The following is a 47,150-nucleotide window of genomic DNA, read 5'->3' on the forward strand; positions in this document are numbered from 1 at the left end:
ATGCGAGACGAATTGTTGAATGGTGAGACCTTTTACTCGTTGCGTGAAGCCCAAATAATCATCGAAAGGTGGAGGATACACTACAATACCAAACGCCCCCATAGTGCGCTGAACTTCCGCCCACCGGATCCTGAAGTAATCATTCCAGTAGACCAAAGGCCAGTCATGCACTAACTTTCAAACCGGACCACTCAAGTGGGGCTGATCACTCTAACGAACCGTCATTAAGCACTTCAGCGCTACTATCACCATTGTGCTCAACGACATCCTTATCACCGAGCGTGTTATCCTGCTCTGCGCGGATACGCGTATCAGTGCCATCAGTAAATGGATTGTAACCAGACATATCGTCTCCAAATATTCGGAGAACTGCCCTGCAAGAAGCCGATCATTTGCGTCAGCTGGTTGCCACAGGTTCTCCTGAGGATTGAAAAAATGTTTCATTCCATGATTTGAAGGCTGTCTTTTCGATTTAGCTTTTTGATCAAAGATCAGAACAAGCACATGGCTTATAAACTCGGATAACCCCGAATTTGGACGCAAGTTTCCAGATCGCACAAATGTAAAATCTGTACGCTAAACAACACGTCGGCTTCAGAAAACGAAGTAACCGATAAAATATGCGCTGGTTCTGGAATTCTGGCTAAATGACTAACTAAATGCTCTTGCTAAAACGAATAGACTCCATTCCTCCAAACAAAACTTCCAGTAAAGGAGAAATAATATTCTTCTTGGAAGCGGCGGAAGCTATACCACGGCCAAAAAAGCAGACAAACCAAGAGTAATACCTGGTAATAATCAACAATACATTCAATTGAACTAGATAATAATTACTATGACATTCCAGGATATTAATAGTTAGTTAACGTTAGTATTCGCAAATTAGTGTTTTAAATATTACTAAAAACAACTAAACACTTCTAACAGGGAAGTGTTTATTGGTCTCAATAATGACAATGTCATCTAAATCACATAGCAACCTGATCAAGAAATAGGTTTTCGGTGACCTATGTAATATGCAGTGAATTCTCAAGGTAACTAAAACACTGTTTGAGTGTAGAAGTTATAGGTTTATAGCCAAACTTTGCCGACTAATAAAAGAACGCGATACTCTAATTTAAAGACACAATCCGCCCAGTAACCCACATTCCTGATCGCATAAATTTCTTCACAGGTAATTCAGGAATATCTTCAGTCACTGTGGCTTATGCTCCTTTAAATCTCAGGAATCATCGAAACTAAGCCTCATTTACTTCACCAACACTCCCCAAACATTCAATCAAAGAGCCGCCAAGCAAAACCTGACCATCACGCTCTATAAATAACGCCTTAACTTTGCTACCCTTGCGTTAGAAACGTAATTATAGGCTGTAAAACGAGTATTCTCAGACAGGCGCGCTTTATGCACGATCAAACCTCTCAATCACCTGACTTTGACGAACTGGATAAGATTGCTCCCAACAAAGCAGGGCGGCGAAACCTCCTGTTCGCTTTGATTGGGAACATCAATTACAGCTGGTCCAACAATGAGAGCACGTTCATCTACATCCTGCAGCATCTCATGCAGACCGACGAACTCACCGCAACTCTTGTCTTCGGCACTCTCAACACAACCAGGGCAAGGCTGGAGCTAATAGAACGCTTAGCAGACGCAAAGCTAAAAGATGTTGCCCTCCAAAAGAAGCTGCGCCGCATTCTTTGCATCTTCAACGAAAGTACCCGGCTAAGAAATGAATTTAGTCACGCAACTTTCAAGCAGAACCAACAAGGCGAGATCACTCACACCCATTCCATGCGCATTCAACGCAAGAATGGACAGATCCAGCTCGGTGAAATCAAGGCAGTCGACGACTGCGCGCATCACCCAAATGGGAAATGCAATCGAGAAGCTTGTGAAACTCAACCGTGAGATCTGGGCGTTTCTACCCGAGCTGCAGCAAGCAATGACACATGCAACAGAAACCGAGGAAGGTCAAAGATCATCCCACCTCCAACCTTCCTAATCTAATCTTTATGAAGAACTGCGCTTCCCGGCTGTAAGGCCAACCAGTCGAAAATATGCCCAATAAGGGACAAACCGAAGGAGTTTCAGAGCCGTAACAAGCGGGAAAGGAAACGCAATCTCAAAACTCTTACGGTCAAGGCCTTTTTTGATCCGCTTGGCAGCCCCTTCTGCGCTCGCGATAAAGGGCATAGGCAATTTGCTATTTTCAGTCATCGCGGTCTTCACAAACCCGGGATTGATGATTGAAAGAGAGAGGTTCGCCCGATCAAAACTCGGTTTCAACGCCTCACAAAGATTGATGAGCGCAGCTTTTGTAGGACCATAACTTGCAGCATAAGGCAGCCCTCCATACCCACTAAGCGAGGAAATAATGGCAACGTGCCCGGAGCCGCGTTCTTTCAGCAGTGGGAACAAGTTATGTATGGTCCGCACTGCACCGAAATAGTTCGTGTCCATCGCATTGACGCACACGTCGTCAGTTAGCGTCGAAAGTCCACCAATGTGGAAGACGCCAGCGCAATAAAGCGTCAAATCAGGCAGACTGGCATTTTCACCAAAGTCGTGGGCGGCTTGAACTATCTGTTCATTTTCCGTCACATCAAGCGGTAAGCTCGTCACCCCAGCATAGGTTTCTTTCAGCGCCTCAAGTCGCTCAACGCGACGGCCACTCACAACAACCTGCCAGCCATCATCCGCATAAAGCTTGCAGAGCTCCTCACCAATCCCTGAAGTTGCCCCAATAATCCAGACAGTCTTTTTTCGAGATGTCATTCGCACTCCCCCCAAAGCAACATTAGAATTCCCGTGGGAGGAGCAAAGCATAGGTCTAGCTATTGCTGCAACAACTTCTGCGTGCTCACAGCGAACCAACTCTCGCTTTTGTTTATACTCGCCTCACAACTGGCAAGGCTGTCAGCCTCAGAAACAAGCAACTGACCTTCTTCAATCCTGTTGAGATAAACGAAAAGCTCCGGCTTATCGCCTTCATCATCAGCACCCGGATGTTCAAACTCAGAGATCTGAGCCGAGCTTTGATGGCAACCAGCATAATGGATCTTGAAGCGCGGCTCCGCCAAAATTTCCTTCAACGCAACAATGCCTTGCTGACATTCCTCAACACTATCTTTTTCAACGTAGGAAGCACCCACCTCACCATTCGGCCCCGCTGAACTCAGCAAAAACATGAGAAGCACAGTTTTCATGTGATGATATCCTTTAAAAACAGCCCCACCGCTATTACGGCAGGGCTTTAAAAACTAGAAGATGACACTCGCAGATAGTTTAAACGCCCGGCCCGGTGCAGTGAGTTCTTCGACTGACGGTTTATAGTCTTGGTCAAAGATGTTCTCGACAGCTGCATGCACTTTTAACCTGCGCTTTTCATCGAAATCGTAGGAAAAGCCACCTGCCAGGTTAAGCGTGGCAAAACCGTCCGCTTCATCGATACCACTGCTATCCTTCTGCCGATGCTCGCTGGAGAAGCGACTGTAAAGATCCGCATAGGCTTCAACTCCGTTATCAAAGGCCCAGGACTTCATCACGCCTAGACGGCCAGATACCAACGGCGTGTCGGTATCAAAGGTGTTGATTGCTCCAGAGCTAAATTGACGCCGCATCAAAGTGATATTGCCATATGGTGTGACCGCCAACTCAGCAAACTGATAGGAAGCAGCAAGTTCGAGCCCCCAAGTCTTAGCCGCATCAATATTCACGTAAATATCTAAGTTTGCAGTGCACTTTGAACCATGAACTGCTGCATCACAATCAACCGATGTGATGTAGTCCTTCGCATCGGTATAAAACGCGCTCGCATCAACAATCAAATTCCCGCTGTCGAAACGCGCACCAATCTCTGCGGTCATTGACGTCTCTGGATCAAGGTCAGCGTTACCATAGATTTTTCCAGCAGGAGAGAATACTGAGCCCAACGTGCTTTGGAGGAGTGTCGGATATACATATCCCTGAGACACATGCGCTCTTAGCGCAAAATTCTCAAAGCCCGTATAGTTTAGACCCAAAGCACCCACAAATGCCTGATCGCTCTCATCCCGATCACCTGCAGTGCCTTTATTCTCACTCGCAACGAAGTAATAACGGCCACCAGCAGTTAGCGTAAGATCATCCTTCAGATCCCACTCATTCTGAAGGAACGCAGACAAAGTCGTAAGTTTGGCCTCATCTCGCTCTATGATATTGACTGGAATGACAGGTCCGGGAACGCTGATAGTGGTCGTGCCAGTGCTGAAACTATCCTTATCCAACTGATCCTGGACAGCCTGAAAGCCGATTGAGGTCAACATGTTGTCAAACAAGGTCAGATCAGCTTGCCCATTCAGGCCGAATGTAAGCAGTTCGCTCTCAGTCTCATTCTCGCGCTTCATAACTGGCGCTCCAAGACGGGGAGGAGCCAGCTCATAGTCTACCAGAGCCACACGGTCTATCTGCTGGGCGTATCCATCCAAATAGATTTTAGCAATGCTCTCGTTTACATCGGTAAAGTCATAGAATAGACCAATTTTGGAACGGTCGCGCTTTGGCAAGTCCATATCAAACTGACGCATCACAAACCCGATATCAGCAGGATCAGTGTAAACCTCACTTTCCTGCTCAAATCGTTCAGCCTTGATACTAAATTTATGTTGGTCGCCAGTGTAACCAACATAGGCCGTTACACTCTGGTTCTCAAAAGCACTACCTTCCAGCGTGCCATCTGCTGTTTCGCGATCACCATGTTTGGATTTGCTAGCAGAAAACCGATAGTCCCACTGATCAATAGTCCCAGCAGCTGAGCTGAAACCCGTAATACCATCAGTAGAGGAATCGAAGGCCGTTCCGAGCTCAACCTGCACAGCACGATCGGCACCCTTCTTAGTGATAATATTTACAACGCCACCAATAGCTTTCGAGCCATGCAGGACCGAGCCCGGGCCCTTCACCACTTCTATGCGCTCGATATCAGACGGAGAAATCAGAAATACAGCACCATAAGAAGTATGATCAGAGATCTCTTGCCCATCTACGAGCACAACATTTCGCGAAGATTCTTCACCACGAATGCTGATCCGCTTCATACCTGCAACGTTGCTATCGATAATCTTGATGCCAGGAACATCACGCAGAACTTCAGTTACGCTATCCGCAACAGACCGCTCAATCTGCTCGCTCTCCACCACAGCAACGGAGCGGGTTACCTCATCCAGGCTTTGCTCACTACGCGAAGCTGTGACGACAATTGGCCCGAGCTCTTGTGGCTCTGTTTGCTCCTGAGAATATGCACCTGACTGCAGTGCAAGATAGCAGATTCCGGTCATCAAGCCGGAGACAAAACCCTTAGGCATCCCTACAACCTTTAATATGAGTTAATTACTCATATTATTGAGTTGAGATATCTATCAATGCAAAAATAGCCATCCAAGCAAAATACATGAGTATAATACTCATATTTGTGTCATTTTAAACACATCTCTGGTTGCTTCTCCTTGCCTCCATTGATGTGGATCAAACAACCACACAGACGAGAGCTTCTGGCAGATGACAATTAGCAGCTTCTTCAACTGCTGATTCGACTCATTTGCTTTGGTCGGCGTAAAGAAAAACCCACCTTCGAGAACCCTCAAAGATGGGTTACTACTCTAGCGTCCCATGCAATTAGCCTAAGCGATGCCTAATCATAAACAGCAGAGACTTTCTCTTTGTAAGCTTCCAGCGCGTTAGCTGGCAGGCTGTGGGCGATGCCCTGGTGGCAATCAATACAGGTCTTGCCTTCCTTGAATGCATCAGAGTGAGCGGCAGAGGCACGACCTTCCTGAAGAACGAAGTCCATGGAGTTAAATTCATGACAGTTGCGGCACTCGCGGCTGTCAGTTTTCTTCATTGCAGTCCAAACATTAGTCGCCAGTTGAAGACGTTTCTCCTCAAACTTCTCCGGACTATCAATGGAGCCCAGAGCCTTATGATATAGCTCTCTGGAAGCTTGTACTTTGCGAACCACCTTATGCACCCACTCTTTTGGCACATGGCAATCCGGGCAAGTTGCCCGCACGCCAGATGCATTCGCATAGTGGGCCGTCTCGGTATACTCTGCATAAACATTTGCTTCCATCTCATGGCAGCCGATGCAGAACTCCTCGGTATTCGTCATTTCCATGGACCAGTTGAAACTACCCCAGAAAGCCACACCGACAACAACGCCAATCAGCAACAGAGCGCCTGCAGAAATTGTCGTTGCAGGATGTCTCAAAAACCGCCAGATCCGTTTGAACAAGCCAGGTCCCTGATCTTTACTGGGAATTGCGCCTTGATTGCTCATATTAAATTCCTCCAGTCAGAAGTGCCATCTAGCGTTCGCTTGACGGAGTAAATTCATTCTCCACCAGCGGATCAGCATCGACTTGAGGAACATGGCATTGCGTACAGAACCAGCGTGTACCTGCAACCCGGTCCAGCTGACGTCCTTCACGGTCTGCATAATGTGTCATGGACAAGGTTGGTGCTTTTTTCTCCCCTGCATTGGCCCAGTCATGGCACGTCAGACACTGGTTGACTTTCAGGTCAACCTGATAAGCCTCAGTCTTGTGTGGCACCAATGGTGGTTGCTGACGGAACTCACGGTTCACCCGAGTGTTTTGCGGGCGAGCAATCGGCTCGACGAAGACAGGTTCATCAACCTGTACACCCCGCAATGACTTTACCCCCTCTGCATGTGCGCTCAAGGCAGCAAAGCCGGTAAGGTGCAAAACCGCCATAATGGTGATAGCCTTCCAAGGCACTCCCGTTTTCATTTGTGACCTCCCATAGCTTTGGTCGTGACCGGATCGCGGGGGCCCGGTTCGATTGAAGTAGGTTGAATAAGTTGAGTATCGAAACGATGGGTGAAACTGAAAACATCCAGATCGCATACGTCGATACAGCGACCACAAGACGTACAGTCTCGATTTACAATCAGCGGGGTATCATCCCCTTTGCCTCGCAAAGCCGGAGAGATTACGTGGATCTCAGGGCAAACCTCGAAGCAGTCCATACAGTCATCACAAGCATCCCGGTTTTTCGCAGAAACCCGCAGCAAGCTCTTGGTGTTGAGCAGCCCATAGACAGCCCCCATAGGACAAAGATGCCCACACCAGCCATGCCGGGAGACAAAGGTGTCGAATAAAAACACCATCAACACCGCAGCCCAGGCAAACCCCATGCCGAACACCAATCCGCGATGCAGCAAGGTCACGGGATTGACCAGCTCATAAGCAAGAGAGCCAGATCCGGCAGCAACCAGCAGCGTCATGGCCAGCACCCAATATCGGGTGTGCTTTTTCGGCTGCCATCCTTTTTTCAGATCAAGCTTGCGATGCAGCCAGTTGGCGCTATCAGTCACCACGTTCATGGGACAAACCCATGAGCAATACAGCCGGCCGCCAAACACGGCGTAAAAGCCAACCACAATGGCAACACCAATCAAACCTGTCAGTTCAGGCCAATGTCCTGTCACCATCGTCTGCAGCAGCAGGAACGGATCTGTCAGCGGAAGGATATCCAGCGTCATACTGGAGGTCAGTGTTCCTTTTACAATCCAGAGGCCAGCCCACGGCCCTGCAAGGAAGAGAGCCAGAATGAGCAATTGCGAGCTCCGTCTGAGCAACAGAAACCTGTTGCGTAGCACCCAGCTTCTCTTCTTCTCTTTTGGTACATGAGCGTCTAATGCAGGAGTGGTCATGGCCGCCCCTTCCCTGGCTGGAATACGGGCTCAAACCCATCAGCATCCGGCACACGGTCAGGTAGATCAATCACACCGGGTACCAAGGCATTTCCTGCCTTGGCTTTTTCCTCCCAACCAAGCCGGTAGTGCTCAGCACTCTCAGCTCTGGCAATGCGGCGAGGAAGAACCTTGATTGCAGCTTCCGGCAGAACACACGATTGCTCGCATTTACCGCAGCCCGTGCAGACATCTGCATAGACAGTTGGCGAAAAGACTGCGTGACTGCCCGTCCGTGTGTTTGGTGTCATTTCAAGCGTGATCGCTTCGTCAATAAGCGGGCAAACCCGATAACAAACCTCACACCGCAAACCGAGGAAGTTGAGGCAGTTCTCCTGATCGATCAGAACAGCCACACCCATATCAGCATCATCGATATCAGTGAGAGAATGATCCAGTGCTCCTGTCGGACAGGCAGCAACACAAGGAATATCCTCGCACATTTCACAAGGCACATCGCGAGCTGTAAAGTATGGCGTTCCTGTTGCCGGGCCAGTTTCACCAAGCTCGGCGAGTTTCAACGTGTCATATGGGCAATCGCGAACGCACAGTCCGCATCGCACACAGGCACTCAAAAACTCTTCTTCAGAAAGTGCTCCTGGCGGTCTGATGGCGTCGGCAGGAAAAGCCTTAGCCTGCGCCTGATAGACCGTCAGAAACGTCGCAGCAACAGCACAGCCACACGCTGTGCGGGCCGCGTCGCCAAGAAACTGGCGACGCTTTGCACTGCTGAGGCCTGTCTTTTTGAGATCAGACATGGTTCTTATCCATTGCTGCTCAGAGGGTTGCTCTAAGCGCTTTCCACCTTACAAGCGCACTTTTTGTAGTCGGTTTCTTTCGAAATCGGACAAGTGGCATCGAGCGTAAGCTTGTTGGTCAACTGGTTTGCATCGAAGAAAGGCATGTAAACCAAGCCTTTTGGAACCTTGTTCCGGCCTCGGGTTTCAAGCCGCGTCAGCACTTCACCACGACGAGTGGAGATAGTGACTTCCTGCCCTCTACGAAGACCGCGTTCCCGTGCATCTTGCGGATGCATGAACAGAACAGCAGACGGGAATGCCCGGTGAAGCTCTGGGACGCGCTGCGTCATGGAACCTGTATGCCAATGTTCCAGCACACGCCCGGTGCAGAGCCAGAGGTCATACTCATTGTCTGGCATTTCTGCTGGCGGTTCATAAGGCGCGAAGATGATGTTCGCCTTGCCATCAGGCTTACCGTAGAATTTAACGCCCTCACCTGTTTTAACGTAAGGATCGTATCCTTCGCGGAAGCGATAGAGTGTTTCCTTGCCATCAACCACTGGCCAGCGAAGGCCGCGCGCTTTGTGGTAGACGTCAAAGTCAGCCAAGTCGTGCGCATGGCCACGCCCAAATCCGGCGTACTCTTCAAACAACCCTTTTTGAACGTAGAAGCCGAAGTCTTCGGACTCATGGTTGTTGAAGCCTTCTTTGACCTCAGAGACCGGGAACTTATCGACAACACCGTTTGCATAAAGCACTTCAAAGAGTGTCTTGCCGCGCAACTCAGGCATTTTGGCAAGCTGTTCTTCAGGCCAGACTTCCTCTGTCTTGAAGTACTTGGAGAACTCCATAACCTGCCAGACATCTGACATGGCTTCACCCGGAGCTTTCACCTGCTGACGCCAGAACTGGGTACGGCGCTCTGCGTTACCATAGGCCCCTTCTTTTTCCACCCACATGGCTGTTGGCAGAATAAGGTCCGCAGCCATTGCCGTGACCGTTGGATATGGATCAGAAACGACAATGAAGTTCTCAGGATTACGATACCCCGGCCAGCCTTCCTCATTCATATTAGGAGCTGCTTGCAGGTTGTTCGTACACTGAACCCAATAGGCATTCAGCTTGCCATCTTTAAGCATCCGATGATGCAGAACTGCATGGTAGCCAGGCTTGGCAGGGATTGTTCCTTCAGGAATTTTCCAGGCAGTCTCACAGATTTCACGATGCTTCGGATTTTTAACCACCATGTCTGCAGGCAGACGGTGTGCAAACGTTCCGACCTCACGGGCAGTACCACACGCAGATGGCTGACCTGTCAGCGAAAATGGACCATTGCCAGGCTCAGAGATCTTACCGGTCAGGAGATGAATGTTGTAGCAGAGGCTGTTCACCCAGCTGCCGCGTGAGTGCTGGTTAAAGCCCATTGTCCAGAGAGACATCACCTTCCGGTTAGGATCAGCAAAGATCTTCGCCAGCTTCAGAAGCTTATCAGCAGGAACTCCAGACATTTCCTCTGCATACTCAAGTGTATACTTGGAAACGAGCTGCTTATACTCCTCAAAGTCAATCTTGGAGATCTTACCGGAGCCTGCATTTTCAGCTGCCTGCTCGCGCGGATCATTCGGGCGCAAACCATAACCAATATCTGTCGCGGTTTTTGTGATGTTGACGTGCTTATTGACGAAGTCCCAGTTCACCGCATCATTTTCGATGATGTAGTTCGCGATGAAGTTGAGGATCACCAGATCGCTCTGTGGCGTAAACACCATGCCGTTGTCAGCAAGTTCAAAACAACGATGCTCAAAAGTAGAGAGCACATGAACTTCGCAGCCCGGTTTGGTCAGACGCGTATCTGTGATACGAGACCAAAGGATTGGGTGCATCTCAGCCATATTCGAGCCCCAAAGCACGAATGCATCGGCAAGCTCCATGTCATCATAGCAACCCATTGGCTCATCAATACCGAAGGTCCGAATAAAACCAGCTACAGCCGACGCCATGCAATGACGAGCATTAGGGTCAATATTATTGGAGCGCAGACCGGCCTTCATAAACTTGGAAGCAGCGTAACCTTCCCAGATGGTCCACTGACCAGAGCCAAACATACCAACTGCAGTTGGGCCTTTTTCCTTCAATGCGTCCTTAAACTTTTCGGACATGATAGTGAAAGCTTCATCCCAGGAGACAGGCTCAAACTCACCATGTTTGTCATAGACACCAGCGGTCTTGCGGAGCAGCGGCGTTGTCAGGCGATCCTTGCCGTACATGATCTTGGAAAGGAAGTAGCCTTTGATACAGTTCAATCCGCGGTTCACTGGAGCATCAGGATCACCTTGGGTGGCGACAACACGGTCGTCTTTAACACCCACAAGGAGAGAGCAGCCTGTTCCGCAAAAGCGGCAAACAGCCTTGTCCCAGCGTATATCGGAGGCTTTTCCCTGAGCCTCAGCGGACTTTGGTAAAGCGATGCCAGCCGCAGAAGCAGTTGCTGCAACCGCTGCTGACTTTATAATATCTCTGCGAGATGCCGTGATTGACATGTTTTGCCTCCCGTTAGGCCGCCTTCAAGTCAGGGTCAGTGTTTGGTTCGAATTGATGATAGGTAAGTGCAGCGGATACGACGCCCGGCGTCCGGTGAATTTCTAGCACCTGCTGATCAGCGAAGGACTCTTCCGTATCCTCTGCAGTCACAACGAGCTGACTTGTATCCTCTTTGGTGATATGAACTTCCACGCCCGGCAGGGCGGACAATGCTTCAGAAACCTCTTGGGTTTTTCCCGCTAAGCAACTAACGAGAACGCCGCAAATGTTCATAGAACCTCCTCTTGGAGTTTAATTTCGCGCATTTCGATGGATCCATTGGGACAGGCAACAAGGCAGGCACCGCACCCGGTACAGGCTTCACTGTCCAAATCAGGAATTTGCTGGCCACCCAGGCCAAGATGAAATCGGATTGCCCTCAACTCACAAAAGTCAGCGCAAGCCCGGCACGCGATCTTTTGATAAGAAAGGCAGTTGGAGCCGATCGTTGCTTTCATTGCCCAAGGTGCAGCTCCGGTCTTGACCAGTGCTCCCTCTTTGCAAACGTCGACGCACGCTTCACAGAAGGTGCAGGGTCCCACTCCAAAATCGACAACAGCCAACCTACTCCGCTCAGAAATTCGAAGGATCTTTTCAGGACACGCCGAAACACAGTCACCGCAACCGGTGCATACATCGGAAAATTCAACTTTACCAATACTGTAAAGCGGACACGGCTTATCCTCCGCATACTTGGACATACCAAGAAAATACCGCCTTCCCATCTGCGTTTGCATGATAGAATCAACTTCTCAACTGAACTGAGAAAAATATATCAACGAGATTACTTTTATATTTTGATTGCAATCAAATTGAATGCTTCAGAAATACTGGTACGAATAACTCAATATTTAAATTTAACTTGAGTTTATATCTCACGTTTCCGTGATAATTTAGCTTTTGTCCATATTTCAAATTACTTTAAACTAAACTAATTTAGTGATTTCTGAAGTAAAGTCAGTGCGTTCATCAGAGCACCTCAAAATTCAGACCTGAAACCAACTATTTTAAAGCTGAAATTTTGTACTGCTTATGTGGAAGCTGATGCACTTTGTAAAACTATTACGCGCACTCAAAAACACAAAGATTACAGTGGATTTCCATGTACTTTTTCTTGGTCGCACGCTGATGTTTTTTGCAAGTGATTTGCACTCTCAACTCCGGTCAAAATCGTGGGTGATTTGCTCAGAAATCTATCGATAATTCAAAACCTGCTACGACGGCGTTAGAAATATTTCGCCGTCCATCGGGATTGATAACGTATTGCAAATCTGCAGTCCAATAAGCCCACGGCGCTAGTTGGAATCTATGATTTACTTCCACAACCATTTCATATGATTGGCCCGCAAGATCTTCACTAAACAGTCCCCAAATCACACCCAAAGCAGTAACGTCCTCATCCCGGTCAGGAAATAATCCTCGGTAATAAAGCCCTGCGTTCCCCCCCCAGGGAAACGTATTTACGCGCTGTTCAGGTGCAAACGTAACAACTCCCCAAACCATCAGTCCTTGGTCACCGCTTTCTCGATAAACCATTTGATCCGCGATTGCGTAAAGTCCCCAATTTCCAGCCTTTTTCAAAGCTGGATCAGCTAGAAATGTGTAATCACTGCTATCGTAGTACCCACCAAGATGATAACGACCGGGCAACCCCCAGCCTATCTTATCTTTACCAACAAATAGTCCGCCTTGGCCGATATAAAGAATCCCATCTTCAGGATTGAATCTGAAGTTAAAACCACGATCTGCATTAATTAACGCATCCGCCGATGCATTGTAGAGGCCTCCCGATACATAAAGGAAAGGCGACATTAAGTACCTGCCGTAGAGTCCCCATTGGTTGAAGGGATCAGTCGTAAAGGAATGAATATTCGCACCAATCTGCGACGGTGTCCCATTTGCTCCATTGTTTACGTAGTAGTGAAAGGCTTCGGTGCCAGCAAAGGACTTTCCGACAGTTAATCGACCGACTTCGATGTCCACGGCCTCATCCCAAAGAGTTTGTGAGAATTTCAACTGCGAAAGGCCAAAGATTTTACCTATAAACGCTTGGTTAACATCAAACTTATTTCCAATTGTTTCTGCCGAGAGATCCTGGCCTAGTCCTTGCGAAAATCCAAATCCAAATTTAGCTCCTTTCCAGCCTGCGATCCTTTCCAGATTTAATTCAATGCTGCTGATGAAAGCGCCTGAGTATGCTCTTCCCTGAGAAAGTCCTCCAACAGGATTAGCCAGGAAATCACTTACTAAATTCGAAAAGAATTCAACTCCTTCCTGCTTTAGATTTGTCCTGACCCCTCCCCAGTCACCTGTTGCTTTGTCCCATTTTTCCCAACCTAAGGGCCAATGCCCCGTCTCCGCTTTTGCTATTCTCAAAAAGTTTGTAGGAAAGCAATGACACGCCAGCAGCATCCAACAACAGCTTACAACACACACAAATACTTTCTGGGCAGAAGCGAGTTTCAACCGTTGCCTCTCCTGTTAGGAAACACCAAATCAGATGGAACGCAGCACAACTCCAGTGGAACAACGCTATGCTGGCACATTAATTTTTGCTTCTGAATTGATAAAACTGTCAGTCAGAACAATCAGATGAACACTGCGCACAAAAAAAGCGCAATCTATATAGATCGCGCTCGACTTCCGATGCTCGCAAAGCAGTTAATCAGTCTAACAGACCGTCTGCTTTATCCATGAGGTAACGGATATGTTTTGCAAAGGGATACGCAAACGGATAGCCTAAAACAACGCCACCAGCCATCGCCAGGTAAGGTGACATCACCGGCCATCCAACCCATGAAAAAATCAGCGACAAGAAGAAAAGGTTGATACCGACCGCTCCAATACCCAGCGGGTAAAGATAGAGTGCCAGCCTTGTTACACTGATGCGATTGCTGAGGTCTTCTTCACTCATCTGCCTTTTACAACCCGGTGCACGACATAAAGTGAAACAACCAGCATAACAGTAGCGAGACCAAACCACAGCTCAGCAGTCGCACTTTGCGGCTGAGGCACAGGACGTTGGTATCCGGAAACTGCAGCCATTGCGGACAAAGGCAGCAGACCTGCCATAAAGCCCATAACCATATAGAAAAGCTTCATAATCTAATACTCCCTTGTCAGGCTTCTATAGATATCCGGTAGCGCACGTGTCAGACGTTCCGGATTTGGAAAGAGCGTATAACCACCTTTGCCAAAGATACGGGCAAACCAATCCTGCCCATCCTCATCAACAATCACACCATGAACAGCCATGCCCAGTTTACGGGCTTCACGAACAGCCATATGACTGTCTTCAATTCCGTGAATGCCTTCATAGTGATCAAGATCGTTCGGCTTTCCATCTGTTAGTACAATCAAAAGCTTCCGCTGTGTTTGCTGCAAGGCAAGCTGCGCAGTGGTATGCCGGATCGCCGCTCCCAAACGGGTGTAGTAACACGGCTTAAGCCCACCAATCTTTGCAATCACCTCATCCGTCATAGGCTCGTTGAAGTCTTTGGCTTTGTTCATGAAAACCCGGTCGCGTTTCAATGAAGAAAAACCCCAGACGCCAAGATGATCACCACTTGCATCAACACCGCCAGACAAAGCAGCAAGCGCGGCCCCCGCAATCTCGATAACACTGGAATCGCCAACCGCACTCTCAGTAGAACGGGATGTATCAAGTAACATTGCAACGGATAGATCGCGCTCAACCGCACGTGAATCCTGGAAGATCCGATCGGATGCGTAACCTGAAGCCTTTAGATCAACCTGAGCCGTCACCAAAGCATCCAGATCCAGCTCACTGCCTTCAGCCTGACGCATCTGCATGATCCGCTTTGGACGCAACGCTTCAAACTGACGCTTCACTTGTCGAATACGGCGCTTATGGTAAGGATCTGTCAGCAGCACGCTCTCATAATCAGGCTCGGCATCCTTCTCCAGAACGCGGCAATGATCTTCTAAAAACTTACGTTGGCGGTGATCCCACTCAGGATATGTGAACTTGTCGGAAAGGCGTTCGTGGTCTGCATCTTCTGGAGACAAATCCAGATGCAGTCGCAACCGTGTCGCTGCTTTCCGCTGATTTTTCGAAAGGCTGATATAATCCTGATCAGCAGCAGCTTTCTGCGCATTTTCCTCTTCGTCGTCATCGGTACTGCGATTGAGGTTCATGCTTTCTACCCAGGAGAGGATCGCCTCAAACCGGTGTAGAATAAAACTGTCTTTACGATCCGCCTGCTCCCGCTTTTCGCGTTTAGCTTTGCGTTTCGTTGTTGCACTTGATCCTTGCGGCGTAGGCGGCGCCTGCTCATCTGAGCGCTCTTCACCACGTTCACCATTCACCAACTCGCTGGAAACCCAGATCGGTACAGGCGCAAAGGTGCAATATCCGCGCGGAGCTGTCAGTTTCCAGCGCTCATCAACACATTCCATCGCCTTGCGAATTGTTGCACTTGTGCTGGTGACAGCCCGCGGGCCACCAAGCAATTCCAGAACAATAGCTTCAACTGCAGCTTCCCACTCAGGAAGACTTGGACGCTTACGGGTTTGCAGAAGAAACTCGCAGGACTGACGGAAGAAATCATGGAGACCAACGCACTTGCCCCAAACACGTTCAATCGCCTGTTTGGCCAAAGCCAATGCCTGAACATCCGCCTGCAACGGATCCTCTGGTTTTGCCTGCACATCGCAGTTCGCTGCAAATGCAGCAAGCCAGATGTAATGGGCCCGGTTCATTTCGGCCTCTGGAAAAACGCCAAGAACCGGAGGAAGTCTCAAACGTTCGCCGTCAAACTCTGGCAGAAAGATTGTTTCTGCAGCGTTGCCGAGCTTGCGTTTTACGGGCATGCGGTAGGTTGAAGCCGTCGCCGGAGCTTGACTGATCTCGACTTTAGCTTCACCACCTAACCCGCGAAACACCACTTGCACGGAGGTGCGAAGCTTAGCCAGCTCGACCTCCATATCCTCATGGTGCACTGGAGCACCCAGGCTTGAAGCATAATCATGCCACAGATTACCTACGGCTTCTTCAGGCTCTAAAAACTCCAGTATTTGCTCTTTCATCAGGCTCACCCGTAAACAACTGCGATCAAATCACGAAGCGCAACCTGAACATCAGGCTCATCACTCAGTGGCTCAACAACAGAGTATTGCAGTGCTTTCTCGACTGGCATACCACCAGCAATCAGGGATGCAGCATAAATCAGCAAGCGAGTGGAAACACCCTCTTCCAGATCCAGGCTGGAAAGACCGCGGATATGGCCGGCAAGACGAACCAAAGATTTGGAACGCTCAACATCCAGTCCGCTTTCTTTAGCAACGACCTGTATCTCGGTTTCCGCATCAGGAAAATCGAAGGTCGTGGAGAGGAAGCGCTGCCGTGTGGAAGGCTTCATCTGCTTCAGAACGTTCTGATAGCCAGGGTTGTAACTGGCAACGAGCATGAAGTTCGGAGGAGCTTGCAGCTCTTCGCCAGTTCTCTCAATGATGAGACGACGACGGTTATCGGTCAGCGGGTGCAAAACAACCGCGACGTCTTTCCGTGCTTCGATCACTTCATCAAGATAGCAGATCGCACCTTCGCGAACAGCGCGGGTCAGCGGGCCATCAACCCACTCAGTCACGCCGCCTTTAAGCAGGTAACGACCAATAAGGTCTGCTGCGGAAAGATCATCGTGGCAAGCCACGGTGTAGATCGGACGACCCAGCTTTGCGGCCATGTGTTCCACAAAGCGGGTTTTGCCGCAGCCCGTCGGCCCCTTCAAAAGAAGGGGCAGACCTTTGTTAAAAGCCGTTTCAAATAATGCACATTCATCGGCGATAGGCTGATAATAGGGCACATCAAAAACGTGGTTCTGTACAGTCATTAACGACCACCTTCCAGAACTGCTTGGGCTTCAGGAGTACTACCGGTCGTTGGTTTGGAACCAGAGTTCGCTGTGAACAATTCCTTGCGCGGTACGAGCAGGGAGTAGATGAACAGCAGAGCACCAATCACAACAGCCGCACCAGCACCGAAGCGCATGATGTAGAACACTGTCAGCTGGTCCTGTACGGACATGAAGTCTTCACCAACAACACGCTGCATGTGTGTCTGGATGGTTCCAGCAAATGTCAGCACGAAGGTCATGAAGGACATACCACCAGTCATGAGCCAGAAGCTGCCCATATTGAGAACTTGGTTGTATGGATTACGACCCTTAAGCAATGGCATTGCGTAAGTGAAGATCGCAAGGTTCAGAGCAACGTATGCGCCGAAGAAGGCAAGGTGACCGTGCGCTGCAGTGATCTGTGTACCGTGTGAGTAGAAGTTCACACCGTGCAGAGTATGCAGGAAGCCCCATACGCCAGCGCCGAAGAACGCGACAGTTGCAGAACCGAGAGACCACAGCAGTGCTGCTTTGTTTGGATGGTTCTTACGACCTTTCCAGACCATGACGAAGGAGAAGGTCATCATCAGGAAGAATGGTATGACTTCTAAAGTAGAGAAGACGGAACCAATCCACTGCCAGTAGCCAGGCAAGCCGATCCAGTAATAGTGGTGTCCTGTACCAAGAATACCGGAGAACAGAGCAGTCGCTACGATGATGTAGAGCCACTTCTCGATCACTTCGCGGTCAACACCGGTGAGTTTCAGCATCAGGAAGCCAAGGATGGAAGCCATCACAAGTTCCCAGGTACCTTCTACCCAAAGGTGAACAACGTACCACCAGTACATTTTATCAAGGCTCAGGTTGTCTGGGTTGTAGAATGCAAACAGCCACAGCAGGGAAAGAGCCCAAAGGCCAATCACCAGAATGTTTGTGATCGCAGTCTTACGACCTTTCAACACAGTCATTGAGATGTTGAAGAGGAAGATCAACGCAGCAACAAGAATGCCGACTTTAACCCAGAGCGGCTGCTCGAGGAATTCACGGCCTTCATGGATGCCCATGATGTAACTGACAACAGCACCCAGTGTACCAACCACAAGAATGATCAGCTGAATGTAAGCGAGCTTAACGGAGTGGATCTCACGTTCGCTCTCTTCCGGGATGATGAAGTAAGCCGCACCAAAGAAGCCGAGCAGAAGCCAGACGATCAGTGCGTTGGTGTGCAACATGCGAACGATGTTGAACGGCAGCAACTCCGAAAGGAAGTTAGGTGCAACATAAATCCAGCCAGCGAGCAAACCGCCCAGAACCTGGATTGCGAATAGGCCAAGCGCAGCTACGAAGTAGGCATACGCGACTTTTTGAGAACTGTATTTCATAATACCACCCCTTAACCAGCGTCGTTCGGTGGCCAGTCTTGCGTGTTGGTCTTATCAGCCCAACGCAAGAATTCAGAGAGGCCGCGGACTTCTTCTTTGGTCAGATCGAAGAAAGGCATCTGGCGACGACCTTCGATGCGGCTCGGCTGAGCTTCCATCCAGGAGCCAAGGGTCTCAGCTGCATCATCCGGATCATCCAGCACGCCCCAACGTGTCATCACATTGCCGACTTCAGGAGCAAAGTAGGCGCCTTCCCCGTGCAACGTATGGCAGTTGATGCAAGCATGCTTTTCCCAAACGTGCTTTCCGAGGACAACCTCGTCAGTGAGATCAGCTTTTGAAGTCGATTCATTGACGACGTAAAGGTGGCTGTCGATTGAGAGCACGGCAAATATGCCTATGAAGAATAAGGATCCCCCATAAAAAATATTTCGTGCCCGCGATTTTGTAAGGAATTCTGACATCTACGGAATCCTATCGTGGTTACGGTCCCGAAGATGATAAAATTGACGCCACTGGGGAAGTTTGTGCTAGAACAACCTATTCGGTAATTACCGGATATAGGAGAAAAACACATTTAAAAACAAGAGGATATTAAATCGAGAATACTGGTATTTATGCCTAGTAACACTCAGGCAATCGCTCAACGGTACTCAAGAGTCAGCCATTGGGTCCAAATCAGCCAGAGTCTTCAGCTTATTCATCTCCGTCACGATGACCTTTTTGCGCCCGCTATTCACAATTCCCTGTTTTTCCCAAGCGCTTAGCAAACGGCTCACAGTGTACAAAGTTGTACCTGTCATCTCAGAGATATTCTGGCGTGTGAGAGGAAAATCAATTTCCATTCCCTCATCGGTGATGCGGCTGCTTTGGATTGCAAGCCTCAGCAAAGCACGTGCAACACGCTGCTCAACCTGCTGTGTTGCCAGTTCCAGAATGTGGTTGTTCGCTTCAGAGATACGCTCTCCGACGGTTTTGTAGGTTTCCGTCGCAAATCCATCGTACTTTTCGACAAACGTCTTCCAGAGACTTGTTGGCCAGAACAGCACAAGGCAGTCATCAATCGCCACAGCACTGGCTGGGTAAGTCGTCCTGCCAATTGCGGAGGCAATGCCCATAAGCTCGCCACTGACGATGTGACGCGCAATCACCTGATCTCCGGAAGCCGTGGTGCGAATAACGCGCACATGACCGTCCAACAGCAGGAAAAACCGCTCCGCTGGCTCATGCTCTTCGAAAATAGCCTGACCCGCGCTGAAACGCTTTGGCGTCGCTGCGTCCAAAATCTCTCTGATATCAACGCGTTCCAGCTTTCGGAACGGAGGAATATGGGAAATAAGATTTTCGTCAAGACTTCTCAAAGAAGACACCGTAGATCAATTAGAAAACACCCAAGCCAATCTGCGAGTGTTTTAGCGTATGTACTCGTAGGATTAAGCCGGTTGTTTATAGCAGAAAACATTAAGAAATTCACAGTGAACTCATTGGTGTAGGCCATTTTCTGCACATGAGTTCCAACTATCATATGTGCGCTACGTTTTTTCCGCTGTGAGCCCTTGGTTTGGATGGTTTTTCAACGTGTAATTCTCTCAAGAGCAAGAACAATGGCAAGCCTAACGACACACCAACGGTAAACACAGCAAGAATCGGAAGCCAAAGACGATTCATTCCAAGTCGTTGCCCTTCGGCAATGATAAAGCCTATCAAAACCACCGCTGAGACCACCACATCAAGCCAGGCAAAAGCCGATATCTCGCCAGCAAATGCCTCAGCAAGAAGTTGCGGCAGATTCAACCCGTTCTCAAGTAACCATGGCATAAACGCCCCGTACGGCAGCAGAAATCCCAAAATACAAAGAAGGCCATAAAAATACTTCATCTCTGGCTCCGCAGCCCACAATCATCAAATCAACAAAGCAATCCTATTGAAGTTCCCCCGCCAGAACAACAAAAGCCCCACCACAAGGGCGGGGCTCTCAGTAACCATCAGATGCTTCACAGATCAGCTGTCGCCGAAGAACTCCGCATCATACCCCATAGAGGCTTTGAGCAGTTCCTGCGTGTAAGCTGTCTCCGGTGTAGAGCTTCGCATCGCTTCCACATCCATCACCTCAACAACCTCACCATGCTGCATCACGGCAATCTCATCACACATATGCGCAACCACTGCCAGATCGTGCGTCACCATCACATAGGTAAGGTTATGTTCCTTCCGCAGATCAGCAAACAAGTTCAGAATTTCAGCCTGCACAGATACATCCAACGCTGAAGTTGGCTCATCCAACAAAAGAATCTCCGGCTCCAACATCAACGCGCGTGCAACAGCCACACGCTGACGTTGACCACCGGAAAGCTGATGCGGATACCGAAAGCGGAAATCTGCCCCAAGCCCTACGTCATCCAGAGCCCGAAGCACACGACCATCAATATCATCAAACCCATGTAATTTAAGAGGTTCTGACAAAACTCGGTCAACGGTATGGCGTGGATGCAAGGACGCATAAGGGTCCTGAAAAACCATCTGAATCTTGCGGGCAAAAACCTTGTCACGCTTATGCGAAACAGGGGCGCCGTCAATATCGATCTCACCATCCCAGCTCTCAACCAGTCCACACACAGCGCGCAGTACAGTTGACTTACCTGAGCCAGATTCACCGACAATGCCAAAACTGCCGCCTTGCTGAACCTTGACGCTCACGTTTTTGACAGCCTGAAAGCGATCCGGTCCCTCACCGAAATAGACGTTGAGGTCTTTGATCTCGAGGCGGGCGTCTTTTGTTGCTTCCGCAACCCATGGCTTACGTTCCATCACAGCACTATCAGACCCGGGCATCAACACTGACCTCCTGTTTCCAGCTGTCCTGACGTTGCAGTGCTTCAAGGCGCCCCTTGGGCTCCTCAATGCGAGGCAGCGCATTCAGCAACCCACGTGTGTAAGGATGCGTCGCATTGTGCAGCTCGCTGGCCTTACAGGTCTCTACAATACGTCCTGCGTACATAATGATAATTCGGTCACAGAAGGACGAGACAAGATTCAGATCGTGACTGATGAAGATCAACCCCATTCCGCGCTCCTGCACCAACTTGTCCATGATCGCCAGCACCTTCATCTGCACAGTCACATCCAGAGCAGAGGTCGGCTCATCAGCAATCAGCAGCTTTGGATCAGTGATCAGCATCATCGCGATCATCACACGCTGCCCCATACCGCCTGAAAGCTCATGCGGATAAGAATTGAACACACGCTCAGGGTTGCGGATCTGAACAGCCTCCAACATCTCCAGAGCGCCCTGACGAGCCTCACGGCGAGAAGATTTGGTGTGCAGGCGCAGAGCCTCACAGATCTGTTTGCCAACCGTGTGAACAGGGTTCAGCGAAAACTTCGGATCCTGCATCACCATGGAGATCTGGTGACCACGGATTTTCCGCATCTGCCGTTCCGAATAGTCCAGCAGATTCTCACCATTGAACTTAATCGACTTGGCTTCCATCTGGCCAGGAGACCGGATCAGACGCAAAATACTCCGCCCGGTCATAGATTTGCCAGAGCCACTTTCGCCCACAATGCCAACGCGCTCACGCCCGACAGAGAACGAAATGCCACGAACCGCATCAACGGTACCGCTACGTGTTGGGAAACGAACCCAAAGGTCCTCAACGCTTAAAAGCGTATCACTCATGGTTCTCTCCCCTAGCTCTGGCTCTTTTTCGGATCAAGAATATCGCGCAGACCATCACCCAGCAGGTTGAAGCCCAAAGACACGATAAAGATCGCCATACCCGGCATGGCAGCAACCCACCAATGGTCCAGAATAAACTTGCGACCAGCAGAGATCATTGCGCCCCACTCAGGCTCTGGAGGCTGAGCACCAAGACCAAGGAAACCAAGGCCGGCAGCTGTCAGAATAATCCCCGCCATATCAAGCGTCACACGCACAATGATGGAAGACAGACACAGCGGCCATACATGCCCGATGATGATATGCATGACACCAGCCCCCTGCAAACGCACAGCGCTGATGTAATCCGCATTGCGAATGGTCAGAGTTTCAGCGCGAGCAATACGCGCATACGGAGGCCATGCCGTCAGACTGATCGCGATAATCGCACTCTCGATACCCGCCCCAAGCGCAGCAACGAAGGCAAGCGCCAGAATAAGCTTGGGAAACGCCAGGAAGATATCAACCAGACGCATAAGTGCCTGATCGACCCAGCCGCCCAGATACCCGGCAACAGTTCCAATCAGCAATCCGAACACTGGTGCTGTGAACGCTACAATGCCTACAATCAGAAGCGTAATGCGGGAACCATAAACGAGGCGGCTCCAGATATCGCGGCCAAGTTCATCAGTTCCAAGCAGGTGACCATCCACCCCCGGCGCGGTCAAACGTTTGGCAAGGTCTTGTGCATTTGGCTCTGTTGTTGCCAGCAGTGGCGCAAAAATCGCCATCAGAACCAAGCTCAGAATAATCAGGAACCCAAGAAACGCGAGCTTGTTTTCATAGAGTTTCATCCACCCCATATAAAACTGCACAGCGCGCGCATGTCCGCGGGATTTAGGTGCATCAGAGGAGAGCCATGCTTTCAAGCCAGCTCTGTCAGGCACGTTGGATTTTACAGGTGCTGTTGTCATCGTGCCCTCGGATCAACCACTTTGTACATGAAGTCAGAGAAGAGATTGAGGCCCACAAAGATAGCACCAACCACAACTGTTCCACCCAGCACCGCATTCATATCGGCAGAAAGCAGAGCATTGGTGATGTAGTTGCCCAGACCCGGCCATGAGAAGATAATCTCTGTCAGCACAGACCCTTCCAGCAGGTTCGCATAGGAAAGCGCGATCACCGTAATAAGCGGGATCATCACATTCGGTAGCGCATGCCGCCAGATCACAGCAGTCTCAGAAACCCCCTTCACGCGCGCGGTGGTGATGTACTCCTGAGAGAACTGTTCCAGCATGAACGAGCGGGTCATACGGGAAATGTAAGCAATAGAATAATAGCCAAGAATACTTGCAGGCAGAATGATGTGGCTCACCGCATTCCAGAAGATCTCGATCTCTCCTGCAATCAGGCTATCGATGAGGATCATGCCTGAAACAACAGGAACAATATCTTCGTAATAGATATCGATACGACCTGGGCCACTAACCCAGCCAAGAATACCGTAGAAAATCAAGAGGCCCATCAAGCCAAACCAGAAGATCGGCATGGAGTAGCCAAACAGGCCAACAAGGCGGATCAGCTGGTCCGGCCAACGGCCTTCATTCACTGCAGCCAAAACCCCCATCGGCACGCCAATGCCAACGCCAGCGATCGTCGCAAGAGTTGCAAGCTCCAATGTAGCCGGGAAAACGCGGGCAATGTCCTCAACAACGGGCCGCGCTGTCAGCGTCGACATCCCGAAGTCGCCCATCGCCACCTGTTTCAAGAACAGCATAAACTGCACGTAAAGCGGCTGATCAAGACCCATGGCCTTGTACGCAGCTTCGTAAATTTCCTGAGAGGCACGCTCACCAACAACCGCGAGGACCGGGTCGACTGGCATAACACGCGCAATAATGAAGGTGACGAAAAGAAGCCCCACCATAGTGATGGCAATGGAGAAAAGGCCAGCGATTAAACCTTTTAAAATCTTGTAGAGCGGCGAGGTAAACCCTCGCCGCGCCACAGTCGCTGTAGAGTCAGCGATGCTCATTTGTAATTAGCCAATCTTATTTTTTTACAGGCCAGAAGAATACGCCAGTAATAGCGCCACCCGGATTGAAGCCGGTTACGTTTGCAGCCATGGAGTTCTGTTCAATCTGCTGGAACATAACCGAGAATGGAGCTTCTTTCTGGAAGGTCTTCTGAGCTTGCACGTACATGCGAGCACGCTTTTCGCGGTCACTTTCCTGTACAGCCAGATCGGTCAGTTTGGTCAGTTCTGTTGCTGGGTAAGCGTTACGCCATGCCAGTTTACCAACATGCTTACCTTCATCGGAGTTATCCGGGTTGTTTGCGAAGGTATCAGCATTTGTGTGTGGATCTGGATAATCCGGACCCCATGCACCTACGTAGATCTGGAAGTCACGAGCGCGGTAACGACCAAGGATCTGCTTACCAGTTCCCTGTGTGATAGACGCGCGAATGCCAGCCTGACCAAAGGTGTTCTGCAAGCTCTGAGCAATTTCAACGCGCTCAGTCGCATTACGAACGATGAACTCAACATCGAAACCATCGGCATAACCTGCCTGGTCGAGCAGCTCTTTAGCTTTCTCAACGTTCAGTGAGAATGGAGTGTCCTTCAGTTCGCCCATATAAGTCTGCGGAAGGAACGCCTGCTGGATGGTGTACTGGCCCTTCAGGAAAGAACCGGTCATGCCTTTGTAGTCAACGAGATACTTCAGAGCTTCCGCAACCTTAGGATGGGACAGCGCCTTATCCTTCTGGTTGAAGGAGATGTACATCAGACGACCACGGAGCGTGTCTTCAACCTTCAGGTCTTCGTTGGTGGAGATCGCAGCAATATCTTCTGGAGACAGGTGACGGGCAACATCAACATCGCCTTTTTCCAGCATCAGACGCTGAGAAGCAGATTCCATCACGTGGCGCACGATAACGCGCTTCATCGCAACTTCACCACGCCAGTAGCCTGGAACAGCAGTCAGAGAATAAGACTCATTTGGCTTCCAGCTCTGCAGCTTAAACGCGCCAGAACCAGCAGAATTTGTTTTCAGCCAGCCATTACCCCAGTCGCCATCAACTTCATTGGACTTAACCAGTTCACTATCAACGATAGAAGCAATTGCAGAAGTGAAGCAGTTCAGCACGAAAGAAGGAGCGTACTTCTTATCTGTCGTAATCTGGAAAGTGTTTTCATCAACGGCTTTGATTGTCTCACTCATGTTTTCAGGAGTGAAGCCAAACTGCGTAAGAATGAAAGACGGTGTTTTCTTCATCGCAACTGCACGGCGAAGGCTGTATTCAGCATCCTTTGCAGTAACAGGGTTGCCGGTGTGGAACTTGACGCCCTCACGCATTTTAAAAGTAAAGGTCTTGCCGTCCTCTGAGATTTCCCAGCTTGTTGCCAGACCTGGCTCATAACCTTTAGACAGGTCAGCTGGGTTCAGCTGTACCAGACGATCATACATGTTGTTCGCCATGTCCGTACCGGAAAACTCAAACATTTCCTGCGGATCAAGGGAAATGATATCGTCAATACGGCCAGCAACAATGAGCATGTTAGGTGGTGTTGCAGCACCAGCCTCAGAGATGATAGCGCCGGAAATTGGCATCGCCACGCTTGCAGCAAGCGCCAGCGAGAGAAGACTACGCTTAAATTGCATTATAAAATGCTCCCCTATTTATAAAATGCCTTCACATCGTTAGTCGCGCGAAGGCGAAAGAATTGTAACCGCATCTAAGTGCAATCACTGATTAAATTCTTTCACTTTTTAAGAATGGGAACAAGTACCCTTGGTTGAGCTCAGCCAAAGAATACCATGCACCAGCTCAATCTCTGTTTGATCCTGGACGGCTAACCTTGCGGTTTCTGCCAGTAATCCAGCCTCCCCTAACGGACTAGTCAATTGGTATGATCAAGCCTGATTCAGTCTAAAAAAATCAGCTATTTAATCGTTTTAAGAAATGAAGAGGCGTCTCAGAAAAAGTAAACGCTGCACACAAGGTGCAGCGTTGGAACTCTATGCCAAATTGGAGTGAGCCTGTGAGCAATTTTATTTATCACGCACCCTCAAGAGTTGCAGTATTTTCATGTTGACCTAACGCCCCCAATTTAGAAAACGCGAATCCGTCACCGCCAAACACATGCGCATGGCTGCAATCCAGCTTCACTTTGCAGCTCTCACCAGCCTTCGCAGTAGCATCACCCCTGCCTTGAACGGTGATCAAAGAACCGTCGGTCAAGCGCACATGCAGGAAGTGGCTCTCGCCAAGTTCCTCAATAACCTCGACCTTCCCGGAAAGCTCGCCTTCCGTTCCGCTGCCCATGTGCTCAGGACGAATACCAAACTCAACCTTATCGCCAACAGTAAGGCCAGTCGGATCAACGACAACCTTCACAGGATCAGAACCGATAACCGACAGCTCAACACCGTCTTCAGCAACACCTGTCACCTGCGCTTCAATGAAGTTCATCTTCGGCGACCCGATGAAGCCAGCCACGAACTTGTTGCGTGGACGATGGTACAGCTCAAGCGGGCTACCAACCTGCTCAACCCGGCCAGCATTCAGCACCACAATCCGGTCTGCAAGCGTCATTGCCTCCACCTGATCATGGGTCACGTACACCATGGTGGCGTCCATGTCCTGATGCAGCTTGGCAATCTCAATACGCATCTGCACACGCAGCGCCGCATCAAGGTTGGAAAGCGGCTCATCGAATAGGAAGACCTTAGGATTACGAACAATCGCACGGCCAATTGCCACGCGCTGACGCTGACCACCGGACAGTTGCTTCGGCTTGCGTTCCAGCAACGGAGTCAGCTCAAGGATACGAGCCGCCTCCATCACCTTGTCTTTGATATCCTCTTTTGAATGCTTGGAGAGCTCAAGACCAAACGCCATATTCTCATAAACATTCATATGCGGATAAAGAGCATAGCTCTGGAACACCATGGCTATCTTGCGTTCTTTAGGAGAGCGCTGGTTTACCAGATCTCCATCAATGAACATGTCACCATCAGTGATATCTTCAAGCCCTGCAATCAGGCGCAATAAAGTCGATTTACCGCAGCCGGATGGCCCGACAAACACGATCAACTCGCGATCTTTGATCTGCAAGTCAACGCCGTGGATGATGCGGGTTGACCCGAAGTCCTTGACGATACCCTTGAGTGTTACATCTGCCATGGTGTTGCCCTCAGCTTAGTTCTTTGAGATTTGCAAGTAAGCCACTTGCCATGCAGCCAGGTTGAGTGCCTCGCCGTCCATTTCCGCACTAAATCCATGCCCCTCCAGCAACGCAGCAGAGCTGTACGCTCCCAGAGCAACACGCATATCATCATTTGTCAGGTTGAAGACGCAAAGCACTTGTTCACCTTCATGCTCACGCACAAACGCCAGAACATCTTCTCCCAGATCAGCAAAGTCCAAAGACCCTTTTTGCAGAACCTTCTGGTCTTTACGCCATTGCAGGTATTTCGCTGTCCGGCGAAGTGGAGAAGCCTGATCTCCAGCCTGAACTTCCGCACTGTGATCCAGATGGTCTTGCGCCATCGGCAACCAAGGCTTGCCAGTGGTGAAGCCACCGTCCTTAGTCCAAGCAATCGGCGTACGGCACCCATCACGACCTTTGTACTCAGGCCAGAACTCAATGCCATAAGGATCCTGCAGGTCTTCCAGAGCCACATCAGCTTCTTTAAAGCCCAGTTCCTCACCCTGATAGATACATGGGCTACCACGCAAGGAGGCGCTTAGCGCCATCAAAGCAGGTGTTGCCACCTGAGGATCAACATCAGCAGGAAGCCGTGATCCCATACGCTTCACATCGTGGTTGGACATCGCCCAGCTCGGCCAGCCCTCAGTCACAATGTTCTGCAGGTTGGTCACCCGCTCACGCACATACTTTGCAGTTGGCGTATTGGAAAGCAGATCAAAGCTGTACGCCATGTGCAGGCGCCCCTCACCAGAGGTGTACTGCTTCATAATCTCACTGGCTTCATGTCCCGCACCGATTTCACCAACTGTGGTGGTGTTCGGATACTCGTTCATCACAGCCCGTAAGCGCTCAAGGAATGGCAGGTTTTCTGGCTGCGACTTGTCGAACTTATGGTCCTGGAATGCATAAGGGTTCACACCAGTCACATCCGCAAGACTATCAGGATCGGGATATGGCGGGTTGTCACGCAGCTGCTTGTCGTGAACGTAAAAGTTCACGGTATCCAGACGGAAACCATCAACACCCAGCTCCAGCCAGAACCGGCCTGCATCAAGCACTGCCTGCTGCACTTCCTCGCAATGGAAATTCAGATCCGGCTGAGAACGCAGGAAGTTATGCAGGTAGTACTGACAACGGCGGCTGTCCCACTGCCAGGCAGAACCACCAAAGATGGAAAGCCAGTTGTTTGGCGGAGAACCATCAGCTTTAGGGTCTGCCCAGACATACCAGTCAGACTTGCTGTTGGTCTTATTGCTCCGGCTTTCCTTAAACCACTCATGTTGCTCAGAGGTGTGTGAAATCACCAGATCGATCAGAACACGAATGCCCTTACCATGCGCTTTAGCCACCAGCTCTTTGAAATCATCCAGAGAGCCGAACATTGGATCAACGTCTTCATAATCAGAAACGTCGTATCCAAAGTCATCCATCGGCGACTTCATGAAAGGCGAGATCCAGATCGCATCAGCACCAAGATCGGAGATGTAGTCCAGCTTCTCTGTAATACCTGGAAGGTCACCAATGCCATCGCCATTGCTATCCGCGAAAGACCGCGGATAGATTTGATAAATGACTGCGCCCCGCCACCAATCCGGATCGTTCGCCAGAACGCGATGGCTTGTATTTTCGTTTATTGGGGTAGAGAGGTTCATTCCAGTTATCCTTTAACCGCACCAGCTGTAAGACCAGCGACGATTTTTCGTTGAAACACCAGCACTAGGACCACGATCGGGACGGTCACTAGCACAGAAGCAGCCATGATATTGCCCCATGGCAGCTCGTATTCAGTTGCACCGGACATCAGGGCAATCGCCACTGGCACGGTGCGAACTTCGTTGGATAGAGTAAAGGTGAGCGCGAACAGGAACTCGTTCCACGCACCGATGAAGGCAAGCAGACCAGTGGTCACCATCGCTGGCCACATCAACGGCAGGAAGATCCGGCGCACAATGGTCAGCGGAGAAGCTCCGTCAACGACAGCAGCCTCTTCAAGCTCCTTCGGCAGTTCCTTCATGAAGGTCGTCAGCACCCAAACAGTGAATGGCAGAGTCAGCACTGTGTTCGGGATAATCAGACCCGGCAGAGAGTTGTAAAGGCCCATGGAGCGGATCAACTCATACATGCCGGAGAGGATCGCCACCTGCGGGAACATGGAGACTGACAGGATCGTCATCAACAACAGACCACGGCCTCGGAAGTGGATACGAGCCAGCGCATAAGACGCCGTCACTGCAATAATCAGCGACAGAACCACAACAGACGTCGCAACAATCACCGAGTTCAGAATATTGAGGCCAAACGGCTGTTCTTTGAAGATGGAGAAATAGTTCCCCATCGTGAAGGATGTTGGGAATACGGACGGATTGAACAGCTCCTGCCCGCTCCGGAAACTCGTGACAATCGCGTAATAGAACGGGAAGACCGAGAAAATCACGACCACAATAACCAGTGTGTAAAACAGAATAGACTTCATCTGTCTGTTCATGACTGTTCTCCTTCACCGGATTTCAATCCGCCAGCCAACACAGTAATGGTCGTCAACAAGGCAATCACAATGAACAGCAGCGTCGCAGCTGCAGAGCCATAGCCAACTTCCTGGAAATCCACCAGCTGCTGCCTTGCATAGACTGACATGGACATAGTCGACGTAGAGCTGGACGTCAGCACGTAAATCAGATCGAACACACGCAGTGCATCAAGACTACGGAAAATCACTGCAACAATGATTGCCGGGCGGATCAGCGGCAACGTCACCTTGAAGAACACACGGATCGGGTTGATGCCATCCACGCGGGCAGCCTCATAGATATCACCCGGAAGCATCTGAAGGGCAGCAAGGGTCAGCAGCGCCATGAACGGTGTTGTTTTCCAGACATCCACCATGATCACAGCCCACATCGCGGTGGAAGGATCAGCCGTCCAGGCAATCGGCTCAGACAGAATGCCGACACCCAGCAGAATTTCGTTAATCACACCAAACTGATCGTGAAGCATCCAGCCCCACATCTTGGCGGAAACAATAGTCGGGATCGCCCAGGGGATCAGAACCGCAGCACGCACAAGGCCGCGTCCTTTGAACTCCGCATTCAGGATCAATGCAATGAGAAGCCCGAACAGAGTTTCAAAACCAACAGAGATGACAGAAAACCAGAGAGTGTTCCAAACCGCATTCCACCACTCGGCATCAACGAGAACGCCATAAGCCTCTCCGTCATAATACGAGAGATAGTTCTCAAAGCCGATGAATTGAGATTGGCTGAGATCTGTGAGGTTTGCGTCGGTAAAACCCAACCAGATGGTGCGAAGCAACGGCCAGCCTGCAACAGCGGCCAAAGCAATCATCATGGGGGCGAGAAAAAGCCACGCGGCGCGCAATCTGGCAGAGCTCAGATTGGAGCGTTTTGCCTTACGAGTGGCTGTACCATCCTGCTGAAGAGCAAGGGTCATCCTCTGATCCTTGGTTTCTTTATTTCAGGGAAACTCCAAGGAACCACCCAGGAGCTCGGTTCAGTGTTGCGGCCATCGGGAGGCCGCAACACAGATCGCAAGTCTAGGGAGGAGACTTACCAGCCTTTACGCTTGATGCGTTTCAGGTTCTTTTCAAGCTTCGCAAGGGATGCCTCTGCTTCGGTTTTACCGGAAAGCACGTCATGCACTGCATTGTAAAATGCATTGGAAACTTTGTTGTAGTTAGAGCCAGTTGCACGGGATGGACGTGCCACAGCATTGGTGAAGGTGTCTTTCAACTGACCCATGAACGGGCTTGCTGCAAGAACATCCGCATCAGAGTACAGCTCAGCAATGGTTGGGTTGTAAGACCCTTCAATAGCGCGCTGTTTCTGGCTCTTTTTGCTGGTCAGGTGCATTACAAGGCTTGCAGCGGCTTCAGGGTCTTTGGAGTATTTGGAAACAGCAAGCTGCCAGCCACCAAGAGTACCGGTCTGCTTTCCGTCTTCACCACCCTTAGGCAGAGCCATCACACCGATTTTGCCTTTGATCGGAGAATCGTCAGCCTGACCGAGAGACCATGCATAAGGCCAGTTCCGCATGAACACTGCATTACCGGACTGGAACACACCACGTGCATCTTCTTCCTGATAGGAAAGAACACCAGAAGGTGCAATTGTACCGGTCCAGCTTGCTGCGAGAGACAGAGCTTTTGCAGCTTTTTCGTTGTTGATGGTGATATCGCCATCAGCATTCACAACATCGCCACCACCAAAGCTGTCGACCCACTCAAGAGCGTCACAAGTCAGACCTTCATAAGCCTTCGCCTGATAAACAAAGCCCCACATTTTATTGTTGCCAGCTGCGCGTTCAGCATCCTGGATCTTCTTCGCACTCGCGGTCAGATCGCCCCAGGTTTCAGGAGCCTTTTCACCATGCTTTTCGAGCAGATCTTTGCGGTAGAACAGCAGGCCAGCGTCAGTGTACCAAGGCATAGCAACCAGCTTGCCCTTGTAGGTGTTGTTCGCAACGATTGGCTGGAAGTGCATGTCTTCTGCACCATTGGAATATGGCTTCAGATCAGCAAGGTGGCTTCCCAGAATACCCGGCCAGATAACGTCAATCTGGAAAACATCAATATCAGAAGAACCAGAGCTCAGGATCTGCTGGTACAGCGCCAGCTGCTCGGTAGATGATGCAGGTGCAGCGAAAAACTTAACGGTGTTGCCAGTTTCTTTAGCCCACTCGGTTGCAGCACCTTTACAGAGCTTAGCGCCCTGACCAACGCTACCACAAACAACCGTAACTTCAGCAGCCATTGCATAACCCGCAACGCCAGCCATACCAGCAACAGCAACAGCAGAACCTAATAATGTACGACGGATACCCATAATGGGACGCCTCCCTGTTTCGTCCATGGCCCTTGGTTCAACGAATTCCCAATCGTTGTCCGGCCATTAATTACCCCTCCAGAGCGAAGGGCTCCCCAAACACTGGTCATCTTTCAAAAGATTCCCAAAGCGCTTTGAGACAAGCAAAGTTTAGTCACCGGTCTAAGTCAATAGTAAAAATCCGTAGGAACTTTTGTGAGGCTGTCCATCTGACGTCATATTTTGCAACGCAACACCCACAAAATAGCTGAATTCTCCTAAGTTTAGAGCCCATCATATGTGGTATTTTTCTGCACCTCTGAAAAATACCAGTTTTCCACTGTCTCCGTTACCGTTTCCAAAGCGCTTTGGAAAAGACAAAGGTCCTACTGGATTTTAGGCAGACTTCTGGGCTAGATTTCATCCAAGCATGCGGGAGAAAAAGGGGCTATAAACAAGGCGCACAGCAAGTTTGAGCCATTGAATTATTATGAATCTTAAGAGTTTAGCCAATCATCTCGGTCTTTCACAAACCACAGTCAGCAGAGCTCTGAACGGGTATTCTGACGTGTCTCTCGCCACCCGAAACCGGGTTTCGGAGGCAGCAAAGACCTATGGCTATCGTCCCAATGTCAACGCACGCCGTCTGGCAACCGGACGCTCCTGCGTGATCGGCATCGCCTTCCCCACTGACATGAACATGTTTCTCGACCCGCATTTCATCGAGTTTCTGACAGGTCTTTCAGAGAAGGCATCCGAGCTTGACTACGACATCATGATCTCCTCCTCGCAGAGTGAAGAAGAGGACGTCTACCGCCGCTTTGCGGAAAAAGGCACTGTTGATCTGGTGATCCTGTCCAACGTGGATCTGAGTGAAGAACGCATCCGTCTTCTGCAAGACCTCAACATGCCATTCATCGTCCATGGCCGCACTGCCACCTGTGACAGCTACTCGTACATCGACATTGACAACTACGGCGTCTTCCACGAGCCCACAAAGATGCTGCTGGAAATGGGCCACGACAAGATCGCGATCCTCAACGGCCATCCAAATCGTGTCTACGCCATTGACCGGCTCAACGGCTGGCAGGATGCGTTGAAGGAACGAGGCGTCACGCCAAACCCGGATTATATGCGTGCAGGCGCTATGTCAGAGGAAAACGGCTACACCTTCGCCATGGGAATCTTGCAGCTCGAAAACCGCCCGACTGCCCTGCTCTGCTCAAGTGTGGTCATGGCAAAAGGCGCGTACAGAGCCTGTAACGAACTCGGCATCAAGATCGGTTCGGAAGTCTCCATCGTCGCCCACGATGACAACGTGCCTCTCGCACAAGCATCTGACATGAACCCGCCACTGACCGTCACCCGCTCACCACTGCGCGACGCAGGCCGGGAGATCGCGATCATGGCGATGAACTACCTCAAAGGCACGGACATCAAAGAGCTGCAATGCCTGTGGCACCCGGAACTTATTTTCCGCAAATCTGTAGGCGCTCCGCCACGCAGCAGCACCTGACCTAGGGAATTTACTCAATTCCTTGCGTGGGATCATTGCCATACAACTTGAAACTGAGGCTATATTGGAGTGTAGCTGCACATTCAGGTTGGGGCCCCTATGCCAGCGCCAGTATTCATCGCCGATAATGTAACCAAGACTTACACCACAAACGAGGTTGAGGTGCATGCACTTCGGGGTGTTTCCATGACACTCTTTGAAGGCGAGATGGTTGTGTTGCTCGGACCATCCGGATCCGGCAAATCCACTTTCCTTAACATTCTCGGCGGGCTCGACAACGCCACCTTCGGCAGTGTTTCGTTTATGGGAAAAAACCTCACAGACTTCAGCGAAAGCAATCTAACTCGCTATCGGCGCGATTACGTCGGCTTCGTCTTCCAGTTCTACAACCTCATTCCCAGCCTCAACGCGTGGGAGAACGTGGCTCTGACAACAGAGATCGCCAAGAACCCGATGGACCCACAGGAGGCCTTGGAACTGGTCGGCCTCGGCAAACGCTCCTCCCACTTCCCGGCAGAAATGTCCGGCGGAGAGCAGCAGCGTGTCGCCATCGCCCGCGCCATCGCCAAGCGACCAGAAGTCCTGCTCTGCGACGAACCCACCGGCGCGCTCGACACCCAAACCGGCACACTTGTGCTGGAAGCCTTGCAGCGCATCAACCTGGAACTGGGAACCACCACAGCAATCATCACGCACAACACGGCAATCCAGCAGATGGCAAACCGTGTTTACATCTTCAAAGACGGCGCTATCGAAAGCACCCACGAGAATGAAACACCCAAGCAACCTTCGGAGGTTGCATGGTAGCTCTACCCGTCCTTGACCGAAAAGTCATCCGCGACTTGAAACGCCTGTGGGCGCAAGTGCTCGCGATTGCTTTGGTCATGGCCTGCGGAGTGATGACGCTGATCCTCGCCCAAGGCGCTTACCGCTCTCTCAGCGAAACGCAGAAAACCTATTACGACCAGTACCGCTTCGGCCACATCTTCGCACAGGCCGTTCGCGCACCCGATCACCTGAAGGAACGCATTGCAGCCATTGATGGCGTCGCAGCAGTCGAAATGCGCATTGTCCGCTCCGCTATCCTCGACATTCCGCAGATGGCTAAACCCGCCGCTGGCATTGCGCTTTCCTTGCCCTCAGGCAGAAAGCCTGCCGTCAACCGCCTCTACTTACGCGCAGGCCGCTTACCGGAAGGCTCCCGCACCAACCAAGTCGCTCTAGATTCCCGCTTCGCCAAAGCACATGGCCTCAACCCCGGCGACACTTTCAGCGCAATCTTGAACGGCAAGAAGCTCAACCTCGAAATCACGGGTATCATCCTCTCCCCCGAGTTCATCTACGCTCTCGGTCCCGGAGATCTGGTCCCCGATGACCGCCGCTTCGCCGTCTTCTTCATGGCCCAATCCGCAATGGAAGGCCTGTTCGACATGAAGAACGCGACCAACGACATCTCCTTGAGACTACTCAGAGGCGCTTGCACGCCATGTGTTCTGGAAAAGCTCAACCGTCTGTTGAAACCTTATGGCGGCACCGGTGCATACAAACGCAAAGACCAGCAATCCCATGCCTTTCTGGATGCGGAACTCACCCAGCTCTCCGCCATGGCAAAAGTGTTGCCACCCATATTCCTGCTGGTCTCCGCTTTCCTCGTCAACATGATCCTGTCCCGTCTGATCGCTCTGGAGCGGGAGCAGATCGGCCTCCTGAAAGCCTGCGGTTACTCTTCATGGTCCGTCGCGGGTCACTACGCCAAACTCGTCTCTTTCATTGCGCTTCTGGGCGTTGGAATCGGCTCCGTTGCTGGCAATTACATGGGCAAGTTGATGACCCAAATGTATGCCCAATACTTCTCGTTCCCATTCCTCGTGTTCGATGATAGCCTGGACCTCTACCTCATTGCAGCAGCCATCTCACTGATCGCAGCCTTAGGCGGTGCATTCTCATCCATCATGAAAGCCGCACGCCTGCCACCTGCAGTCGCCATGCGTCCCCCCGCCCCGCCGCGGTTCCGCAGCTTCCTCTCGTTCAAGTCAAAGCGCGTGCGCCTCCTGTCCCAGCTCAGCACCATGGGCCTGCGTCATCTCCTGCACAATCCGGTGCGCAGCCTGCTCACCAGCCTTGGCGTCTCCTTCGCGCTGGCCCTGCTCGTCTCCGCGCTGTTCCTGACCAACTCCATGGACCACATGATCAATGTGGCCTTCAACAAAGCAGAAACCGCAGATGCCCGCCTGACACTGCCAGATGACAAAGCCCCCAGCGTGCTCGATGACATCCTGCGCCTGCCCGGCGTGCTCACTGCAGAAGCCTACAGACAAGAACCCGTCATCCTGCGCTTTGGTCCAAAGGAAAAGCGCGTCGCCATCACAGGCCGCCCAACCAACGCCAACCTCTCCCGCATTTTGGACCTTGATGAACGTGCCATCCAGATGCCCCGCACGGGCCTCATGCTGCCAACCCATCTCGCCAACCAGTTGGGCGTAAAACCGGGTGAGATGGTCACCGTAGAGCTCACCAAGCACAACTCCGTTGAACGTCAGGTCCGTGTATCCGGCACCGTCACCAGCTACATGGGCATCTCCGCGTCCATGCACATCGACGCGCTGAACGCCCTTGTCCCAACAGGCCCGCGCATCTCTGATCTGGCGATCAACATCGACCGCACACGGCTTGATGATCTTTACGATGCTGTGAAGGAAACCCCCGGCCTTGGTGGCATCGCCATGCAGATGCTCTCCCGCGAAAAATTCCGCGAACTCATGGACCAGAGCTTCACCTCCATGCTGGTGGCCTACATCACCATAGCCGTCATCGTGGCCTTTGGCGTGGTCTACAACGCTGCCCGCATCCAGCTGTCAGAGCGGGGCCGCGAACTGGCCAGTCTCCGCGTTATCGGCTTCTCCAAACAGGAAGTCTTCCATGTCATTCTGGTGGAAATGGCGATGATTGTTCTGCTGGCACAGCCCATGGGCTGGTTCATCGGCTATGCCATGGCAGCAGGCATGATACAGGGCTTCGCAAGCGATCTCTTCCGCGTGCCGCTTGTGGTACTGCCAAGCACCTACGCCATCGCCAGCTTTGTCATTCTCACTGCTGCCCTGGCCTGTGCGCTCATCGTGCGCCGCCGTGTGGGCAAACTTGATCTCATCAAAACCTTAAAAACGAGGGAATAGGAATGAACGGTAAATACGTCAAACGAGGCGCATATATTGCTGTCGCCCTGCTCGTTCTTCTCCTCATTGGTTGGGCCTTGCGGGAAAAGCCAATCTCCGTTGAAACAGCCAAAGTCACTCGCGGCGACCTGATTGTCACCGTGGAGGAAGACGGCAAAACCCGCGTCAAAGAGATCTACAAAATCTCCGCCCCAATCGCCGGACGGGTCGACCGTTCCCTGCTGGAAGTCGGCGACAAGGTATCCCGTGGCGAAACCACAGTCGCCACCATCAACCCGCTCACCACTCCGTTCATGAACGCCCGCACCAAGGCAGAAGCCCTCGCCGGAGTTGAAACCGCCAAAGCTGCCATCTCATTGGCAGAAGCTGAGCTCGCCTCCGCCAAGGCAGAACACAAACTGGCCAAGTCAGAACTCATCCGCGCCCAACGCCTCAACCGCTCCAAAACCATCTCTGATGCTCAGCTGGAACGCGTGGAAATTGACGTCACCCTCAAAGCCGCCAAGGTTCAAAGCGCAGAAGCTCAAATCGCCCAGCGGGGCAGCAACCTGCAAAGCGCTAAAGCGCGTCTGATCGAGCCTCACATCGCACAGGATCCAGAGCGTTCAGAGGAACTTGCCGTACGCATGATCACACCCATCAACGGCGTCGTCCTCAATCTGGCAGTTGAAAGTGAGCAGACCATCCAGTCTGGAGCGCTCCTGATGGAACTGGGCGACCCTGCTGATATCGAGGTGGTTGTTGACCTGCTCTCCACTGAGGCCGTCAAAATCGCAGAGGGCGCAAAAGCAACGCTGGTCGACTGGGGTGGCAACACCCTAAAGGCAACCGTCCGCCGCATTGATCCCGCCGGCTTCACCAAGGTCTCGGCCCTCGGCATCGAAGAACAACGCGTCAACGCTATTCTGGATCTGGACACCCCGGCACTGGAACTCGGCCACGGCTTCCACCTGCGCGCTGCCATCGAAACATGGCACGGCCAAAACGTCCTCCGCATCCCCATGACCGCCCTCTTCAGAGAGGGCAATGACTGGGCCACCTTCAAAGTCATCAACGGCAAACCCCACCTCCAACTGCTAACCATCGGCGCCTTCAACCAGGACATGGCCGAAGTCCGCGCCGGTTTGAACCAGAACGACACCGTGATCTAGTTCCCGGGAGATACGGTCTCACATGGCACGGCAGTAACGGCGGAGTGAGTATCATGACATCAAACTCAGAGAAGTACTTGGCAATACTCGGACTTTCACCATCTAGCCACCAAGAAAATAAAACTAAGATCGAAACCGCTTTTACGACAGCTCCCGACACAAGAAAGTTTGAAATACAACTCTATTGGCAAAGAGCAGCATACTTTTGGGCATTCACAGCAGCTGCTCTCACAGGCTTTGTAGCAATTCAAGCAATAACAGAGCTTAAGGTAACAGACGCACTTTCATTATTGATTGCTACCGTAGGCCTTTTTACAGCGACCGCATGGCATCAAGTCAACAAAGGCAGCAAAGCATGGCAGGAGAACTGGGAAAATCATGTAGATTTCCTGCAGGGGTATGTTGTTGGTGAACTTTTTGAAAAAGTACTAATGCAACAAAGCATACAGCTCTTTTCTGTTTCTCGCATTAACAACCATATCAGCAGATCAATGATCTTTTTTTGGTTTGCTTTAATTCTGGCATTTGGACCCTCAGTTTGGGAGCAAGCAACACTTTCTAAAAGAGCAGGCTTGTACACAGAAGTCGCTCTTGCAAACATTTCACCTCATAAGCCCGAGTTAAACATAGCCAAACCACCCGTTTCCATTTCAGTTAAGAGCCCATCCGTCAGTGTAAAATTTGAAGAGGCCTATGAGCAAAATACTAAATTAAACGATACCGCTGTTGTGATCACAATTGCTGGACTTCTTTGGAGCGCATTGCTCTGGAGCGGTTGCTTGGGTGTATCTTCACAAGGCACACAAGCTAGGAGGCTTAATTTAGAAAAGCTCAAGGAGCCTAAAAGGCGGTTAAGCTTCTTGCAAAAGCTCTTATCTCACATCTATTTGAAGCGAAAATTTTGGAGTATTTGTAAGTTTACATTCACGATTACAATAATCGCGGTAAGTATGCTTGGAATGTTCTACATTCGCTCCTGATTGCCATTTCCACCCCAAATTTAAACCACCTTAAGAGCCACCTTCTCCGCCGCCTCTTTCTCCCGCCGGGCCAATTCCAACTTCCACCAGCGATCTCGCAGGGTGACGCGGTTTTCGCGGTAGCGGTCTTCCAGCACCTCCATGTGGGTCACACGATCTGTCCGGAAGGCGCGAAAGTCCTTGCGCAGTTCGCACCACGCCACGATCATGCGTGAGTGTGCAAAGAAAGTCAGACTCAGCGGCCATATCAGGCGCTCACTCATCTCCCCCTGCGCGTCCTCATAAGTCAGCCGCAACTTGTTCTGCCCGCGAATAGCCTGCCGCACATCCTTCAGCTCAATCCGTGCTGTGGGAATAGGCTCCACCCCGAAATCCGGCGCATAAAGCGGGGCTTCAATGAACTCATCGCGCGCTTCGGGAGACAGCACTGCCGCAATCTTGGCAATCACATCGCTGGCTGTGCGGATAAGCTGCTCATCCCCACGCACCTGCACATGGCGCAGGCCCATCATCACCGCTTCCAGCTCATCACTGTTGAACATCAGCGGCGGCAAATCATACCCCTCATCCAGCACATAACCGACCCCCGCCTCCCCGCGGATCGGCACACCAGTCGATTGCAGGCTGACAATGTCGCGGTAAAGCGTGCGAACAGAGATTTCCAGTTCCTCCGCCATCGCATCGCCGGTCACCGGCCCACGATGACGTCGCAACAACTGAACGACCTGCAGCAACCGATCTGCCCTGCGCATGTAATCCTCCGGAAAGTTTCGACCAGAAATTTTGGGAACGCCAAACACTCCTGACACAATGCTGTCAGGAGCACCTTGCTACCAATCCCCCACGAAACACAAGCGGAGAAAGCAAATGCTCACACATCACAAATTCAGCGCCAAACTCGATGGCGTCAGCGCAAGCCCGTTTTGCCTGAAAGTAGATATCCTGCTCGCCATGGCAGGCCTCTCCCACGATGTTCTGGAAGGCCCGGCAGCCCTGCAAACCGCCCCAAAGGGCAAGCTGCCCGTCATGAAGGACAACGAAGAGCTCATTGCCGATTCCGAGTTCATCAGACGGCATTTGGTGGTCAATTATAACGCTGATTTTTCAGGTGGTTATTCTGAAGCCGAACTGGCTATTGGGCACGCCTTCATGCGCATGGCAGAGCACTCTTTGTACTTCGTAACCGTCTGCACCCGCTGGCTGCCAGATGAGAACTTCGCAGTTATTGAAGACCAGTTCTTCGGTATCTTGCCACCAGAAATGCGCAGCTCTCTTGCAAACGAGTCTCGCAAAAGTGTCATCGCCAAAGTCAACAACCACGGCTACGGTCAGCACACATGGAAAGAACGCCTCGCATTGGGCCGTGCAGACTTGCAAGCCATCTCCACCCAGCTCGGTGACAAACCATACCTGCTCGGCGACCGCCCCTGCTTTGCTGATGCCGCCATCGGCGCCCAAATCCTCTGCACCCTCTCCAACCTGCCCTTCTCCGGCTGGAAGGAAACCACCGAGCAGTTCCCCAACCTCGTCGCCTACGCCAACCGCATCAAAGAAGCCTACCCGGAGGAGGCAACCGAAGCCGCATAATCAAAACACCCCGCCGGATTGGTGCATCCGGCGGGGTTTGTCACCGAGCCTGCTTCAGGTAGGCAATCACGGCTTCAGATTGAAACTCAGTCGACTGAGTGGAAAGCCCAAACACCGCTTGTGCCCCGGCAGCTTTTAACTCACCAAAATGATCCCGGAACGCACAGGATTGAGGCGTGCATCCACGAGCACCCGGAATAAGATCCCACCCTTCAATCGGCCCCTCATTCGGAGGGCTCGTTCTTGGATATGCATAGACAACAGTGCGTCCTGGCAGTGCTGATAAATCAATCATCTCAGCATTCGTTGTTCGCAATTTCAGCGCCGGAAGCTTCATGCCAAGCAAGCTCTTAATGTCAGTAACAACCACTCAAACCTTCTCCAATGAAAACCCCGCCGAACTAACTCATGCAGCGGGGCTATCTCATCACTAAAACTCCGCCGCTAAGCGTCCTGCGTCATCAGCTGCTGGTTCTTGCGTGCCATCACTTGCCGCACCACAACAGGCAGCATAAGCGCACCACCGATTGCCATGGTTTGCAAGCCCGGCGCGACGAAGAACATCGCCGCAAAGGCTGTCCAATACCGCTCCAGCTTATTCAAACCAGCCAGCATGTAACCAGAGAACGCCACACCCAGCAGACCAATGCCACACATGGCGCCTGCAAGCGTTACGGTCAGGTCATACCAGGTGAACTCAGGCGTCACCAACAACAAGGCCGGAGAGTAGACGAACACAAACGGAACCAAAGCCTTCGCAATGCCAAGCCGGAACGCGGTGTTACCTGTCTTGAACGGGTTCGCCCCCGCAATACCGGCCCCGGCATAAGCAGCCAGCGCCACAGGCGGTGTAATGTCCGCCAGCACCCCGTAGTAGAACACAAAGAAGTGTGCCACGAGCGGCTGAACGCCCAGCAAGGCAAGCGCAGGTGCAGCAATGGAAACCAGAATGATGTAGGTCGCCGTTGTTGGAATGCCCGCACCCATGATGATGCAGGCAACCGCTGTAAACAGCAGCGTGAAGAACAGCGTCAGCCCATTCTGCGTCACATACTCTGCAAGCATACCTGACGCGATGAACCCACCCAGATCAGAAGCAGCCTGTGTCACCACAAACGAAAGCCGGAATCCCGTCCCCGTCAGCGTCACCACACCAACAATAATGCCAACAGCCGCAGCAGCAGCCCCAACAGCAAGCGAGTACTTGGCACCCGTTGCCAGCGATTCAATCAGGTCTTTGAAGCCCATCCGGTTATGCGGGTTTAAAATCCCAACAATCACACAAGCGGTAATCCCCCAAACAGCGGCAAAATCCGGTGTTTTACCGGAGATGATCAGATAAACCAGAATGCCCAGCGGGATGACAGAGAGCCAGTGCTGCTTCATCACCACCAATGCTTTTGGCAGCTCATCCTTGGTAAGACCGCGCAAGCCAAGCCGCTTGGCTTCCAGATGCACCATAACGAAGATGCCGAAGTAATGCAGCATCGCCGGGAACATCGCCGCAAGCAACACCTCGCGGTATGGGATCTCCAGAAACTCCACCATGATGAAGGCAGCCGCCCCCATGATCGGCGGCGTAATCTGCCCGCCCGTTGATGCCGTCGCTTCAACAGCCCCTGCAAAGTGTGGCGGATAACCAACCTTTTTCATCGCTGGAATGGTGAGCGAGCCTGTCGTTACCGTGTTGGCAATGGAACTGCCGGAAATCGTGCCCAGCATGGCGGAGGAGAAGATCGCAACCTTCGCTGGCCCGCCTACATAGCGTCCGGCAATCACCGAGGCCAGGTCGATAAACAACTGCCCAAGGCCAATGCGAGTGGCTAAAACCCCAAACAAAACAAACAAAAACACATACTTGGCAACCACCCCAATCGCGATGCCGTAAATGCCCTGGTTCGTCATGTAAAGATGATTGATAAGCCCCGTCCAGCTCGCCCCCGGATGCCGCAGAGCGCCCGGTGCATACATGCCAAACACCGCATAGCCAACAAAGATCAGCGCAATCAGCGGCAGCGTTGGCCCAACGGACCGGCGCGCAGCTTCCAGCACCAGCACCAGCAGCACGGTGCCCATGAACACATCAATCGGCGCTGGTGCGCCAACACGGGAGGCAACCGCCTCAGCTGGCAGCAGTGGTAAATACATCGCCGCAGCCACAGCCATCACCGCCAGCACAATGTCCCACAGATGTACACCGCTCGGGCGCCACCACGCAGACGGCGCAGGCTGACTGCTCGTGCTCTTGATGAAGCTGAAAAGAACAAACACCAGCCCCAGTACAAACGAAAGGTGAATGCCGCGATGGACAAGCTCTCGAATAAGCCCGAAGCCGGACGCGTAATAATGATAGAGCGACATGGCAACAAGTGCCGCTGTTATAACAACAGCAAGCACCGGACCAGCCGCTCTGAATGTGAGGTCTGGATCGTACTTGCGTTCCAGCTCCTCAAGGGATTGATCTGTCGTATCCTGAGACATCAGCCCTGCGTTTCGTTTAGATTGAAAACAGCAGCGCCCGGCAGATATCTACCGGGCACCGCAAAATCATCAAAGGTAACCAGACCTTACTTGATCAGGCCAGCTTCTTTGTAGAAACGCTCAGCACCCGGATGCAGCGGCACACCAAGACCGTCCGTCGCGCTTTCCAACGTGATGGTTTTGCCTTTGGAATGGCCAACATCCAGCAGCTTGCGGGTCTTGTCGTTCCACATCGCTTTGGTGATGTTGTAGATCAGCTCGTCATCTTCTTTCGCGCTGGTGATCCACTGCGCACCAACAGTCAAAGTGGTTGTTGCATCAACACCTTGGTAGGCACCAGATGGAATGTCGGAGCTTGCAAAGAAGCCGTATTTCTCAACCAGACTTTCAGCTTCCGGACCAGTGATCGGAACGATCTTGATGTCTTCAGCAGACGCCAGCTCAACCACAGCACCGGTTGGGAAACCAGCAACCACGAAGAACGCATCAACCTTGCCGTTACGCAGAGCTTCCGCCGCAGCAGAACCCTTCAGCGCTTCAGCAGTGATGTCAGAGGTGGAAAGGCCATAAGCTGCAAGGATCAGATTCGCATCCGTATATGTGCCAGAACCCGGCTCATCCAAAGACACGCGCTTGCCCTTCAGGTCAGCAACAGAGTTGATGCCGCTGTCAGCTTTTGCAATCAGATGAATATGCTCAGGGAACAATGCTGCGATGGAGCGCAGATCCTTCATCGGCTCTTTGCCTTCCATGGTGCCGGTACCGGAAAACGCCCAGTAAGCAACATCAGACTGTGCGAAACCAGAGTTACGCAGGCCGGAGTTGATCGCATTCACATTATCAACGGAACCACGGGAAGAAACAGCAGAAGCAATCAAACCCGGTACGCCGCAAGACCCACCAGCATCACAGGCACGAGAGCCCGGAGGATTGGAGATCGCATTGGCGATCATGCCGCCAACCGGGTAGTAGGTGTAAGCTGTACCGCCTGTGCCAATGGTAAAGAACTTAAGGTCCTGCGCCAAAGCCTGACCAGAAAACAGCGCCGCGCCGCCAACAATAGCTGCAGCTGTCGCCAATTTAGTAATAGAAGATAGAAGCGTCATAGCCCCCCCGGGAAATATACGAGAGACAGGATACTCTACGGCGTAGAAGCGCCATAAAATCGTCTGCCCCAAACACTATGAGAAGTCTGAGCAGTCACCGGAAAATCAAAAAGGACGCTCGACTGGTGTAATGAAGTGAACAAGAAATATTCACGCGAATTAGAAAACACGCTTCAACCAGAGATCGCAAGCAAAATACGAGATTTTTCGTAGGCAAGCGCAAGAAAATGTAATTTCAGGTCATTCCAAACGCGATTGGCACATGAATATGTCAGACAAAGTCTGATTTCAGAACAAAAGCTACAAAACCCATTCATGAGCCAAATTCCGCAAGAATTGCGAAGCACGTGCAAATTCAATTGAGTACAGTCCTGATACTACAAATTTAAGCGTGCACGTTCTCTTCGCTATAGACCGGATGGGTGCACATATGATTCATTGGGCTCCGCTGCAATGAAGGAGTGATTTTATGAGGGTAAGTGGCAAAAAGATGCTTCTGTTACTCGTTGTTCTGGTTGGCTTGCTGTTTGCTATCGGTGGCGCTGTTGTCTGGTGGATGATGCAACAACCCATGTTCAAGCCGGGCACCGTTGCCCAGCGCACAGACCTGACGCCCGTCGGCATCTCCGACGACTTCTGGGAAGTCGCACCAGATGTGAAGCTGAAACACTTCTCTACCGGAGAAGGCCGCAACATCCTCTTCATCCATGGTGGACCCGGCATTCCAACCATGGCAAGCGCTCCGGGTTTTGACCTGCTCTCAGACGAGTACCGCGTCAACTACTACGACCAGCGCGGTGTAGGCCGCTCCACACGCCCCTTCGACCGCTTCCCGGCAGAAGACAGCACATGGACAAAGATCCAGCTGCTGGAAAGCACCCTCGGCATCTCTCAGCAACTGGCAGATATTGAACGCATCCGCAAACTGTTGGGCGATGACAAACTCATCCTCATGAGCCACTCCTACGGCGCCCTGCTCGCCTCCCTCTATGCCGCCGAGTTCCCTGAGAATGTCGACAAGCTCGTTTTGCTGAACCCGGCAGACCTGCTCATCTTCCCCTCTGGCAACAAAGGCCTGTTTGAGAACGTTCGTGAGCTCCTGCCAGAGCGGGACCACAAAGCCTACGACAAATGGCAGCGCCGTTATCTGGATCTCGGTCAGGTCTTCAAAGAAGATGAAGCCAGCCTGCAACAGCTGGATGCAGACTTCCTGCCATACTTCATCAAGGCCACAGGTGACACCATCAAAGGTGCCCCGCCAATCTCACAGGATCTCTTCGGCAGCTGGTACACCCGCGCTCAGTTCTTCGGCCTTGGCAGACGCCATGACTGGAGCAAGCATATGGGCAACATCACCGCTGACACGCTGATCATCCATGGCGACAAAGACTTCCAGCCACTCGCAGTCTCCGAAATCTATGAGGACGCGATCCCAAACGCAAAACTGGAACGCATAGAAGAAGCCGCCCACTTCCCGCACTTCAACAACCCAGAAGAACTGGCCGGCAAACTACGCCCGTTCCTGAACAAGTAACCACCACGATCTGCATGCTCCCGGTCGATCTGGGAGCATGCTGCATTCCATTCGGCACAGGTCGCATTGAGGCACCTCCCGAGTACCGCGACCTCCCCAAAGCAAAGCGCTCTACTCTTCCGCCTCAATCAGCTTGTGGCTGTCTTCCGCTGTCAGATCCAGCCCATAGGCCTCACGCATATTCGCAATAAAGGCCAGCGTCTCCGGACCAAAAGGCGCCTTGCCTTCAAAGCTGTGCAGCACGATGCCTTCAACCAGATCCCCCAGCCCCATCTCATGATGAGCCGCCACGGCTTTGAGCACCTTCAGCACTCGTTTTTCAAGTCGCACTCCGGTCTGCACCCGTTCAATCTTACGTCGTGTCATGTCTGCCTCTCGCGCATCGGGTGGTTTACACCACAAACGAATCTGGTACCATGGTACCAAGTTACCATTCAAAATATCTCGATTATTCCCTCATGTCAAACAATCTCAAAGGGGTCCTCTGGGCCCTTTTGGCTACGGCGTTGTTCACGCTCACCTCCGCCTTGGCCAAAGTCGCAACGACAGAATATCACGTGCTGCAGATCCTCTTCTTCCGTCAATGCTTTGTCTTTGCCTCTGCCTTGCCCGTGCTCATAAAAACCTTCCCCCATGGTTTCAAAACCAAGCATCCGCTTCCTCATGCATTGCGTCTGACAGGCGCTTTCGTCGCGCTCTCAACAGGCATCTGGGCTGTTGCGCTCCTCCCGCTCACAACAGCAACCACGCTTGCCTTTGCCAAGGTCTTCTTTGTTGCCATCCTTGCTTCCCTGTTTTTGGGTGAGTCAACAACAAGAACACGCGTCACCGGCATCATCCTTGGCTTCGTCGGCGTATTGATCGTCATCCGCCCCGGCTTTGACTGCTTTGCCAGCCTCTACACGCTCATCCCACTGGCAGGAGCCCTTGGAGCAGCTGTTGCTGTAGTCTGCGTCCGCAAGCTCTCTCAAACAGAGAGCACCGCAACGCTGCTCGGGTATCAGGCAGTCTTCGTCGGCCTCATGGCAGGTGTACCCATGTTCTGGCTTTGGAAGACCCCAGACCTGTTCGGTCTATTGCTCCTCACCATCATGGCCCTCATCGCCACTCTGGGCCAATGGGTCGGCATCAAAGCCCTCAGACTGGGAGAAGCCAGCGTGGTTGGCAGTGTGGAATACATCTCACTGATCTACGCCGCCCTGCTCGGCCTTGTGCTCTTCTCCGAGCTGCCAGACACCTTCACCCTCATCGGTGCAGCGGTCATCATCTTCTCCGCCCTGTACATGATGCAAAAAGAACATCGCCGGAAAGCAGCACTCAAACCAACCTAGCGCACCGGGCATTGGGGGGAATAACTTTTCGGGTGGTCAGCAAAACAGGCTGCCCGCCTACCGTGGGACCATCAGCCCCGAGCAACGTAGAAAAAACACATCCAACGCAAACGAACGCACAAATTAACGCAAAGCAGATATCCCCGCTCCAGAGGCCCTCGCCTAGAGCTTGTCGCGTTTAATCGGTCATGTATCCAGCTGTTTTGAAGAAGTTGTTGCACTCTTGCTTTGTGAAGAGGTCGCAGACTTGGCCTACGGCCTGCCACAGTGCTTGATAACTTCTTGCT

The 47,150-nt window shown here is 51.5% G+C and carries 44 protein-coding genes and 1 pseudogene; 10 read left to right on the top strand and 35 right to left on the bottom strand.

The window, feature by feature from the left end; genetic code table 11:
- Positions 1 to 174 (top strand): integrase core domain-containing protein (locus tag PsAD37_RS24825; RefSeq protein ID WP_153039754.1); only part of this gene is annotated, 174 nt, incomplete at its 5' end.
- 31 nt (positions 175 to 205) lie between these two features.
- Here the strand turns inward: PsAD37_RS24825 and PsAD37_RS28485 are convergent.
- Positions 206 to 346, bottom strand: a complete 141-nt coding sequence (locus PsAD37_RS28485) for a hypothetical protein (protein ID WP_193778334.1) — start codon at positions 344 to 346, stop codon at positions 206 to 208.
- 1,056 nt (positions 347 to 1,402) lie between these two features.
- Here PsAD37_RS28485 and PsAD37_RS24830 point away from each other — a divergent pair.
- Positions 1,403 to 1,909 (top strand): hypothetical protein, encoded by a 507-nt coding sequence (locus tag PsAD37_RS24830; protein ID WP_208992079.1) that lies wholly within the window; start codon positions 1,403 to 1,405, stop codon positions 1,907 to 1,909.
- Positions 1,910 to 2,011: 102 nt separating this feature from the next.
- On the opposite strand, the gene PsAD37_RS24835 is transcribed toward PsAD37_RS24830, so the two are convergent.
- The 29 genes from PsAD37_RS24835 to PsAD37_RS24975 all read right to left on the bottom strand — a co-directional run bounded on the left by PsAD37_RS24835 (position 2,012) and on the right by PsAD37_RS24975 (position 32,025).
- Positions 2,012 to 2,776, bottom strand: a complete 765-nt coding sequence (locus PsAD37_RS24835; protein WP_063298378.1) for an SDR family oxidoreductase — start codon at positions 2,774 to 2,776, stop codon at positions 2,012 to 2,014.
- A 59-nt stretch (positions 2,777 to 2,835) separates the two neighbouring features.
- On the bottom strand, positions 2,836 to 3,207 hold the full coding sequence (locus PsAD37_RS24840; protein ID WP_063298379.1) for a hypothetical protein: 372 nt from the start codon (positions 3,205 to 3,207) through the stop codon (positions 2,836 to 2,838).
- A gap of 54 nt (positions 3,208 to 3,261) precedes the next feature.
- The gene (locus tag PsAD37_RS24845) at positions 3,262 to 5,343 is read right to left on the bottom strand and encodes a TonB-dependent siderophore receptor (RefSeq protein WP_063298380.1); all 2,082 of its coding nucleotides are present in this window, start codon (positions 5,341 to 5,343) and stop codon (positions 3,262 to 3,264) included.
- Between the two features lie 326 nt (positions 5,344 to 5,669).
- Positions 5,670 to 6,314, bottom strand: coding sequence for a NapC/NirT family cytochrome c (locus PsAD37_RS24850; RefSeq protein WP_063298381.1), 645 nt, complete (start codon positions 6,312 to 6,314; stop codon positions 5,670 to 5,672).
- 28 nt (positions 6,315 to 6,342) lie between these two features.
- Entirely contained in the window at positions 6,343 to 6,786 is a 444-nt protein-coding gene (locus tag PsAD37_RS24855; RefSeq protein ID WP_208980620.1) for a nitrate reductase cytochrome c-type subunit, read from the bottom strand.
- Positions 6,783 to 7,712 (bottom strand): quinol dehydrogenase ferredoxin subunit NapH, encoded by a 930-nt coding sequence (gene napH, locus PsAD37_RS24860; protein WP_063298382.1) that lies wholly within the window; start codon positions 7,710 to 7,712, stop codon positions 6,783 to 6,785. The genes PsAD37_RS24855 and napH overlap by 4 nt, the downstream gene beginning before the upstream one ends.
- Positions 7,709 to 8,509, bottom strand: a complete 801-nt coding sequence (gene napG, locus PsAD37_RS24865) for a ferredoxin-type protein NapG (RefSeq protein WP_063298383.1) — start codon at positions 8,507 to 8,509, stop codon at positions 7,709 to 7,711. The genes napH and napG overlap by 4 nt, the downstream gene beginning before the upstream one ends.
- Positions 8,510 to 8,541: 32 nt before the next feature.
- Complete coding sequence (gene napA, locus PsAD37_RS24870; RefSeq protein WP_063298384.1) at positions 8,542 to 11,031, bottom strand: nitrate reductase catalytic subunit NapA; 2,490 nt, start codon at positions 11,029 to 11,031, stop codon at positions 8,542 to 8,544.
- 13 nt (positions 11,032 to 11,044) lie between these two features.
- Positions 11,045 to 11,305, bottom strand: a complete 261-nt coding sequence (locus PsAD37_RS24875; RefSeq protein WP_063298385.1) for a chaperone NapD — start codon at positions 11,303 to 11,305, stop codon at positions 11,045 to 11,047.
- Positions 11,302 to 11,808, bottom strand: a complete 507-nt coding sequence (gene napF, locus PsAD37_RS29655; RefSeq protein ID WP_063298386.1) for a ferredoxin-type protein NapF — start codon at positions 11,806 to 11,808, stop codon at positions 11,302 to 11,304. Before napF ends, PsAD37_RS24875 begins: the two co-directional genes overlap by 4 nt.
- Before the next feature lie 448 nt (positions 11,809 to 12,256).
- Entirely contained in the window at positions 12,257 to 13,537 is a 1,281-nt protein-coding gene (locus PsAD37_RS24885; protein ID WP_208992080.1) for a carbohydrate porin, read from the bottom strand.
- Between the two features lie 199 nt (positions 13,538 to 13,736).
- Positions 13,737 to 13,985, bottom strand: coding sequence for a hypothetical protein (locus PsAD37_RS24890; RefSeq protein ID WP_063298387.1), 249 nt, complete (start codon positions 13,983 to 13,985; stop codon positions 13,737 to 13,739).
- Positions 13,982 to 14,173 carry a hypothetical protein gene (locus tag PsAD37_RS24895; protein ID WP_063294049.1) on the bottom strand — a complete coding sequence of 64 codons (192 nt, stop codon included), beginning with the start codon at positions 14,171 to 14,173 and terminating at the stop codon, positions 13,982 to 13,984. Before PsAD37_RS24895 ends, PsAD37_RS24890 begins: the two co-directional genes overlap by 4 nt.
- A gap of 3 nt (positions 14,174 to 14,176) precedes the next feature.
- A complete protein-coding gene (locus PsAD37_RS24900; protein WP_193778335.1) occupies positions 14,177 to 16,120 on the bottom strand; it encodes a nitric oxide reductase activation protein NorD in 1,944 nt (647 codons plus the stop codon).
- 5 nt (positions 16,121 to 16,125) lie between these two features.
- Positions 16,126 to 16,923 (bottom strand): CbbQ/NirQ/NorQ/GpvN family protein, encoded by a 798-nt coding sequence (locus tag PsAD37_RS24905; RefSeq protein WP_063294051.1) that lies wholly within the window; start codon positions 16,921 to 16,923, stop codon positions 16,126 to 16,128.
- Positions 16,923 to 18,308 (bottom strand): cbb3-type cytochrome c oxidase subunit I, encoded by a 1,386-nt coding sequence (locus tag PsAD37_RS24910; protein WP_057461264.1) that lies wholly within the window; start codon positions 18,306 to 18,308, stop codon positions 16,923 to 16,925. Before PsAD37_RS24910 ends, PsAD37_RS24905 begins: the two co-directional genes overlap by 1 nt.
- 11 nt (positions 18,309 to 18,319) lie before the next feature.
- Positions 18,320 to 18,772, bottom strand: coding sequence for a cytochrome c (locus PsAD37_RS24915; protein ID WP_057461263.1), 453 nt, complete (start codon positions 18,770 to 18,772; stop codon positions 18,320 to 18,322).
- 189 nt (positions 18,773 to 18,961) lie between these two features.
- The gene (locus PsAD37_RS24920) at positions 18,962 to 19,678 is read right to left on the bottom strand and encodes a Crp/Fnr family transcriptional regulator (protein ID WP_057461262.1); all 717 of its coding nucleotides are present in this window, start codon (positions 19,676 to 19,678) and stop codon (positions 18,962 to 18,964) included.
- A gap of 151 nt (positions 19,679 to 19,829) precedes the next feature.
- Entirely contained in the window at positions 19,830 to 20,186 is a 357-nt protein-coding gene (locus PsAD37_RS24925; RefSeq protein WP_063298389.1) for a DUF2834 domain-containing protein, read from the bottom strand.
- Positions 20,187 to 20,309: 123 nt separating this feature from the next.
- Entirely contained in the window at positions 20,310 to 21,140 is an 831-nt protein-coding gene (locus PsAD37_RS24930; RefSeq protein WP_063298390.1) for an ABC transporter ATP-binding protein, read from the bottom strand.
- A complete protein-coding gene (locus PsAD37_RS24935; protein ID WP_063290107.1) occupies positions 21,127 to 21,987 on the bottom strand; it encodes an ABC transporter ATP-binding protein in 861 nt (286 codons plus the stop codon). Before PsAD37_RS24935 ends, PsAD37_RS24930 begins: the two co-directional genes overlap by 14 nt.
- Before the next feature lie 11 nt (positions 21,988 to 21,998).
- On the bottom strand, positions 21,999 to 22,940 hold the full coding sequence (locus PsAD37_RS24940; RefSeq protein WP_063298391.1) for an ABC transporter permease: 942 nt from the start codon (positions 22,938 to 22,940) through the stop codon (positions 21,999 to 22,001).
- Positions 22,937 to 24,004, bottom strand: a complete 1,068-nt coding sequence (locus PsAD37_RS24945; RefSeq protein WP_063290108.1) for an ABC transporter permease — start codon at positions 24,002 to 24,004, stop codon at positions 22,937 to 22,939. Before PsAD37_RS24945 ends, PsAD37_RS24940 begins: the two co-directional genes overlap by 4 nt.
- Before the next feature lie 16 nt (positions 24,005 to 24,020).
- A complete protein-coding gene (locus PsAD37_RS24950) occupies positions 24,021 to 25,634 on the bottom strand; it encodes an ABC transporter substrate-binding protein (protein ID WP_057461256.1) in 1,614 nt (537 codons plus the stop codon).
- 397 nt (positions 25,635 to 26,031) lie between these two features.
- On the bottom strand, positions 26,032 to 27,159 hold the full coding sequence (locus PsAD37_RS24955) for an ABC transporter ATP-binding protein (RefSeq protein ID WP_063298392.1): 1,128 nt from the start codon (positions 27,157 to 27,159) through the stop codon (positions 26,032 to 26,034).
- Between the two features lie 15 nt (positions 27,160 to 27,174).
- Positions 27,175 to 28,839, bottom strand: coding sequence for an alpha-glucosidase (locus tag PsAD37_RS24960; protein WP_063298393.1), 1,665 nt, complete (start codon positions 28,837 to 28,839; stop codon positions 27,175 to 27,177).
- 5 nt (positions 28,840 to 28,844) lie between these two features.
- A complete protein-coding gene (locus tag PsAD37_RS24965) occupies positions 28,845 to 29,672 on the bottom strand; it encodes a carbohydrate ABC transporter permease (RefSeq protein ID WP_063298394.1) in 828 nt (275 codons plus the stop codon).
- Positions 29,669 to 30,634 (bottom strand): carbohydrate ABC transporter permease, encoded by a 966-nt coding sequence (locus PsAD37_RS24970; RefSeq protein WP_063298395.1) that lies wholly within the window; start codon positions 30,632 to 30,634, stop codon positions 29,669 to 29,671. Before PsAD37_RS24970 ends, PsAD37_RS24965 begins: the two co-directional genes overlap by 4 nt.
- Positions 30,635 to 30,750: 116 nt before the next feature.
- Entirely contained in the window at positions 30,751 to 32,025 is a 1,275-nt protein-coding gene (locus PsAD37_RS24975; RefSeq protein WP_063298396.1) for an ABC transporter substrate-binding protein, read from the bottom strand.
- A 469-nt stretch (positions 32,026 to 32,494) separates the two neighbouring features.
- On the opposite strand from PsAD37_RS24975, the gene PsAD37_RS24980 reads away from it, so the two are divergent.
- The 5 genes from PsAD37_RS24980 to PsAD37_RS25000 all read left to right on the top strand — a co-directional run bounded on the left by PsAD37_RS24980 (position 32,495) and on the right by PsAD37_RS25000 (position 38,824).
- Positions 32,495 to 33,520, top strand: a complete 1,026-nt coding sequence (locus tag PsAD37_RS24980; RefSeq protein WP_063298397.1) for a substrate-binding domain-containing protein — start codon at positions 32,495 to 32,497, stop codon at positions 33,518 to 33,520.
- Positions 33,521 to 33,619: 99 nt separating this feature from the next.
- The gene (locus PsAD37_RS24985; RefSeq protein ID WP_063298398.1) at positions 33,620 to 34,327 is read left to right on the top strand and encodes an ABC transporter ATP-binding protein; all 708 of its coding nucleotides are present in this window, start codon (positions 33,620 to 33,622) and stop codon (positions 34,325 to 34,327) included.
- A complete protein-coding gene (locus tag PsAD37_RS24990) occupies positions 34,321 to 36,693 on the top strand; it encodes an ABC transporter permease (RefSeq protein WP_063298399.1) in 2,373 nt (790 codons plus the stop codon). The genes PsAD37_RS24985 and PsAD37_RS24990 overlap by 7 nt, the downstream gene beginning before the upstream one ends.
- Before the next feature lie 2 nt (positions 36,694 to 36,695).
- The gene (locus PsAD37_RS24995) at positions 36,696 to 37,844 is read left to right on the top strand and encodes an efflux RND transporter periplasmic adaptor subunit (RefSeq protein WP_063298400.1); all 1,149 of its coding nucleotides are present in this window, start codon (positions 36,696 to 36,698) and stop codon (positions 37,842 to 37,844) included.
- Positions 37,845 to 37,897: 53 nt separating this feature from the next.
- A complete protein-coding gene (locus PsAD37_RS25000) occupies positions 37,898 to 38,824 on the top strand; it encodes a hypothetical protein (RefSeq protein ID WP_063298401.1) in 927 nt (308 codons plus the stop codon).
- A 20-nt stretch (positions 38,825 to 38,844) separates the two neighbouring features.
- On the opposite strand, the gene PsAD37_RS25005 is transcribed toward PsAD37_RS25000, so the two are convergent.
- A complete protein-coding gene (locus PsAD37_RS25005) occupies positions 38,845 to 39,633 on the bottom strand; it encodes a YafY family protein (protein ID WP_206600101.1) in 789 nt (262 codons plus the stop codon).
- A 58-nt stretch (positions 39,634 to 39,691) separates the two neighbouring features.
- On the opposite strand from PsAD37_RS25005, the gene PsAD37_RS25010 reads away from it, so the two are divergent.
- The gene (locus PsAD37_RS25010) at positions 39,692 to 40,411 is read left to right on the top strand and encodes a glutathione S-transferase family protein (protein ID WP_063298403.1); all 720 of its coding nucleotides are present in this window, start codon (positions 39,692 to 39,694) and stop codon (positions 40,409 to 40,411) included.
- A gap of 70 nt (positions 40,412 to 40,481) precedes the next feature.
- On the opposite strand, the pseudogene PsAD37_RS25015 reads toward PsAD37_RS25010, so the two are convergent.
- From PsAD37_RS25015 to PsAD37_RS25025, 3 genes and pseudogenes are all read right to left on the bottom strand, one after another.
- Positions 40,482 to 40,748: pseudogene (locus PsAD37_RS25015) on the bottom strand (redoxin family protein); the annotation flags it as partial.
- Positions 40,749 to 40,855: 107 nt separating this feature from the next.
- Entirely contained in the window at positions 40,856 to 42,892 is a 2,037-nt protein-coding gene (locus PsAD37_RS25020) for a TRAP transporter permease (RefSeq protein ID WP_063298404.1), read from the bottom strand.
- Positions 42,893 to 42,978: 86 nt separating this feature from the next.
- Positions 42,979 to 43,998, bottom strand: coding sequence for a TAXI family TRAP transporter solute-binding subunit (locus PsAD37_RS25025; RefSeq protein WP_063298405.1), 1,020 nt, complete (start codon positions 43,996 to 43,998; stop codon positions 42,979 to 42,981).
- A gap of 490 nt (positions 43,999 to 44,488) precedes the next feature.
- On the opposite strand from PsAD37_RS25025, the gene PsAD37_RS25030 reads away from it, so the two are divergent.
- On the top strand, positions 44,489 to 45,532 hold the full coding sequence (locus PsAD37_RS25030; RefSeq protein ID WP_208992081.1) for an alpha/beta fold hydrolase: 1,044 nt from the start codon (positions 44,489 to 44,491) through the stop codon (positions 45,530 to 45,532).
- Between the two features lie 111 nt (positions 45,533 to 45,643).
- Here PsAD37_RS25030 and PsAD37_RS25035 read toward each other — a convergent pair whose 3' ends face one another.
- Positions 45,644 to 45,898, bottom strand: coding sequence for a hypothetical protein (locus PsAD37_RS25035; protein WP_063298407.1), 255 nt, complete (start codon positions 45,896 to 45,898; stop codon positions 45,644 to 45,646).
- 92 nt (positions 45,899 to 45,990) lie between these two features.
- Between PsAD37_RS25035 and PsAD37_RS25040 the strand changes: the two genes are divergently transcribed.
- Entirely contained in the window at positions 45,991 to 46,863 is an 873-nt protein-coding gene (locus PsAD37_RS25040) for a DMT family transporter (protein ID WP_063298408.1), read from the top strand.
- Positions 46,864 to 47,150 lie beyond the last annotated feature (287 nt).

Source organism: Pseudovibrio sp. Ad37 (assembly GCF_001623075.1).
In the GTDB taxonomy this organism is placed as follows: Bacteria; Pseudomonadota; Alphaproteobacteria; order Rhizobiales; family Stappiaceae; genus Pseudovibrio.

Excerpts from the sequence above, each read along its gene's own strand:
- PsAD37_RS25030 (WP_208992081.1), top strand. The coding sequence starts at position 44,489 with ATGCTTCTGTTACTCGTTGTTCTGGTTGGCTTGCTGTTTGCTATCGGT.
- napH (WP_063298382.1), bottom strand. The coding sequence starts at position 7,712 with ATGACCACTCCTGCATTAGACGCTCATGTACCAAAAGAGAAGAAGAGA.
- PsAD37_RS24960 (WP_063298393.1), bottom strand. The coding sequence starts at position 28,839 with ATGAACCTCTCTACCCCAATAAACGAAAATACAAGCCATCGCGTTCTG.
- PsAD37_RS25000 (WP_063298401.1), top strand. The coding sequence starts at position 37,898 with ATGACATCAAACTCAGAGAAGTACTTGGCAATACTCGGACTTTCACCA.
- napG (WP_063298383.1), bottom strand. The coding sequence starts at position 8,509 with ATGTCTGATCTCAAAAAGACAGGCCTCAGCAGTGCAAAGCGTCGCCAG.
- PsAD37_RS24985 (WP_063298398.1), top strand. The coding sequence starts at position 33,620 with ATGCCAGCGCCAGTATTCATCGCCGATAATGTAACCAAGACTTACACC.
- PsAD37_RS28485 (WP_193778334.1), bottom strand. The coding sequence starts at position 346 with ATGTCTGGTTACAATCCATTTACTGATGGCACTGATACGCGTATCCGC.
- PsAD37_RS24975 (WP_063298396.1), bottom strand. The coding sequence starts at position 32,025 with ATGGGTATCCGTCGTACATTATTAGGTTCTGCTGTTGCTGTTGCTGGT.
- PsAD37_RS24845 (WP_063298380.1), bottom strand. The coding sequence starts at position 5,343 with ATGCCTAAGGGTTTTGTCTCCGGCTTGATGACCGGAATCTGCTATCTT.
- PsAD37_RS24945 (WP_063290108.1), bottom strand. The coding sequence starts at position 24,004 with ATGAGCATCGCTGACTCTACAGCGACTGTGGCGCGGCGAGGGTTTACC.
- PsAD37_RS24855 (WP_208980620.1), bottom strand. The coding sequence starts at position 6,786 with ATGAAAACGGGAGTGCCTTGGAAGGCTATCACCATTATGGCGGTTTTG.
- PsAD37_RS24925 (WP_063298389.1), bottom strand. The coding sequence starts at position 20,186 with ATGAAGTATTTTTATGGCCTTCTTTGTATTTTGGGATTTCTGCTGCCG.
- PsAD37_RS24890 (WP_063298387.1), bottom strand. The coding sequence starts at position 13,985 with ATGAGTGAAGAAGACCTCAGCAATCGCATCAGTGTAACAAGGCTGGCA.
- napA (WP_063298384.1), bottom strand. The coding sequence starts at position 11,031 with ATGTCAATCACGGCATCTCGCAGAGATATTATAAAGTCAGCAGCGGTT.
- PsAD37_RS24910 (WP_057461264.1), bottom strand. The coding sequence starts at position 18,308 with ATGAAATACAGTTCTCAAAAAGTCGCGTATGCCTACTTCGTAGCTGCG.
- PsAD37_RS24935 (WP_063290107.1), bottom strand. The coding sequence starts at position 21,987 with ATGAGTGATACGCTTTTAAGCGTTGAGGACCTTTGGGTTCGTTTCCCA.
- PsAD37_RS25020 (WP_063298404.1), bottom strand. The coding sequence starts at position 42,892 with ATGTCTCAGGATACGACAGATCAATCCCTTGAGGAGCTGGAACGCAAG.
- PsAD37_RS24915 (WP_057461263.1), bottom strand. The coding sequence starts at position 18,772 with ATGTCAGAATTCCTTACAAAATCGCGGGCACGAAATATTTTTTATGGG.
- PsAD37_RS24895 (WP_063294049.1), bottom strand. The coding sequence starts at position 14,173 with ATGAAGCTTTTCTATATGGTTATGGGCTTTATGGCAGGTCTGCTGCCT.
- napF (WP_063298386.1), bottom strand. The coding sequence starts at position 11,808 with ATGCAAACGCAGATGGGAAGGCGGTATTTTCTTGGTATGTCCAAGTAT.
- PsAD37_RS24900 (WP_193778335.1), bottom strand. The coding sequence starts at position 16,120 with ATGAAAGAGCAAATACTGGAGTTTTTAGAGCCTGAAGAAGCCGTAGGT.
- PsAD37_RS24995 (WP_063298400.1), top strand. The coding sequence starts at position 36,696 with ATGAACGGTAAATACGTCAAACGAGGCGCATATATTGCTGTCGCCCTG.
- PsAD37_RS25035 (WP_063298407.1), bottom strand. The coding sequence starts at position 45,898 with ATGACACGACGTAAGATTGAACGGGTGCAGACCGGAGTGCGACTTGAA.
- PsAD37_RS25010 (WP_063298403.1), top strand. The coding sequence starts at position 39,692 with ATGCTCACACATCACAAATTCAGCGCCAAACTCGATGGCGTCAGCGCA.
- PsAD37_RS24950 (WP_057461256.1), bottom strand. The coding sequence starts at position 25,634 with ATGCAATTTAAGCGTAGTCTTCTCTCGCTGGCGCTTGCTGCAAGCGTG.
- PsAD37_RS24830 (WP_208992079.1), top strand. The coding sequence starts at position 1,403 with ATGCACGATCAAACCTCTCAATCACCTGACTTTGACGAACTGGATAAG.
- PsAD37_RS24970 (WP_063298395.1), bottom strand. The coding sequence starts at position 30,634 with ATGACCCTTGCTCTTCAGCAGGATGGTACAGCCACTCGTAAGGCAAAA.
- PsAD37_RS24835 (WP_063298378.1), bottom strand. The coding sequence starts at position 2,776 with ATGACATCTCGAAAAAAGACTGTCTGGATTATTGGGGCAACTTCAGGG.
- PsAD37_RS25025 (WP_063298405.1), bottom strand. The coding sequence starts at position 43,998 with ATGACGCTTCTATCTTCTATTACTAAATTGGCGACAGCTGCAGCTATT.
- PsAD37_RS24940 (WP_063298391.1), bottom strand. The coding sequence starts at position 22,940 with ATGACAACAGCACCTGTAAAATCCAACGTGCCTGACAGAGCTGGCTTG.
- PsAD37_RS24905 (WP_063294051.1), bottom strand. The coding sequence starts at position 16,923 with ATGACTGTACAGAACCACGTTTTTGATGTGCCCTATTATCAGCCTATC.
- PsAD37_RS24990 (WP_063298399.1), top strand. The coding sequence starts at position 34,321 with ATGGTAGCTCTACCCGTCCTTGACCGAAAAGTCATCCGCGACTTGAAA.
- PsAD37_RS24980 (WP_063298397.1), top strand. The coding sequence starts at position 32,495 with ATGAATCTTAAGAGTTTAGCCAATCATCTCGGTCTTTCACAAACCACA.
- PsAD37_RS24875 (WP_063298385.1), bottom strand. The coding sequence starts at position 11,305 with ATGAACATTTGCGGCGTTCTCGTTAGTTGCTTAGCGGGAAAAACCCAA.
- PsAD37_RS24840 (WP_063298379.1), bottom strand. The coding sequence starts at position 3,207 with ATGAAAACTGTGCTTCTCATGTTTTTGCTGAGTTCAGCGGGGCCGAAT.
- PsAD37_RS24850 (WP_063298381.1), bottom strand. The coding sequence starts at position 6,314 with ATGAGCAATCAAGGCGCAATTCCCAGTAAAGATCAGGGACCTGGCTTG.
- PsAD37_RS24965 (WP_063298394.1), bottom strand. The coding sequence starts at position 29,672 with ATGAACAGACAGATGAAGTCTATTCTGTTTTACACACTGGTTATTGTG.
- PsAD37_RS25040 (WP_063298408.1), top strand. The coding sequence starts at position 45,991 with ATGTCAAACAATCTCAAAGGGGTCCTCTGGGCCCTTTTGGCTACGGCG.
- PsAD37_RS24955 (WP_063298392.1), bottom strand. The coding sequence starts at position 27,159 with ATGGCAGATGTAACACTCAAGGGTATCGTCAAGGACTTCGGGTCAACC.
- PsAD37_RS24930 (WP_063298390.1), bottom strand. The coding sequence starts at position 21,140 with ATGCCCGGGTCTGATAGTGCTGTGATGGAACGTAAGCCATGGGTTGCG.